Origin of the sequence: Streptomyces sp. NPDC017936, assembly GCF_044328485.1 — a bacterium.
GTDB lineage: Bacteria > Actinomycetota > Actinomycetes > Streptomycetales > Streptomycetaceae > Streptomyces.
Genome location: NZ_JBIRHK010000025.1, coordinates 56,367 through 113,161 on the forward strand (window position 1 = coordinate 56,367; position 56,795 = coordinate 113,161).

47 protein-coding genes, 1 tRNA gene and 2 pseudogenes (1 of these 50 only partly in view) are annotated in these 56,795 nt (G+C 73.2%); 16 read left to right on the top strand and 34 right to left on the bottom strand.

The features are described 5' to 3' along the window. The 6 genes from ACH4F6_RS36435 to ACH4F6_RS36460 form a co-directional block, all read left to right on the top strand. Positions 1-472 carry the final stretch of a phosphatidylglycerol lysyltransferase domain-containing protein gene (locus ACH4F6_RS36435; RefSeq protein WP_397964708.1) on the top strand. The gene continues 1,352 nt to the left of window position 1, outside the view, so the window shows 472 of its 1,824 coding nt (coding positions 1,353-1,824); its start codon lies beyond the left edge, outside the window; its stop codon occupies positions 470-472. A 44-nt stretch (positions 473-516) separates the two neighbouring features. After that, positions 517-1,530 (top strand): dihydropteroate synthase, encoded by a 1,014-nt coding sequence (folP, locus tag ACH4F6_RS36440; RefSeq protein WP_397964709.1) that lies wholly within the window; start codon positions 517-519, stop codon positions 1,528-1,530. Continuing rightward, entirely contained in the window at positions 1,527-2,030 is a 504-nt protein-coding gene (locus ACH4F6_RS36445) for a nuclear transport factor 2 family protein (RefSeq protein WP_397964710.1), read from the top strand. Before folP ends, ACH4F6_RS36445 begins: the two co-directional genes overlap by 4 nt. Positions 2,031-2,278: 248 nt before the next feature. Continuing rightward, on the top strand, positions 2,279-2,638 hold the full coding sequence (folB, locus tag ACH4F6_RS36450; RefSeq protein WP_397964712.1) for a dihydroneopterin aldolase: 360 nt from the start codon (positions 2,279-2,281) through the stop codon (positions 2,636-2,638). Then, positions 2,635-3,246 carry a 2-amino-4-hydroxy-6-hydroxymethyldihydropteridine diphosphokinase gene (folK, locus tag ACH4F6_RS36455; RefSeq protein WP_397964714.1) on the top strand — a complete coding sequence of 204 codons (612 nt, stop codon included), beginning with the start codon at positions 2,635-2,637 and terminating at the stop codon, positions 3,244-3,246. Before folB ends, folK begins: the two co-directional genes overlap by 4 nt. A 71-nt stretch (positions 3,247-3,317) precedes the next feature. Continuing rightward, complete coding sequence (locus tag ACH4F6_RS36460) at positions 3,318-3,803, top strand: DUF3180 domain-containing protein (RefSeq protein WP_397964716.1); 486 nt, start codon at positions 3,318-3,320, stop codon at positions 3,801-3,803. A 47-nt stretch (positions 3,804-3,850) separates the two neighbouring features. Here the strand turns inward: ACH4F6_RS36460 and folE are convergent, their stop codons facing one another. The 6 genes from folE to dacB form a co-directional block, all read right to left on the bottom strand. Then, a complete protein-coding gene (folE, locus tag ACH4F6_RS36465; RefSeq protein ID WP_397964717.1) occupies positions 3,851-4,456 on the bottom strand; it encodes a GTP cyclohydrolase I FolE in 606 nt (201 codons plus the stop codon). 142 nt (positions 4,457-4,598) lie between these two features. Further along, positions 4,599-6,638: an ATP-dependent zinc metalloprotease FtsH gene (gene ftsH, locus ACH4F6_RS36470; protein ID WP_397964719.1), complete on the bottom strand. Its 2,040-nt coding sequence runs from the start codon at positions 6,636-6,638 to the stop codon at positions 4,599-4,601. A gap of 182 nt (positions 6,639-6,820) precedes the next feature. After that, positions 6,821-7,381 (bottom strand): hypoxanthine phosphoribosyltransferase, encoded by a 561-nt coding sequence (hpt, locus tag ACH4F6_RS36475; RefSeq protein WP_397964770.1) that lies wholly within the window; start codon positions 7,379-7,381, stop codon positions 6,821-6,823. 60 nt (positions 7,382-7,441) lie between these two features. After that, a complete protein-coding gene (tilS, locus tag ACH4F6_RS36480) occupies positions 7,442-8,491 on the bottom strand; it encodes a tRNA lysidine(34) synthetase TilS (protein WP_397964721.1) in 1,050 nt (349 codons plus the stop codon). A 222-nt stretch (positions 8,492-8,713) separates the two neighbouring features. After that, on the bottom strand, positions 8,714-9,844 hold the full coding sequence (locus ACH4F6_RS36485) for a zinc-dependent metalloprotease (protein WP_397964722.1): 1,131 nt from the start codon (positions 9,842-9,844) through the stop codon (positions 8,714-8,716). Positions 9,845-10,001: 157 nt separating this feature from the next. After that, positions 10,002-11,657, bottom strand: a complete 1,656-nt coding sequence (gene dacB, locus ACH4F6_RS36490) for a D-alanyl-D-alanine carboxypeptidase/D-alanyl-D-alanine-endopeptidase (RefSeq protein WP_397964723.1) — start codon at positions 11,655-11,657, stop codon at positions 10,002-10,004. A gap of 79 nt (positions 11,658-11,736) precedes the next feature. Here dacB and ACH4F6_RS36495 point away from each other — a divergent pair, with 79 nt between their 5' ends. Both ACH4F6_RS36495 and ACH4F6_RS36500 read left to right on the top strand, forming a co-directional pair. Beyond that, the gene (locus ACH4F6_RS36495; RefSeq protein WP_030734045.1) at positions 11,737-12,228 is read left to right on the top strand and encodes an inorganic diphosphatase; all 492 of its coding nucleotides are present in this window, start codon (positions 11,737-11,739) and stop codon (positions 12,226-12,228) included. A 116-nt stretch (positions 12,229-12,344) separates the two neighbouring features. Then, positions 12,345-14,006 carry a threonine/serine exporter ThrE family protein gene (locus tag ACH4F6_RS36500; protein ID WP_397964724.1) on the top strand — a complete coding sequence of 554 codons (1,662 nt, stop codon included), beginning with the start codon at positions 12,345-12,347 and terminating at the stop codon, positions 14,004-14,006. Between the two features lie 71 nt (positions 14,007-14,077). On the opposite strand, the gene ACH4F6_RS36505 is transcribed toward ACH4F6_RS36500, so the two are convergent. Then, on the bottom strand, positions 14,078-15,037 hold the full coding sequence (locus tag ACH4F6_RS36505) for a DedA family protein (protein WP_397964726.1): 960 nt from the start codon (positions 15,035-15,037) through the stop codon (positions 14,078-14,080). Between the two features lie 139 nt (positions 15,038-15,176). On the opposite strand from ACH4F6_RS36505, the gene ACH4F6_RS36510 reads away from it, so the two are divergent. After that, positions 15,177-15,542, top strand: a complete 366-nt coding sequence (locus tag ACH4F6_RS36510) for a YbjQ family protein (RefSeq protein ID WP_397964728.1) — start codon at positions 15,177-15,179, stop codon at positions 15,540-15,542. A 15-nt stretch (positions 15,543-15,557) separates the two neighbouring features. Here ACH4F6_RS36510 and ACH4F6_RS36515 read toward each other — a convergent pair whose 3' ends face one another. Then, positions 15,558-16,322 carry a MerR family transcriptional regulator gene (locus ACH4F6_RS36515; RefSeq protein ID WP_397964729.1) on the bottom strand — a complete coding sequence of 255 codons (765 nt, stop codon included), beginning with the start codon at positions 16,320-16,322 and terminating at the stop codon, positions 15,558-15,560. 165 nt (positions 16,323-16,487) lie between these two features. On the opposite strand from ACH4F6_RS36515, the gene ACH4F6_RS36520 reads away from it, so the two are divergent. After that, entirely contained in the window at positions 16,488-17,885 is a 1,398-nt protein-coding gene (locus ACH4F6_RS36520) for a glutamate decarboxylase (protein ID WP_397964731.1), read from the top strand. Positions 17,886-18,008: 123 nt separating this feature from the next. Here the strand turns inward: ACH4F6_RS36520 and ACH4F6_RS36525 are convergent, their stop codons facing one another. The 5 genes from ACH4F6_RS36525 to ACH4F6_RS36545 all read right to left on the bottom strand — a co-directional run bounded on the left by ACH4F6_RS36525 (position 18,009) and on the right by ACH4F6_RS36545 (position 22,898). Then, complete coding sequence (locus ACH4F6_RS36525) at positions 18,009-18,767, bottom strand: ABC transporter permease (protein WP_397964733.1); 759 nt, start codon at positions 18,765-18,767, stop codon at positions 18,009-18,011. Beyond that, positions 18,764-19,729, bottom strand: a complete 966-nt coding sequence (locus tag ACH4F6_RS36530) for an ATP-binding cassette domain-containing protein (RefSeq protein WP_397964734.1) — start codon at positions 19,727-19,729, stop codon at positions 18,764-18,766. Before ACH4F6_RS36530 ends, ACH4F6_RS36525 begins: the two co-directional genes overlap by 4 nt. Positions 19,730-19,808: 79 nt before the next feature. After that, positions 19,809-20,450 carry a PadR family transcriptional regulator gene (locus tag ACH4F6_RS36535; RefSeq protein ID WP_397964735.1) on the bottom strand — a complete coding sequence of 214 codons (642 nt, stop codon included), beginning with the start codon at positions 20,448-20,450 and terminating at the stop codon, positions 19,809-19,811. A gap of 57 nt (positions 20,451-20,507) precedes the next feature. Further along, on the bottom strand, positions 20,508-21,968 hold the full coding sequence (locus ACH4F6_RS36540) for an aldehyde dehydrogenase family protein (RefSeq protein ID WP_397964736.1): 1,461 nt from the start codon (positions 21,966-21,968) through the stop codon (positions 20,508-20,510). Between the two features lie 105 nt (positions 21,969-22,073). After that, positions 22,074-22,898, bottom strand: a complete 825-nt coding sequence (locus tag ACH4F6_RS36545) for a helix-turn-helix domain-containing protein (protein WP_397964771.1) — start codon at positions 22,896-22,898, stop codon at positions 22,074-22,076. Between the two features lie 375 nt (positions 22,899-23,273). Here ACH4F6_RS36545 and ACH4F6_RS36550 point away from each other — a divergent pair, with 375 nt between their 5' ends. Then, positions 23,274-23,756 carry an ATP-binding protein gene (locus ACH4F6_RS36550; protein WP_397964737.1) on the top strand — a complete coding sequence of 161 codons (483 nt, stop codon included), beginning with the start codon at positions 23,274-23,276 and terminating at the stop codon, positions 23,754-23,756. A 96-nt stretch (positions 23,757-23,852) separates the two neighbouring features. Here the strand turns inward: ACH4F6_RS36550 and ACH4F6_RS36555 are convergent, their stop codons facing one another. Continuing rightward, on the bottom strand, positions 23,853-24,113 hold the full coding sequence (locus ACH4F6_RS36555) for a DUF397 domain-containing protein (RefSeq protein ID WP_397964739.1): 261 nt from the start codon (positions 24,111-24,113) through the stop codon (positions 23,853-23,855). 943 nt (positions 24,114-25,056) lie between these two features. On the opposite strand from ACH4F6_RS36555, the gene ACH4F6_RS36560 reads away from it, so the two are divergent. Both ACH4F6_RS36560 and ACH4F6_RS36565 read left to right on the top strand, forming a co-directional pair. Then, positions 25,057-25,614 (top strand): hypothetical protein, encoded by a 558-nt coding sequence (locus tag ACH4F6_RS36560; protein ID WP_397964740.1) that lies wholly within the window; start codon positions 25,057-25,059, stop codon positions 25,612-25,614. 86 nt (positions 25,615-25,700) lie between these two features. Further along, positions 25,701-26,222 (top strand): DUF4232 domain-containing protein, encoded by a 522-nt coding sequence (locus ACH4F6_RS36565; RefSeq protein WP_397964742.1) that lies wholly within the window; start codon positions 25,701-25,703, stop codon positions 26,220-26,222. A 51-nt stretch (positions 26,223-26,273) separates the two neighbouring features. Here ACH4F6_RS36565 and ACH4F6_RS36570 read toward each other — a convergent pair whose 3' ends face one another. Beyond that, positions 26,274-27,407 carry a DUF2786 domain-containing protein gene (locus ACH4F6_RS36570; RefSeq protein WP_397964744.1) on the bottom strand — a complete coding sequence of 378 codons (1,134 nt, stop codon included), beginning with the start codon at positions 27,405-27,407 and terminating at the stop codon, positions 26,274-26,276. 160 nt (positions 27,408-27,567) lie between these two features. On the opposite strand from ACH4F6_RS36570, the gene ACH4F6_RS36575 reads away from it, so the two are divergent. Beyond that, on the top strand, positions 27,568-28,308 hold the full coding sequence (locus tag ACH4F6_RS36575) for a Clp protease N-terminal domain-containing protein (RefSeq protein WP_397964745.1): 741 nt from the start codon (positions 27,568-27,570) through the stop codon (positions 28,306-28,308). A 147-nt stretch (positions 28,309-28,455) separates the two neighbouring features. Continuing rightward, positions 28,456-30,141 carry a bifunctional 3'-5' exonuclease/DNA polymerase gene (locus ACH4F6_RS36580; protein WP_397964746.1) on the top strand — a complete coding sequence of 562 codons (1,686 nt, stop codon included), beginning with the start codon at positions 28,456-28,458 and terminating at the stop codon, positions 30,139-30,141. A gap of 187 nt (positions 30,142-30,328) precedes the next feature. Here ACH4F6_RS36580 and ACH4F6_RS36585 read toward each other — a convergent pair whose 3' ends face one another. The 13 genes from ACH4F6_RS36585 to bldG all read right to left on the bottom strand — a co-directional run bounded on the left by ACH4F6_RS36585 (position 30,329) and on the right by bldG (position 50,553). After that, the gene (locus ACH4F6_RS36585; RefSeq protein ID WP_397964747.1) at positions 30,329-31,222 is read right to left on the bottom strand and encodes a glycosyltransferase family 2 protein; all 894 of its coding nucleotides are present in this window, start codon (positions 31,220-31,222) and stop codon (positions 30,329-30,331) included. 223 nt (positions 31,223-31,445) lie between these two features. Then, positions 31,446-31,522 (bottom strand) — tRNA-Thr (locus tag ACH4F6_RS36590). Between the two features lie 108 nt (positions 31,523-31,630). Continuing rightward, positions 31,631-33,226 carry an alpha/beta hydrolase gene (locus tag ACH4F6_RS36595; RefSeq protein WP_397964748.1) on the bottom strand — a complete coding sequence of 532 codons (1,596 nt, stop codon included), beginning with the start codon at positions 33,224-33,226 and terminating at the stop codon, positions 31,631-31,633. Positions 33,227-33,398: 172 nt separating this feature from the next. Continuing rightward, positions 33,399-34,604, bottom strand: coding sequence for a DNA polymerase III subunit delta' (locus ACH4F6_RS36600; RefSeq protein ID WP_397964749.1), 1,206 nt, complete (start codon positions 34,602-34,604; stop codon positions 33,399-33,401). A gap of 294 nt (positions 34,605-34,898) precedes the next feature. Further along, positions 34,899-38,144, bottom strand: a complete 3,246-nt coding sequence (gene tmk / locus ACH4F6_RS36605; RefSeq protein WP_397964751.1) for a dTMP kinase — start codon at positions 38,142-38,144, stop codon at positions 34,899-34,901. Positions 38,145-38,285: 141 nt separating this feature from the next. Then, positions 38,286-41,105: a type I DNA topoisomerase gene (gene topA, locus ACH4F6_RS36610; protein WP_397964752.1), complete on the bottom strand. Its 2,820-nt coding sequence runs from the start codon at positions 41,103-41,105 to the stop codon at positions 38,286-38,288. 402 nt (positions 41,106-41,507) lie between these two features. After that, on the bottom strand, positions 41,508-41,705 hold the full coding sequence (locus tag ACH4F6_RS36615; RefSeq protein ID WP_397964753.1) for a hypothetical protein: 198 nt from the start codon (positions 41,703-41,705) through the stop codon (positions 41,508-41,510). A 154-nt stretch (positions 41,706-41,859) separates the two neighbouring features. Beyond that, a complete protein-coding gene (locus ACH4F6_RS36620; RefSeq protein WP_397964754.1) occupies positions 41,860-44,403 on the bottom strand; it encodes a protein kinase in 2,544 nt (847 codons plus the stop codon). Positions 44,404-44,596: 193 nt separating this feature from the next. Beyond that, on the bottom strand, positions 44,597-46,111 hold the full coding sequence (locus ACH4F6_RS36625) for a methyltransferase (protein ID WP_397964755.1): 1,515 nt from the start codon (positions 46,109-46,111) through the stop codon (positions 44,597-44,599). Between the two features lie 28 nt (positions 46,112-46,139). Further along, complete coding sequence (locus ACH4F6_RS36630) at positions 46,140-46,742, bottom strand: small secreted protein (RefSeq protein ID WP_397964756.1); 603 nt, start codon at positions 46,740-46,742, stop codon at positions 46,140-46,142. A 192-nt stretch (positions 46,743-46,934) separates the two neighbouring features. Beyond that, on the bottom strand, positions 46,935-49,340 hold the full coding sequence (locus ACH4F6_RS36635; protein WP_397964757.1) for a sodium-translocating pyrophosphatase: 2,406 nt from the start codon (positions 49,338-49,340) through the stop codon (positions 46,935-46,937). Positions 49,341-49,656: 316 nt separating this feature from the next. Beyond that, entirely contained in the window at positions 49,657-50,091 is a 435-nt protein-coding gene (locus ACH4F6_RS36640) for an ATP-binding protein (RefSeq protein WP_397964758.1), read from the bottom strand. Positions 50,092-50,211: 120 nt separating this feature from the next. After that, positions 50,212-50,553, bottom strand: a complete 342-nt coding sequence (gene bldG / locus ACH4F6_RS36645) for an anti-sigma factor antagonist BldG (RefSeq protein WP_009189842.1) — start codon at positions 50,551-50,553, stop codon at positions 50,212-50,214. 81 nt (positions 50,554-50,634) lie between these two features. On the opposite strand from bldG, the gene ACH4F6_RS36650 reads away from it, so the two are divergent. After that, the gene (locus ACH4F6_RS36650; protein WP_397964760.1) at positions 50,635-53,178 is read left to right on the top strand and encodes a DEAD/DEAH box helicase; all 2,544 of its coding nucleotides are present in this window, start codon (positions 50,635-50,637) and stop codon (positions 53,176-53,178) included. Here the strand turns inward: ACH4F6_RS36650 and ACH4F6_RS36655 are convergent. The 6 genes and pseudogenes from ACH4F6_RS36655 to ACH4F6_RS36680 all read right to left on the bottom strand — a co-directional run. Further along, positions 53,108-53,584, bottom strand: a pseudogene (locus ACH4F6_RS36655) (Rv3654c family TadE-like protein); the annotation flags it as partial. The gene ACH4F6_RS36650 and the pseudogene ACH4F6_RS36655 overlap by 71 nt on opposite strands. Then, the gene (locus ACH4F6_RS36660) at positions 53,581-53,943 is read right to left on the bottom strand and encodes a TadE family type IV pilus minor pilin (RefSeq protein ID WP_397964761.1); all 363 of its coding nucleotides are present in this window, start codon (positions 53,941-53,943) and stop codon (positions 53,581-53,583) included. The pseudogene ACH4F6_RS36655 and the gene ACH4F6_RS36660, both read right to left, overlap by 4 nt. Before the next feature lie 34 nt (positions 53,944-53,977). Beyond that, a complete protein-coding gene (locus tag ACH4F6_RS36665) occupies positions 53,978-54,187 on the bottom strand; it encodes a DUF4244 domain-containing protein (protein ID WP_397964762.1) in 210 nt (69 codons plus the stop codon). Positions 54,188-54,293: 106 nt separating this feature from the next. Beyond that, positions 54,294-55,067, bottom strand: coding sequence for a type II secretion system F family protein (locus ACH4F6_RS36670; RefSeq protein WP_397964764.1), 774 nt, complete (start codon positions 55,065-55,067; stop codon positions 54,294-54,296). 166 nt (positions 55,068-55,233) lie between these two features. After that, positions 55,234-56,103, bottom strand: coding sequence for a type II secretion system F family protein (locus tag ACH4F6_RS36675; RefSeq protein WP_397964766.1), 870 nt, complete (start codon positions 56,101-56,103; stop codon positions 55,234-55,236). A gap of 11 nt (positions 56,104-56,114) precedes the next feature. After that, positions 56,115-56,711 (bottom strand): annotated as a pseudogene (locus tag ACH4F6_RS36680) (CpaF family protein); the annotation flags it as partial. Between the last annotated feature and the right edge of the window lie 84 nt (positions 56,712-56,795).

The window sequence follows — 56,795 nt, forward strand, 5'->3', positions numbered from 1 at the left end:
GGGCACGGACGGCGTCTCCCTCGACCTGATGCGCCGCGACCGCTCGGCCGACCCGGGCATGAACGAACTCCTCATCGTCGCCGCGCTCCAGGCCGCCCCGAAGTTCGGCATCGCGCGCGTGTCGCTGAACTTCGCCATGTTCCGCTCGGCGCTCGCGCGCGGCGAGAAAATAGGCGCCGGCCCGGTGCTGCGCGCCTGGCGCGGGCTGCTGGTGTTCCTCTCGCGCTGGTTCCAGATCGAGTCGCTGTACAAGTTCAACGCCAAGTTCCAGCCCCGCTGGGAGCCCCGCTTCGTCGTCTACCGGGCCTCCGGCGACCTGCCCCGCATCGGCTTCGCCGCCATGCAGGCCGAGGGCTTCGTCAACCTCGCCCTCCCCCTGCCGCGCTTCCTGCGCCGCCGTTCCCCCGCCGCACGCGCGTGTGCGCACCAGGTGGCGGAGAGAGTGGTCGAGAGGGACGTGCGGGCGGCCTAGGGCCGCACCGCGTCGCGACCCCCCACGGGGCCTACGCTGAACGTATGAGCAAGCAGAGCGGACGCGGAGGCGTCGCCGGCCTTCCGGAATGGGACCGCTGCGCGGTCATGGGAGTCGTCAACGTGACCCCCGACTCCTTCTCCGACGGCGGCCGCTGGTTCGACACGACGGCCGCCGTCAAGCACGGCCTCCACCTGGCCGCCGAGGGCGCGGACCTCGTCGACGTCGGCGGCGAGTCCACCCGCCCCGGCGCGAGCCGCGTCGACGAGGCGGAGGAACTCCGTCGCGTCGTCCCCGTCGTCCGCGGCCTCGCCTCCGAGGGCCTCGTCGTCTCCGTCGACACCATGCGCGCCACCGTCGCCGCCCAGGCCCTCGCCGCCGGCGCCGCCCTCGTCAACGACGTCAGCGGCGGCCTCGCCGACCCCGACATGGTCCCGGTCGTCGCCGACGCGGGCGCCCCCTTCGTCGTCATGCACTGGCGCGGCCTCCTGGACGGCGGCAACGTCAAGGGCGTCTACGACGACGTCGTCCGCGAAGTCGTCGACGAACTCCGCGCGCGCGTGGACGCCGTCCTGGCCGGCGGCATCGCCCCGGACCGCGTCGTCGTCGACCCCGGCCTCGGCTTCTCCAAGGAGGCCGACCACGACCTCGCGCTGCTCGCCCACCTCGACCGGCTGCACGCCCTGGGACACCCCCTGCTCGTCGCCGCCTCCCGCAAACGGTTCCTCGGCCGTGTCCTGGCCGGGCCGCACGGTTCTCCGCCGCCCGCGCGCGAGCGCGACGCCGCCACGGCCGCCGTCTCCGCGCTCGCGGCGCACGCCGGCGCGTGGGCGGTGCGGGTGCACGAGGTGCGGGCGACCGCGGACGCGGTACGGGTCGCGCGCGCCGTGGAAGGGGCGCGCGCGGGTGCCGACGCGCCGAGCGCGAGCACCGCGCGGCCGGCGGGAGCCGCGCCGGGGACACCGGACGCACGAGCCGCGCGGGACCCGCGCGGCTCCCGGCCCGCGCACGCCCCGCGGCCCCCGCACACCTCCGACGGCGCAGAAGGAACCCGGTGAGCGCCCCCCACACCGACGTCGAGCAGGTCGAGGCCGCCAACACCGCCTTCTACGAGGCGCTGGAGCAGGGCGACTTCGAAACGGTGTCCTCCCTCTGGCTCACCCCGGCCGACCTGGGCGTCGACGAGGAGTACCACGACCCGGCGGACGTCGGCGTGATCTCCTGCGTGCACCCCGGCTGGCCCGTGCTCACCGGCCGCGGCGAGGTGCTGCGGTCGTACGCGCTGATCATGGCGAACACCGACTACATCCAGTTCTTCCTCACCGACGTGCACGTCTCCGTCACCGGTGACACCGCCCTGGTGACCTGCACCGAGAACATCCTCAGCGGCGGCCCCGCCCCGCGGGCCGGCGAGGAGCTCGGTCCGCTCGTCGGCCAGCTCGTCGTCGCCACGAACGTCTTCCGCCGCACGTCCGACGGCTGGAAGCTGTGGTCCCACCACGCCTCCCCGGTCATGGCCGAGAACGACGAGGACGAGGACGAGGAGAGCTCCTCCTGAGGGGGTACCCGACTCACCGGGACGAAGGAGTGGCGGGAATCACGGACCCGTGGGCGGGCACGGCCACCGGCCCGTGAGCCGCCGGGTTCTCCGGGGGAAACGCACGGTGGAATCTCCCGGAACGGCCGGGGCACGGCGCCCCTGTGGCCCGGTCCTGTCGGTGTCCGCAGGTAGATTCGTTCGAGGCCGGTGTGCCGCGCGCACACGGTACGGACCGGCCGTCACCGACGACTGCAGGAGTGATTCGCGTGGATCGTGTCGCGCTGCGCGGCCTGAAGGCCCGCGGGTACCACGGCGTGTTCCCCAAGGAACGCGAAGAGGGACAGACCTTCATCGTGGACCTCGTCCTCGGCCTGGACACCCGGCCGGCCGCGGCCGACGACGACCTGGCGAAGACCGTGCACTACGGCATCGTGGCGGAGGAGGTCGTGGCCGTCGTCGAGGGCGAACCGGTCGACCTCGTCGAGACGCTCGCCGAGCGCATCGCCCAGACCTGTCTGCGGCACGAAGAGGTCAAGGAGGTCGAGGTCTGCGTCCACAAGCCCGACGCACCCATCACGGTCCCCTTCGACGACGTGACCGTCACCATCACCCGGAGCCGAGCATGAGCGCGTCCTTCACCGAGGGTTCCAGCGACCCGACCGTACAGCCGGTACCCGCCTCCGTCGTCGAGAAGGTCGACGCCGCCGACACCACCCTGCACAATCCGCAGCGGGCCGTGATCTCCATCGGATCCAACCTCGGCAACCGCCTGGAGACCCTCCAGGGCGCCGTCGACGCCCTCGAGGACACCCCGGGCGTGCGCGTCAAGGCCGTCTCCCCCGTGTACGAGACGGAGCCGTGGGGCGTCGAGCCCGGCAGCCAGCCCGCGTACTTCAACGCGGTGGTCGTCCTGAAGACGACGCTCCCCCCGTCCTCCCTCCTGGAGCGGGCCCACGCCGTCGAGGAGGCCTTCCACCGCGTCCGGGACGAGCGCTGGGGCGCGCGCACCCTCGACGTCGACATCGTCGCGTACGCCGACGTCGTCTCCGACGACCCGCGGCTCACGCTCCCGCACCCGCGCGCACACGAACGCGCCTTCGTCCTCGCCCCCTGGCACGACGTCGACCCCGGCGCCCGGCTGCCCGGCCGCGGCCCGGTCGCCGACCTCCTCGCCGCCGTCACCCGCGACGGGGTGACCGCCCGCGAGGACCTGGAACTCCGGCTGCCCGAATAGTCGTTAAGGTCGACACGAGCACAGTCCCCGCGGCCACGGCCCGTGGGACCCGGGGGAACCGAAGGGACACCGTGAGAGAGCTGCGCATCAGGGTGCTGGCGGGCGTCTTCGTCGTCGCCGGCGTCCTGTCCTGGGCGGGCGCCCGCCTCTGGAACTCGATCGGGACCCTTCCCAGCGTCCCGCTGGCCGCCCCCATCGTCCTCGCCGTGATCGCCGTGATCCTGCTGGCCACGGCGCTCTCCCTGCGCGCCCGCCTCAAGGCCCAGCGCGAGCGCCGCCCCGGGGCCAAGGGCGTCGATCCCCTGATGGCGGCCCGCGCCGTCGTCTTCGGCCAGTCCAGCGCCCTGGTGGCCGCCCTCGTCGCCGGCATGTACGGCGGCACGGGCGTCTTCCTCCTGGAGTCCCTCGACGTCCCCGCCCGCCGCGACCAGGCCGTCTACGCCGCCTTCTCGGTCCTGGCCGGCATCGCCGTCATAGCGGCGGCCATCTTCCTGGAGCGGGTCTGCAGGCTCCCGGAGGACGACGACGACACCACGGGGGCGGCCTCCACGGCCTGAGCCGCGGAGCGGTGTCCCGCGCCCGGGCCGCCGGGGTTCCCCACGGCTCAGCGCGCCATGATCAGGCTCATCGCCTCGTTGCGGGTCGCCGCGTCCCGCAGCTGTCCGCGCACCGCCGACGTGAGGGTCTTCGCGCCGGGCTTGCGGATGCCCCGCATGGACATGCACATGTGCTCGCACTCCACGACGACGATGACGCCGCGCGGCTCCAGGATCTCCATCAGGGAGTCCGCTATCTGCGTGGTGAGCCGCTCCTGCACCTGCGGGCGGCGGGCGTAGACGTCCACGAGGCGGGCCAGCTTGGACAGGCCCGTGATCTTGCCGCTGACGGACGGGATGTACCCGACGTGAGCGACCCCCCGGAAGGGCACCAGATGGTGCTCACAGGTCGAGTACACCTCGATGTCCTTGACGAGCACCATCTCGTCGTGACCGAGGTCGAACGTCGTCGTCAGCACGTCCTCCGGCTCCTGCCGGAGACCCGCGAAGATCTCCTTGTACGCCCGCGCCACCCGCGCCGGCGTCTCCCTGAGGCCCTCACGGTCAGGGTCCTCGCCGACCGCGATCAGCAGTTCCCGGATGGCGTTCTCGGCCCGCTTCTCGTCGAACTCGCCGATCGGGCCCTCGCCGTCCAGCGTCACGGGGTCGGTCATTCTGATGCCTCGTTCCTGTACGGGTCGCGTGTGGATCACGCGTGACACGTGCGGCATGACCAAAATGCCGCGCCCCCCAGGCTAGAACCTGGGGGGCGCGGCATTCATTCCGGGCCCGGTGAGGCCTCGAGGGGCCGGAGCGTCAGCTCTCCGGGCGGTCCTCGGGGGCCGGCTCGGCCACCGGGGCGGGGTCCGTCACGGTGGACTTGGCGGTGGTGATCGCCGGGTTCGCGCCGTTGGCACCGTTGGTCAGTGCGAGCTCCTTCGGGGAGAGCACCGGCGGGCGGGTGGACGGCGTGCGCCGCGAGGAGCCGGTCCACGCGGGCCGCGGCGGGCGCTTGACGATCGGGGCGAAGATCTCCGCGATCTCCTCCTTGCCCAGCGTCTCCTTCTCCAGCAGCTGGAGCACCAGGTTGTCGAGGACGTCGCGGTTCTCGACCAGGATCTCCCAGGCCTCGTTGTGCGCGTTCTCGATGAGCTTCTTGACCTCTTCGTCGACCAGCGCGGCGACCTCTTCCGAGTAGTCGCGCTGGTGGGCCATCTCACGGCCGAGGAAGGGCTCGGTGTTGTCCCCGCCGAACTTGATGGCGCCCAGACGCTCGGTCATGCCGTACTGGGTGACCATCGCGCGGGCCGTGGCGGTGGCCTTCTCGATGTCGTTCGCGGCGCCCGTGGTCGGGTCGTGGAAGACCAGTTCCTCGGCCGCGCGGCCGCCCAGCATGTAGGCGAGCTGGTCGAGCATCTCGTTGCGCGTGGTCGAGTACTTGTCCTCGTCCGGGAGCACCATCGTGTAGCCGAGGGCACGCCCGCGGGACAGGATGGTGATCTTGTGGACCGGGTCGGAGTTCGGGGAGGCCGCCGCGACCAGGGCGTGACCGCCCTCGTGGTACGCGGTGATCTTCTTCTCCTTGTCCGACATGATCCGGGTCCGCTTCTGCGGGCCCGCCACGACGCGGTCGATGGCCTCGTCCAGCATCTGGTTGTCGATCAGCTTCTTGTCGGAGCGGGCCGTGAGCAGCGCCGCCTCGTTCAGCACGTTCGACAGGTCGGCGCCGGTGAAGCCGGGCGTACGGCGGGCGACGGCCGAGAGGTCGACGTCGGGCGCGACCGGCTTGCCCTTCTGGTGGACCTTGAGGATCTCCAGACGGCCCTGCATGTCGGGACGGTCGACCGCGATCTGGCGGTCGAAGCGGCCGGGGCGCAGCAGGGCGGGGTCGAGGATGTCCGGGCGGTTCGTCGCGGCGATGAGGATGACGCCGCCCTTGACGTCGAAGCCGTCCATCTCGACGAGCAGCTGGTTCAGCGTCTGCTCGCGCTCGTCGTGACCACCGCCGAGGCCGGCGCCGCGGTGGCGGCCGACCGCGTCGATCTCGTCGACGAAGACGATCGCCGGGGCGTTCGCCTTGGCCTGCTCGAACAGGTCACGGACCCGGGAGGCACCGACACCGACGAACATCTCGACGAAGTCGGAACCGGAGATCGAGTAGAAGGGGACGCCCGCCTCGCCGGCGACGGCGCGCGCGAGCAGGGTCTTGCCGGTGCCGGGGGGCCCGTAGAGCAGGACGCCCTTGGGGATCTTGGCGCCGACGGCCTGGAACTTCGCCGGTTCCTGCAGGAACTCCTTGATCTCCTGGAGCTCCTCGACGGCCTCGTCCGACCCGGCGACGTCCGAGAACGTCGTCTTCGGGGTGTCCTTGGTGATGAGCTTGGCCTTGGACTTGCCGAAGTTCATGACCCGGGAGCCGCCGCCCTGCATCTGGTTCATCAGGAACAGGAACACGACGACGATGAGGACGAAGGGGAGCAGGGAGAGCAGGATGCCCACGATGGGGTTCTGCTTGGACGGCGACACCGTGTAGCCGTCCGTGATCTTCTTGTCCTGGTACTTGGTCTGCAGCGTGTTGGCGATGGTCACGCCCTGGTCGCCGATGTAGCTCGCCTGGATCTTCGAGCTGCCCTCGACCTTCACGCCGTCCTTGAGCGTGACCTTGATGATCTGCTCGTCACCGGTGGTGAGCTTGGCCGACTCGACCTTGTTGTCGTTGATCGCTGCGACGACCTGGCCGGTGTCCACCGTCTTGTAGCCGCCGGACGAACCGACGACCTGCATCAACACGACCACGGCAAGGACGGCCAGCACGATCCACATGACCGGCCCACGGAAGTATCGCTTCACGTCCATCCATACGGAGCGGTGCCGCCCCGTCCCTCCTGCCATAGTGAGTTTGATAAGACAGTTCTTCTGACGGTACCCCAGCATTGTCGCCCGAAGCCGCACGGGACGGCTGGCGAACCCGTCTGCATGCTTCAACGGCGCGGAACCCGCTGGGGTTCCCGATGGTCCTACAGGGGAGTTCCGGTGGCTCAGCCGCCGTAGACGTGGGGCGCGAGGGTACCGACGAACGGCAGGTTGCGGTACTTCTCGGCGTAGTCGAGGCCGTAGCCCACGACGAACTCGTTGGGGATGTCGAAGCCGACCCACTCGACGTCGATGGCGACCTTGGCCGCCTCGGGCTTGCGCAGCAGCGTGCACACCTTGAGGGAGGCGGGCTCGCGGGAGCCGAGGTTGGAGAGCAGCCAGGACAGGGTCAGGCCGGAGTCGATGATGTCCTCGACGATCAGGACGTGCTTGCCCTTGATGTCGGTGTCGAGGTCCTTGAGGATCCGCACGACGCCGGAGGACTGGGTGCCCGCGCCGTAGGACGACACGGCCATCCAGTCCATGGTGACCGGGGTGGACAGCGCCCGGGCGAGGTCCGCCATGACCATCACGGCGCCCTTGAGGACACCGACGATCAACAGGTCCTTGCCCGCGTACTGCGCGTCGATCTTCGCGGCCAGCTCGCCCAGCTTCGCGTCGATCTCTTCCTTGGTGATGAGCACCTGCTTGAGGTCGGCACCCATGTCTTTCGCGTCCACCCGCATCACTTTCGGTCGTCCCACCGGCCGGCCGGCCCCTCCACGGAGTGCCCGGGGGGTCCGGATTCAGCCTTGCCGAATCACCAGTCTGCCACCCTGGCGCCGGGCCACGACTTTGCCGGGCAGGTTGATGGCCCCCTGGCCGCGCCAGCCGGTGATCAGCCGGTCGACCTCCTCGACGTGCCGGGCGAACAGCGAACCGGCCGGGGCGCCGGCCTCGATGGCGGCACGGCGCAGGACACGGCGGCGCACGGCGGGCGGGAGGGCGTAGAGCTTGGCGCACTCCAGGAGGCCGGCGGAGTCCCGTACGGCGGCCTCGGCCTGGCGGGCCCAGGCGTCGAGGGCGTCGGCGTCGTCGCGGGAGAGCCGGGCCGTCCGGGCGAGGGCCTCGACGACCCCCTTGCCGAGGGCCTTCTCCAGGGCGGGCAGGCCCTCGTGGCGGAGCCGGGAGCGGGTGTAGGCGGGATCGGCGTTGTGCGGGTCGTCCCAGACCGGCAGGGACTGGACCATGCACGCCTTGCGGGCGGTCTGCCGGTCGAGCCCGAGGAAGGGGCGGCGGTAACGGCCGCCGGCCCCCGAGACCGCGGCCATTCCGGACAGGGAGCGGATGCCGGAGCCCCGGGCGAGTCCGAGGAGGACGGTCTCGGCCTGGTCGTCGCGGGTGTGGCCGAGGAGGACCGCGGTGGCGCCGTGGCGTTCGGCGGCGGCGTCGAGGGCGGCGTAGCGGGCGTCCCGGGCGGCGGCCTCGGGGCCGCCTTCGCGGCCGACGGTCACGGCGGCGGACTCGACCGGGTCGAGGCCGAGGCCGCGCAGGCGCACGACGACCTCCTCGGCGCGCAGGTCGGAGCCGGGCTGGAGGCCGTGGTCCACGGTGACGCCGCCCGCGCGGATGCCGAGCCGGGGGGCTTCGAAGGCGAGGGCGGAGGCGAGCGCCATGGAGTCGGCGCCGCCGGAACACGCCACGAGCACGAGCGGCGGGGCGGGGCGCTCGTGCGGCAGGGGGCTCGCGGGGACGCTCACGACGGCGTCGGGCGTGCCGGTGTGCTGGATGAGGAGGTCGTGGAGGACGCGGCGGACCGCCAGGCGTATCGCCGCGACCGCAGGATGGGGACCCATGTCCGGTTCCCTTCATGAAGTTTTCGGGGGGTGAGCCCGAGGCCGGTCACACAGAGTGTGTAGATGGTGACAGAACCAGGGCGTTCCCCGAGCATTGCACGCCTACGCGGGACTCACGGTCCCTCGGACGGGTGATTGGAGGGGCGTTCGCCTGCCGTCGGCCGGATTCGCACCACAACGGACCACAACGGATCGCGGGGGATCACGACGGGCCGGCCGGGTTCACGAATCGGCCTTGCGGTGCACCCGTGCGATCCAGTCCGCCGGTGTGGCGATCTCGGCTTTGGTGGGCAGGGTGTTCGGGGACGTCCACACGCGGTTGAAGCCGTCCATGCCGACCTCGTCGACGACCGCCCGCACGAAGCGTTCGCCGTCCTTGTACTGCCGGAGCTTGGCGTCCAGGCCCAGCAGCTTGCGCAGGGCCATGTCGAGGCGGGAGGCGCCCTTGGCACGGCGCTGCTGGAACTTCTCGCGGATCTCGGAGACGGTCGGCACGACGTCCGGTCCCACACCGTCCATCACGAAGTCGGCGTGGCCCTCCAGGAGGGACATCACGGCGGTGAGGCGGGCGAGGATCTCGCGCTGGGCGGGGCTCTGGACGAGCTCGACGAGGGAGTGACCGCCGTCGTCCTCCTCCCCCTCGGGGCGGCCGCCGACGAGGGACTGGGCGGCTTCCCGCACGCGCTCGAGGAAGGTCATGGGGTCGACGTCGGTCTCCGCCAGGAACGACTGGATCTCGCCCTCGAGGTGGTCGCGCAGCCAGGGCACCGCGGAGAACTGGGTGCGGTGGGTCTCCTCGTGCAGGCACACCCAGAGGCGGAAGTCGTGCGGGGCGACGTCGAGTTCGCGCTCCACGTGGACGATGTTCGGCGCCACGAGGAGGAGGCGCCCGCCGCCGTCGGCGCCGGCGGGCAGCTCACGGGTGGACGGGGCGAACGTCTCGTACTGGCCGAGGACGCGGGAGGCCAGGAACGACAGCAGCATGCCGAGTTCGACGCCGGTGACCTTGCCGCCGAAGGTCCCGAGGACCGCGCCGCCCGGGCTGTTGCCCCGGCGTTCCTGCATCTTCTCGAGGAGCGGACGGAGGATCTCGCGGAAGCCGGCGACGTTCGCCCGGACCCAGCCGGGGCGGTCGACGACGAGGACCGGGGTGTCGTGGGTCTCCTCGGTGCCCATCCGGGTGAAGCCCCGGACGTGTCCCTCCGAGGCCTTGGCGTGCCGGCGCAGTTCCGCGACGACGGCGCGCGCCTCGTCGCGGCTGACCTCGGGGCCCGGCCGTACGAGCCGGGTCGCGGTCGCGACCGCGAGATTCCAGTCGACCATCCCGGAAGAGGCACCACCGATGCTCGTCATGCGTCAACCGTACGTGAGCACCGCGGCTGGGGGCAGGTCGCGGGCGGCGGGTCAGGGGTACGTCAGGGTCGGACGCGGGAGGCCGGGCCGGCTGCCGGTGGCCCCGGGAGCGGCGGCGCGCCGGCCGCCGGCCGGTCCGGGGAGCACGGCCGCGGCCTCACGCGCACCCGCATCCCGCCAGCGCCGTGACCGCCCGGTCCAGGGCGGACTGGGCCGCCGTGGGATCCGTGGTGCCGGAGGCGAGGACGGCGAAGACCAGCAGGCGGCCGTCCCGGTCGACGACCGTGCCCGCCAGGGTGTTGACGCCGGTCAGCGTGCCGGTCTTGGCGCGGACGACACCGGAGGCGCCGTCGGTGTAGCGGGCGGAGAGGGTGCCGGTGAAGCCCGCGACGGGGAGGCCGGTGAGGGCGGGGCGGAGGTCGGGGCGGGCGGGGTCGCCGGCCTTGGCCAGGAGGGCCGTCAGGAGGTGCGCCGTCAGACGGTCCCCGCGGTCGAGGCCGCTGCCGTCCCGGAACTCCGCCCCGGTCACGGGCAGGCCGAGCCGGGACAGCTGGGTGCGGATCGCCTTGCCCGCGCCCGCGAAGTCGGCGGGGACGCCGGTCGCGAGGGCGGTGTGGCGGGCGAGCGCCTCGGCGATGTCGTTGTCGCTGTTGGTCAGCATGCGCTCGACCAGCGCGGACAGGGGCGGCGAGGAGACCGTGGCGAGGGTCTCCGCGCGCGCGGTCGCCTTGGACGGGCCGGGCGGGGTGGTCGTGACGCCCTGCGCCCGCAGGAATCGCGCGAACGCGCCCGCCGCGTCCGCCGCCGGATCCGGCACCCGGGTCGCCGGGCCGCTGGTCGAGTCGTCCGTGCGGCCCTCGTCGGCGGTGAGGGCGGTGACACGGGCGATGTTGGGGTTGACCCCGATGGGGTGAAATTCGGAACCGGCGTAGAGAGTGGTGTCGTAGGAGAGCGTCGCCCGGGTGATGCCGCGTTTCTTCAGGGCGGTGGCGGTGGCGGCGGCCAGGGTGCGCAGGCTCGCCCGGTCCCCGGCGTCCGCGCGCGCGGTGAGGGTGGGGTCGCCGCCGCCGACGAGGACGACCTCCCCGGTGCCCGGTTCGAGGGCGACGCGGGTGGTGAGGCGGTGGTCGGTGCCCAGCGCGGCGAGCGCGGCGACCGCGGTGGCGATCTTGGTGGTGGAGGCGGGGGTGAGCGGCTCGTCGGCTCCGCTGCCGTAGAGGCGCGCGCCGGTGGCCACGTCGACGACCGCGGCCGCGTGGCGGGTGCCGAGGGCCGGGTCGGCCAGCAGGGGGTCCAGGACGCGGGCGAGCGCGGTGCCGCCGGGGGCCGACTTCACGGTGGTCGCCGCCGCGCCGAGGCCCGTCAGGACGGAGGGCGCGCTGGGCGCGGGCCGCGGCGCGCCGGCCGCCGTGTCGGGCGTGCCCGACCCGTCGGACGCTTCGGCCGTACGGCCGTGATCTGCGCCACCCGTCCGCTCCAGTGCGGCGGCCCGGTGGCGTTCGGCCGTACGCTGACCGGTGGAGTCCCAGGGGCCGGCGGCACTCGCCACACCGACGGCCAGCGCCAGTCCGGCGGTCGCCGCGGTCGCGGTGTACTGCCAGGTCCGGCCGGCCTTCGGCCTCGTGATCCGTGTGAGCTGCGGTTCAGCCGCCTGCGTCAGCCGTGCGACCCGCGGCTTCGCGGCCGCCGCGGCACGTGCGAGACGAGGGCCTACGATCCCTGCGGCCCGTGCCAGACGCGGTCGTACGGCGTTCGCGGCCCGCACCACGTGCGGTCTCGCGGCCCGCCAAGGCCTCAGCTCTGGCACGACCACCAGCCCCTTTCGCGATCACACACCTGCGTGAGGGACACTTAATCACCAGAACTATGTGCTGATCATGGAGGAGTCACCGGTGGAGTTCGACGTCACGATCGAGATCCCGAAGGGTTCGCGGAACAAGTACGAGGTGGACCACGAGACCGGTCGGATCCGCCTGGACCGTCGACTCTTCACCTCGACCGCCTACCCGACCGACTACGGCTTCGTCGAGAACACCCTCGGCGAGGACGGCGACCCGCTGGACGCGCTGGTCATCCTGGACGAGCCGACCTTCCCGGGCTGCCTCATCCGCTGCCGCGCGATCGGCATGTTCCGCATGACGGACGAGGCCGGCGGCGACGACAAGCTGCTGTGCGTCCCGGCGACCGACCCGCGCGTGGAGCACCTGCGCGACATCCACCACGTCTCGGAGTTCGACCGCCTGGAGATCCAGCACTTCTTCGAGGTGTACAAGGACCTGGAGCCCGGCAAGTCCGTCGAGGGCGCCAACTGGGTGGGCCGCACCGACGCCGAGACCGAGATCGAGCGGTCGTACAAGCGCTTCAAGGAGCAGGGCGGTCACTGACCTTCCGCAGCCGAAGGGGCCGCACGCGCACGCGTGCGGCCCCTTCGCACGTTTCGCAGGCGAACGTCCGCGCATACTGAGGCCTACGGAATGTGTCGTTCAGGGAGCGTTGCTCAGTGACGGAGGCGGAGGACCGCAAGCCGCAGTCGGACGAGGCGAGGAGCGCGTTCGACCCCGAGATCACCTCGGAGTTCGCGATCCCGCGGGGGCTGGCCGTCCCGCGGGGCGGGGGCGAGTCGGAGACCACGTCGGAGTTCGCCGTCCCGGTCGGGCTGGAGGCCCCGCCGCCGGCCCCGGGCGAACCGGAGGGGTCCGCGTTCAGTCCGCCGAGCACCTACAGCACCCGGCACGCCCCGGCCGCGTTCACGCCCGCCGAGGGCGTACCGCTGGTCAGCCTGACCAAGGACGTGCCCTGGCAGGACCGGATGCGCACGATGCTGCGCATGCCGGTGGCCGAGCGGCCGGCGCCGGAGCGGGCGGCCAAGGCGGAGGAGGGCGGCCCGGCCGTTCCCCGCGTGCTCGACCTGACGCTGCGCATCGGCGAGCTGCTGCTCGCGGGCGGGGAGGGCGCCGAGGACGTGGAGGCCGCGATGTTCGCGGTGTGCCGCTCCTACGGGCTCGACCGCTGCGAGCCGACCGTCACCTTCACCCTGCTGTCGATCTCCTACCAGCCGTCGCTGGTGGAGGACCCGGTGACGGCGTCGCGGACCGTGCGGCGCCGGGGCACCGACTACACGCGGCTGGCGGCCGTCTACCACCTGGTGGACGACCTCAGCGACCCCGAGACGAGCTTCTCCCTGGAGGAGGCCTACCGGCGGCTCGCGGAGATACGCCGCAACCGGCACCCCTACCCCACCTGGGTGCTGACCTCGGCGAGCGGGCTGCTCGCGGGCGCGGCCTCGGTGCTGGTCGGCGGTGACCTCGTCGTGTTCGTGGCGGCCGCGGTCGGCGCGATGCTCGGCGACCGGCTCGCCTGGCTGTGCGCGGGGCGCGGGCTGCCGGAGTTCTACCAGTTCCTGGTGGCGGCGATGCCGCCGGCCGCGATCGGGATCGCGCTGACGCTGGCGCACGTCGACGTGAAGGCGGCGGCGGTCATCACCGGCGGCCTGTTCGCGCTGCTGCCCGGGCGGGCGCTCGTGGCGGGCGTCCAGGACGGCCTGACGGGCTTCTACATCACCGCGGCCGCACGCCTGCTGGAGGTCCTGTACTTCTTCGTGGGCATCGTCGTCGGCGTGCTGGTGATGCTCTACCTCGGTGTGCAGCTCGGCGCCCGCCTCAATCCCGACGCCGCGCTGGGCATCACCGAGCGGCCGCTGTGGCAGATCGGCGCGTCGATGCTGCTGTCGCTGACCTTCGCGGTGCTGCTCCAGCAGGAGCGGTCCACGGTGCTGGCGGTGACGCTGAACGGCGGGGTCGCCTGGTCGGTGTACGGCGCCATGCACTACGCGGGCGACATCTCACCGGTCGCCTCCACCGCCGTCGCCGCGGGGGTGGTGGGCCTGTTCGGGCAGTTGCTGTCGCGGTACCGGTTCGTGTCGGCGCTGCCCTACACCACGGCGGCGATCGGCCCCCTGCTGCCGGGCTCGGCCACGTACTTCGGGCTGCTGGCGATCGCCCAGAGCGAGGTCGACGCGGGGCTGGTCTCGCTGAGCAAGGCCGCCGCGCTGGCGATGGCCATCGCCATCGGGGTCAACCTCGGGTCGGAGATCTCGCGGCTGTTCCTGCGGATCGGCTCCCCGGAGAAGCGGCGGGCCGCCAAGCGGACGCGGGGGTTCTGAGCGGCCGGGCCGCGCCGCGCGCCGGTCCCCGCGCCCCGGCGAGCCGCTCTCCGCGGCTCCGGCCGCAGGCCTCAGTGGTTCTGGTTGTACGGGTACTGGCCGTTCTGGTGCTGCCGGCCTCCGTACGGCTGCTGCTGGGACTGCCAGTCCTGCTGCCCGGGGTATTCCTGCTGCTGCGGGTATTCCTGCTGCTGCGGGTACTGCTGGTGCTGCGGGTACTGCTGGTGCTGGGGGTACTGCTGGGGCTCCGGGTACTGCCGGCCGTAGTGCTCGTCCTGGTAGCCGCCCTGGTCCGGGCTCTGGCCGACGGTGCCGTACGGCTCGTACTGGTCGATGCGGCGGAGCTGGGTGGTGGCGTCGTCCATGACGGGGGGCTGCTGGGCCGGGGGCTCCGCCTGCGGCGGGTTCTTCTTGGACTGGGAGCGGGCGCGCAGGAACTCGATGACGATCGGGACCACCGAGAGGAAGACGATCAGCAGCAGGATCGCCTCGATGTTGGCCTTGACGAAGTCGATGTTGCCCAGCCAGGAGCCGAGCAGGGTCACGCCCGCGCCCCACAGCACGCCGCCGATGACGTTGAAGATCAGGAACGAGCGGTACCGCATGCCGCTGACGCCGGCGATGATCGGCGTGAACGTCCTCACAATGGGCACGAAGCGGGCCAGGACCAGGGACTTGGGCCCGTACTTCTCGAAGAACTCGTGGGCCTTGGTGACGTTCTCCTGCTTGAAGAGGCGGGAGTCCGGGCGCTTGAAGAGCGACGGGCCGACCTTCTTGCCGAACATGTAGCCGGCCTGGTCGCCGAGGATCGCCGCCACGCAGATGAGGGCGATCGCTCCCCACAGCGGGAAGTCCAGCTGGTCCGACGTGATCAGCAGACCCGCGGTGAACAGCAGCGAGTCACCGGGCAGGAAGAAGCCGATGAGAAGGCCCGACTCCGCGAAGACGATGAGCAGCAGACCCCAGATGCCGAAGGTGTCGAGCAGATAGTCGGGGTCCAGCCAGCTCGGTCCGAGGGCAAGGGTCGTCACGGTTCCGGGCTCCTGACGGGGGTGGGGAAGTACGGCGTCCTGCTACGGCCGGACAAAGTTATCAACGTCGCGTGTCCGCCCCAGGTTCCATGGGCCACCCCAGGATGCACTGTGCCCCCGACGGGGCAAACCTGTGGGCATGAGCATCGAGGACTACGGCGGCGGGCAGAGCCCTCAGCCGGACGTACTGGTCGTCACCACGAACGACGTTCCCGGACACCGGGTCGAGCAGGTCATCGGCGAGGTCTTCGGGCTGACCGTGCGCTCGCGGCACCTCGGCAGCCAGATCGGCGCGGGCCTGAAGTCGATGATCGGCGGTGAGCTCAAGGGCCTCACCAAGACCCTGGTCCAGACCCGCAACCAGGCGATGGAGCGTCTCGTCGAGCAGGCACGCGCGCGGGGCGCCAACGCCGTGCTGGCGTTCCGCTTCGACGTGACGGAGACCGCTGACGTGGGCACCGAGGTGTGCGCGTACGGGACGGCGGTGGTCCTGGCCCGGGAGTGACCCCGGGCCGGGACCCTACGGCGCGGCGTGCCGGGCGGCGTTGGCCGTGATGGCCTCCCTGAGGTGCTCGGCGAGGCCCGGGCGCAGGGAGTCGTAGAACGCCTTGAAGCGCTCGTCGGCGACGTACGTCTCGCCCAGGCTCCGGTGCATCTCGTACGAGCACTCGTAGAACCACGCGCAGATGTGCTGCCGGTGTTCCTCGGCCATGTCCATGGCCGCCTCGCCGGCGGGCGGTTCGCCGGCGGCCATGAGGGCGCCGTAGCGCTCGCTCCAGGCGGCCACCTCCGCCTGCATGCGCTGCCAGTCCTCCTTGGTGTAGCCGGCGGCCCGGCGCTGCGACTCGGCGTGGGCGTCGGTGCCGCCCCAGCGCCGTTCGGCCTCCTCCGCGTACCGCTCGGGGTCCTTGTCGCCGAAGACCTCGAAGCGTTCCTCAGGGGTCAGGTTGATGCCCATCGTGCGTGCCTCCATGGCGTGCTCCACGGCCGCGGCCATCTTCTGGAGCTTCTCGATCCGGGCGGTCAGCAGTTCGTGCTGGCGGCGCAGGTGCGCGCGCGGGTCCGCGTCCGGGTCGTCGAGCAGGGCCGCGACCTCGTCGAGCGGGAAGCCGAGCTCCCGGTGGAACAGGATCTGCTGCAGCCGGTCGAGGTCGGCGTCGCTGTAGCGCCGGTGGCCCGCGGGGCTGCGCTCGCTCGGGACGAGCAGGCCGATGTCGTCGTAGTGGTGCAGGGTGCGCACCGTGACCCCGGCGAAGCCGGCCACCTGTCCGACGGAGTAGCTCACTGCGTCCGCTCCTTTCTCGGTACGCGCTCCACAGTGGGTCCTCACGTGACGTGAGGTGCAAGCCCGTTCTCCCGCCGGCCCGCCTCCACCCGCCCCTGTTGCACGGACATGCACCTTTTGTCAGTCTTCGACCGAGTCTCTTTCGTCCCCCGAGGAGTGCCGTCCATGCCGCTGCACAAGGGTCCCGAGCCCGACGCGCGCCCGCTGTCCGTCAACCCGTTCTACGGCGCGGCGGATCCCGTCGGCGGCATGGCCGAGGCGCCGCCCAAACACCGGCTGCCCGATGTGCCGACGCCGCCGTCGACGGCGTACCAGCTCGTCCACGACGAGCTGATGCTGGACGGCAACTCCCGGCTGAACCTCGCCACGTTCGTCACCACGTGGATGGAGCCGGAGGCCGGGGTGCTGATGGCGGAGTGCCGGGACAAGAACATGATCGACAAGGACGAGTACCCGCGCACCGCCGAACTGGAGCGGCGCTGTGTGGCGATGCTCGCCGACCTGTGGAACGCGCCCGACCCCGCGGCGGCCGTGGGCTGTTCGACGACCGGGTCGAGCGAGGCGTGCATGCTCGCCGGGATGGCCCTCAAACGGCGCTGGAGCGCGCGCGGTCCCGCGCCCGGCGCCCGGCCCAACCTCGTGATGGGGATCAACGTCCAGGTCTGCTGGGAGAAGTTCTGCACCTTCTGGGAGGTGGAGCCCCGCCAGGTGCCCATGGAGGGCGAACGCTTCCACCTCGACCCGCAGGCCGCCGCCGAGCTGTGCGACGAGAACACCATCGGGGTCGTCGGCGTCCTCGGCTCCACGTTCGACGGCTCCTACGAGCCCGTCGCCGACCTGTGCGCGGCCCTGGACGCCCTCCAGGAGCGCACCGGCCTGGACGTGCCCGTGCACGTCGACGCCGCGTCCGGCGGGATGATCGCGCCCTTCCTCGACGAGGACCTGGTGTGGGACTTCCGCCTCCCGCGCGTGGCGTCGATCAACACCTCGGGGCACAAGTACGGGCTGGTCTACCCCGGGGTCGGGTGGGCGCTGTGGCGCGACAAGGAGGCGCTGCCCGAGGAACTCGTCTTCCGGGTGAACTACCTCGGCGGCGACATGCCGACGTTCGCCCTGAACTTCTCGCGGCCCGGTGCGCAGGTCGTCGCGCAGTACTACACGTTCCTGCGGCTGGGCCGCGAGGGGTACCGGGCGGTGCAGGAGTCCACGCGGGAGGTCGCCCGGAGCGTCGCCGACCGGGTGGCGGCGCTGGGCGACTTCCGGCTGCTGACCCGGGGGGACGAGCTGCCCGTCTTCGCCTTCACCACGGCGCCGGAGGTGGAGGCGTACGACGTCTTCGACGTCTCGCGGCGGTTGCGGGAGAGGGGGTGGCTGGTGCCCGCGTACACCTTCCCGCCGCAGCGGGAGGACCTGTCCGTGCTGCGGGTCGTGTGCCGCAACGGCTTCTCCTCCGACCTGGCCGATCTGTTCGTGGAGGACCTGACCCGGCTGCTGCCGGAGCTGCGCCGCCAGCCGCATCCGCTGACGCACGACAAGGCGGCGGCGACCGGGTTCCACCACTAGGGACGGGGCACGGGCGGCCGGCCGTCGGCTGTCGGCGCGGGTGAGGGCGGGCGGGGCGTTCCGCCGGGGTGTGTCACCGGGGGTCCCGCCCCGCCGCCCCTGTCCCGTCCCGCCCTCCGGGGGCTAGCGGCTCATGCGGGCGAACTTCCGTACCGCCAGGGGGAAGAAGACCGCCAGCAGGGCCAGGGGCCAGATCACGGCCGGCCAGACGTGGTCGGAGTGGCCGGCGGGGGCGAAGAGGTCGCGGACGGCCGAGGCCGTCCGGGACATGGGGTTCCAGTCGACGATCGTGCCGAGCCAGGCGGGCATGGAGTCGGGGGTGGCGATGGCGTTGGAGAGGAAGCCGACCGGCCAGACGAGGATCTGGACGGCCTGGACCATCTCCGGTCTCCCGGCCACGAGGGCCAGGTGGATGCCGATCCACAGCATGGCGAAGCGGAACAGCAGGAGCAGGCCGACGGCGGTCAGGAACGCTCCGGCACCGCCGTGCGGACGCCAGCCGAGGGCCCGGGCGACGGCGAGGAGGACGGCCAGGCCCACGGCCGACTGGAGCATGTCGGCGGCCGCACGGCCCACCAGGACCGCGCCGTCGGCCATCGGCATCGAGCGGAAGCGGTCGACGACGCCCTTGTCCAGGTCCTGGGTGACGGCGAGCATCGTGCCCTCCAGGCCGAAGGCCATGGTGAGCGCGAGCATGCCGGGGAGCAGGTAGTCGAGGTAGCTGCCGCTCACCCCGCGGCCGCCGCCGATCAGGTAGCCGAACATCAGCAGGAGCATCACCGGGAAGACGAGCCCGACGACGACCCGGCCGGGCTGCCGCGCCCAGCGGGCGAGTTCACGCCGGGTCATGGTCCAGGAATCGCTCAGCGCGTACGTGCTCACACGGCCTCCTTCGGGAGAGCGGCACGGCCGCCCTCTCCCGTGAGGTGCAGGAACACCTCGTCCAGCGTGGGGCGGCGCAGGACCACGTCCTCCGCCTCGATGCCGGCCTCCTCCAGGGCGCGGACGACGGCGGACAGGGCGGCCATGCGGTCGGTCACCGGGGCGCTGAGCAGCCGGCGGTCGGGGTCGACGACGACCTCCTCCCGGGCCGTCGGCAGCAGGGCGAGGGCGGTCCCCAGGTGGCCCCCGTCGCGCAGGACGACGTCGATGCGGTCGCCTCCGGTCAGCGCCTTCAGCTGGTCCGCGGTGCCGTCCGCGACGACGCGGCCGCGGTCGACTACGCAGATGCGGTCGGCCAGTTGGTCGGCCTCCTCCAGGTACTGGGTGGTGAGCACGACCGTCGTGCCCCCGCCGACCAGCGAGCGGACCGCGGACCACACCTCCGCGCGGCCGCGCGGGTCGAGGCCGGTCGTCGGCTCGTCCAGGAACAGCACCTCCGGGTCGGTGACGAGGGAGGCGGCCAGGTCCAGACGGCGCCGCATCCCTCCGCTGTAGGCGCGCACGGGCTTGCGGCCGGTCCCGGCGAGCTCGAAGCGCTCCAGGAGCTCGTCGGCCCGCACGCGCGCGCGGCGGGCGCCGAGGTGGTGGAGCCGGCCGAACATCTCCAGGTTCTGCCGGCCGCCCAGGTCCTCGTCGAGCGCCGCGTGCTGCCCGAGCAGGCCGATGCGCAGGCGCACCTCCCGGGCCTGGCGCACCACGTCGTACCCGGCCACCCGGACCCGGCCGCTGTCGGGCCGCAGCAGCGTGGACAGGATCCTGACCAGGGTGGTCTTGCCCGCGCCGTTCGGGCCGAGCACCCCGTGCACCGTGCCGCGGGCGACGGTCAGGCCGAGCCCGTCCAGTGCCCGGGTGTCGCCGTAGCGCTTGCGGACGTCCTCGACGGTGATCGCCGTCGTGGCCATGTCGTTCCCCCAGACTTCCGGTAATCAAACTTGACTACCTGCTCAAGCTAACGCGCCGGATACGGCTCGTCAAACTTGATTAGCGGGCATCCTCCGGATGCCGCTCCCCCGTCGCGTACGGGTTGGCCTCGTCGTCCGCGAGGACGCCGACGAACGGCTCGCCCTCGCCCGAGAACGTGTAGGCCCCGCCCTCGACGCGGGAGATGAGCCCCTGGGTCCACTCGGCCTCGGCGTCGGCCGTGTTGATCCAGAGGTTCATGATCTCCCCGATGTGCCCGAGCTGCTCCGGGCCCTGCTCGGGCACGTAGTGCCGGGTGACGGCGCCGCGCCACTCCTCGATGCGCCGGATCCGCTCCTTCAGGAGCGCCACGGCCTCGGCGCGCGGCAGGTCGACGATGAAGCCGATGGCCGCCGACTTCATGTCCATCTTCTGGTCGTAGGAGGTCAGCGCCTCGCGGACCAGCCGGAAGTACTCCTCGGAGCCGCGTTCGGTGATCTCGTACTCGGTGCGGGGCGGGCCGCCGGCCGTGGACGGCGCGATCTCGTGCGCGTGCAGCAGTCCCTGCTTCGCCATCTGCTTCAGGGCGTGGTAGATCGAACCCGGTTTGGCGGTGGACCACTGGTGGGCGCCCCAGTACTCCAGGTCGTTGCGCACCTGGTAGCCGTGGGCCCGCCCGTGCTGGCGGACGGCGCCGAGCACGAGGAGACGGATCGCTGACATGCCGTCCAGGGTAGGCCGCGCCACGGTTCGCCACGGGGCCGCCCGCGGTGGGCCGGCTCAGAACGGGAAGCCGCTGCGGCCGTGCTGCACCGAGATCCACTTGGTCGTCGTGAAGGCGTCCAGCGTCGTCTCGCCGTTCAGGCGGCCGACGCCGGAGTTCTTCTCGCCGCCGAAGGGGACGAGGGGCTCGTCGTGCACGGTGCCGTCGTTGACGTGGAACATGCCGGTGTCGATCCGCCGGGCGAAGCGGACGCCGCGTTCGACGTCGGCGGTGTGGACGGCGCCGCTGAGGCCGTAGGGGGTGTCGTTGACGAGGCGGACGGCCTCCTCCTCGCCGTCGAAGGGGACGAGGAGGGCGACCGGGCCGAAGATCTCCTGGCGCAGCAGGGCCGAGCCGGCGGGGATGTCCGTGAGGACGGACGGCTCGACGAGGTTGTCCGTGGTCCTGCCGCGCACGAGCGCCGTCGCGCCCTCGGCCACGGCCTGCTCGACGGTGCCGGAGATCGACTCCGCCTGCGAGGAGTTGATGACCGGGCCGATCACCGTCTGCGGGTCGCGCGGGTCGCCGGCCTTGAGGGACCTGACCTTGGCGACGAACTTCTCGGTGAACTCGTCGGCGATCGAGCGGTCGACCAGCACCCGGTTGGCCGCCATGCAGACCTGGCCCTGGTGGACGAAGCGGCTGAAGACGGCCGCGTCGACCGCGTAGTCGACGTCGGCGTCGTCGAGGACCACGAGGGCGCTGTTGCCGCCCAGTTCGAGGACGGTGCGCTTGAAGTGCGCGGCGCAGACGGTGGCGACGTGGCGGCCGACCTTGTCGGAGCCGGTGAAGGAGATGACCCGCGGGACCGGGTGCTCGAGGAAGGCGTCGCCGATCTCGGCGACGTCGGTGAGGACGACGTTCAGCAGGCCGGCGGGCAGGCCCGCGTCCTCGAAGAGCTTCGCGACCAGCGTGCCGCCGGCGACCGGGGTGTCCTGGTGGGGCTTGAGGACCACGGCGTTGCCCAGCGCCAGGGCGGGCGCGACGGACTTCAGCGACAGCAGGAAGGGGAAGTTGAAGGGGCTGATCACGCCGACGACGCCCACCGGCACGCGGTAGAGGCGGTTCTCCTTGCCGTCCACCGGCGAGGGGATGATCCGGCCCTCGGGGCGCAGCGCCAGGTGGATCGACTCGCGCAGGAACTCCTTGGCGAGGTGGAGCTCGAAGGCGGCCTTCGGCCGGGTGCCGCCGAGCTCCGCGGTGATCAGCTCGGTGATCTCCTGCTCGCGCTCCTCGACCAGGCGCAGCGCCTTCTCGAAGACGGCGCGCCGGGCGTAGGCGTTGGCCGCGGCCCAGGACTTCTGCGCGCGGGCGGCGGCCCGGTAGGCCTGGTCGACCTCGTCGACCGTGGCTATCGTGATCGAGGCCAGCTTCTCGCCGCTGTACGGGTCGAGGTCGATGATGTCCCAGGCTCCCGTCCCCGGGCGCCACTCACCGTCGATGTACTGCTGGGCCAGGTCGGTGAAGTACGGCGACATGTGATCCCTCAATCCCCTGCGATCGACGTCACGATCTGATTGCGCGTCATCGTACGCAGCGCGCAAGGGAGTTGGGGCGGCGCCGAGGCACCCGAGGGGAAACCCCTAGGACAGCTGGAGCAGTCCGCGCAGCAGGTCCCGGCTCTCCTCGGGACCGGGGCTGTCCTGCTGCAGCTCCTTCAGCGCCTGCTCGTACTGGGCGACGTCCTCGCGTTTGTCCAGGTAGAGGGCGCTGGTGAGCTGCTCCAGGTAGACGACGTCCGACAGGTCGGACTCCGGGAAGCTCAGGATGGTGAAGGCGCCGGACTCCCCGGAGTGGCCGCCGAAGCCGAACGGCATGACCTGGAGCCGCACGTTGGGGCGTTCGGAGATGTCGATCAGGTGCTGGAGCTGGCCGCGCATCACCGCGCGGTCGCCGTACGGCCGGCGCAGGGCGGCCTCGTCGAGGACGATGTGGAAGTCGGGCGCGTTCTCGGCCACCAGGTACTTCTGCCGCTCCAGGCGCAGCGCCACCCGCCGGTCGATGTCGGCCGCGCTCGCGCCCTTCATGCCGCGCTCCACGACGGCGTGCGCGTACGCCTCCGTCTGGAGCAGCCCGTGCACGAACTGCACCTCGTACACCCGGATCAGCGAGGCCGCGCCCTCCAGGCCGACGTACGTGGGGAACCAGTTGGGCAGCACGTCCGAGTAACTGTGCCACCAGCCCGCCACGTTGGCCTCCCGGGCGAGGGAGACGAGCGCCTGGCGCTCCGACTCGTCCGTGATGCCGTACAGCGTCAGCAGGTCCTCGACGTCCCGCGTCTTGAAGCTCACCCGGCCCAGCTCCATACGGCTGATCTTCGACTCGGAGGCGCGGATGGAGTATCCCGCCGCCTCGCGCGTGATGCCGCGCGTCTCTCGCAGTCGCCGTAGTTGCGAGCCGAGCAGCATCCGCCGCACCACCGATCCGGGCTCTCCCGCGCTCACGTTCGCCAGCCTCCCCAACCGTTCTCAGGGCCCGCAGTCTGCCACTAAAACACTTCGAGCAGTACTCGTCCGATTACAGAGACGGAAAGAAGCCAAAGGATACGCACAGCGCGACGGAAGGGAAGAGAGAGGGGAAAGCAAGGGAAGTGCCGCTGAACGGCGAGAAGATGGCGGAAAAAATGGCCAAGAAGCGGTACGGGCAGACCCAATTCGGTCAGGTGCACGTGCATCTGCCCTTGCATCTGCCCTGCGCATCGGAAACCATGGTCCAGCGCCACCGCTGCATCGCAACGACCGCGAATCCCGGGAGTGCCTCGCATGGGGACGAATGGATCGACCATGCTCGAGCCGTTACGGCAGGGCCTTCCGCCGCTTGATCCCGCGGCCGTCTCCCACGCGGCCTCCTGCGCACTGCCCGCCCGCTTCGAGGCGGTGCGCGAGGCACGGCAGTTCACCCGCAGGACCCTCGGCCAGTGGGACGTGGGCGACCGCTTCGACGACATCTGTCTGGTCGTCTCCGAACTGGTGACCAACGCCCTGCGGCACGGGCTGCCGCCCGGCTCCGCCCCGTGCGTCATGGGCGAGGAGCACCCGGCGGTGCGGCTGCACCTGATGCGGTGGACCGAGCGGCTGGTGTGCGCGGTGCGCGATCCCAGCCACGACAGCCCGCTGCCGCGCGAGGCGGACGACTTCGCCGCCGAGTCCGGCCGCGGCCTGTTCCTGGTGGACTCCTTCGCCGACGGCTGGGGCTGGCACCCCCTGACGGGCGGCTTGGGCGGCAAGGTCGTCTGGGCGCTGTTCCGGCTGCACGCCGCCGAATGACGAACCGCGGCACCTACTGGTGCCGCGGTTCTACGCGCGTTGTCACCGCTTTTCCGCCGATTGTTCCGACGCGCCGCACGCCGGACCCGGTGGACGTCAGCCGGCGATCAGGTGGTCGAACTCGCCGTCCTTGACACCCAGCAGCATCGCCTCGATCTCGGCCCGCGTGTAGACGAGCGCGGGACCGTCCGGGAAGCGCGAGTTGCGCACGGCCACGTCCCCTCCCGGAAGCCGCGCGAACTCGACGCAGGAACCCTGCGAGTTGCTGTGCCGGCTCTTCTGCCAGGCAACCCCGTACAACTGTGCGGCCGCCATGCCGTTGTACACGTCGTGCCCCCCGTCAACGTCGTGGTCCACAGGTCGCTCCCTGGTGGTGCACTGGCTCGTGTGGCCATTGGTGCCGTTGTCAACTGTTCCGGATCATAGCCCCGTTCATGTGCAGTTGCATGAGCAGATGCACGTGCACGCCGGGTGCATGTGCGGTTACAGCTTTGACGGCCGCTTTACCGAGCTCCTCCGGTCCCCCGGGCCCCTCCACGCGGCCGCCCGGAAGCCCGGGGGCGCGTGCGGCACCCGGTTCTCGTGGGTGGCCTGCGACACCACCGGCCGCGCGAGGTGGTCCGGATCGGACCACTCATGCACAGGAAGAGACGCACCAGGTGGCGTCGGTGTTCCGCCCTCACGGACACGGTTCGACCGACCGCACCGCGTGAGCACCCGGGAACCCGCCGGAAACGGCCTCGCCTGGGCGGACGCCCGCCGTCCACTCGGTACGGCGAGCGGGACGCGGACAGCCTCCGGCGCCGCCCCGTCGCGGGAACCGGAGGCGGTCGCCCCTCCCCGTTCCCCCGGCGCGAGCAGGCCGGGACGACTCCGCGGCCCCCACGGCCCGCCGCTCGCCCTCGCCCGTGGGAACGACGGTGCGGTCATCCCCGAGGACCAGAGGGGACTCGGCCCCGCGCACGGGCGCGGAACCGGGCGTCCGGCCGGGATCCCCACCCGCGGATCGGCCGGAAGGAGTGGACGACCGACGTAACACGGCTCGTCCGTACGGCGGTTCATCCGTACGACACCGGGCGGGGCCGCCCGTACGAAGGTGACCGGTCCGCGCTCATACCGTCGGCGTCCGCGGCTGCCGTACGGCAGCCGCGTCGGGCCTCCGGCGGACCGGGCGCCACGGCGGTGGCCGGGGGCCGCCGTCGGGGCGGGCCGGGGCCGGCCGACCGGGTGGGGCCTGCTGGTAGCTTGCTGCGGTCCCCTCGGCCGACCGGGCCGTCCGGCCACCGCTTGGGAGCCAGCAGTGACTACGGCGAACTTCTCGGGTTCCGCGCCCTCCCCGCGTCCCGCGCGCGGGACGTCCCGCCGGCCGGTGCGGGCCGTCGCCGTGATCGCCGCGCTGGCGGGCGCGCTCGCCCTGACCGCGTGCAGCAGCGACGACGACGGCGCCGACGGCGGCCCCTCGGCGACGCCGGGCACGACGGCCGGCGTCGGCACCGGAGGCGGCGACGGCGGTTCGGCCTCCCCCTCGGCCTCTCCCTCGGCCTCCCGCGAGCTGGAGGGCAGCTGGCTCGCCACCACGGACGGCAAGGCCGTCGCGCTGGTCGTCGACGGCCGGCGGGCGGCCCTCTTCGCGACCGGCGGGACGGTGTGCAGCGGGACCGCCGGCGAGGAGGCGGGCCTGCGGATGATCCGCCTCGACTGCGCGACGGGCGCGAAGGACCGCACGACCGGCAGGGTCGACTCCGTCGACGCGGACTCCCTGCGGATCACCTGGGAGGGCGGCGCCGGCGAGGAGGCGTACACCAAGGCGGAGGACGGACAATGGCCGTCGTGGCTGCCGACGGCGGGCCCGGGGTGACCGTGCGGGCAGGGGGCGCGCGACGGGACACCGCACGCGTACGTGATGATCCTCCGAGCACCGTCACGAACCTCGGAGAACCACTCATGCGCGCCGTTCCGATCACCGTCACCGCCCTCCTCTCGGCCCTCCTCCTCACCGCCTGCTCCAGTGACGACGGCGGCTCCGGCGACGAGGGGAACAAGGCGTCCGGGTCCGCCTGTGCCGTCGGCGGGCTGGGCCGCCAGATCGAGGCCAACGCCGCCCCGGCCGCCGGGGACAGCGGCAACGTCACCGTCACGCTCACCAACGAGGGCGCCGACGAGTGCACCCTGGAGGGCCTCCCGGCCGTCGACCTGCACGCCGGCGACACGTCCGTGCCCCTCCAGCCGGATGCCGCCGCCGAGGCCCGCAAGCTGACCCTCCCGGCACAGGGCACCACGTCCTTCACGATCACCTACGCGCGCGGCGGGAGCGGCGGCGAGAGCCTCGCCGTCGAGACGGTGACGTACAGCCTGCCCGGCTCCACGAAGACCGAGAGCTTCCCGTGGTCGTACGGCGACGTGGCGCTGAAGGGCGAGGGCGAGCCGGACGCCTCGGTGAGCACGTTCCAGCAGGCGGGCGACTGACGCGTCGTACGGGCCGGCCCCCGTGCGTCCGGGGAAGGCGGGTCCGGTACGTCAGGGAAGGCGGGTCCGGGGTGTCACCTGGGCCCGTTCGGCGGCCTCCGCCCCCTCGGTCCAGCCCGCCTCGTCGGTGACCCCGCGCAGGCGGGTGGTGACCGTCTCCGGGAACATCCGGTCCGTCGCCGCCGTCACCGCGACCCGGCGGGAGGCGAGGACGGGCAGCAGGTCGCCGCCCGCCTCGTTCTCGGCGGAGGCCGCGGCCTCCCCGAGCCGGGTGCCGATGCGGTGGGCGTAGGCGGCCAGGAAGGACTGGCGGAAGGTCTTGGTGCGCTTGCGGCCCGCGGCGCGCTGCGCCGCCTCCGCCTTGGCCATCGCGGTCTGCGCCTGCACCAGCAGGGAGGTGTGGAGCAGCTCCACCGCCTCCAGGTCGGCCTCGAAGCCGACCACCGTCGAGAAGCAGAAGGCCTCGTTCCACACCGCCCGGCAGTGGTTGGCGCCGGCGACCGCGTCCAGCAGCACCGCCTTGGCCTGCTCGTACGGCGGCTCCACGCCGATGCGGCAGGCGCTCGGGGCGTCCGGGTCCGGGGCCTGCGCGTCGAGCAGGGCCTCGTCGACGCTGTGCCGGGCCATCAGCTCCTGCGCCTTCGCCGTCAGCGCCTCCGCCTCCTCCGGGTAGCCCGTCGCCTCCGCCTTGGCGAGCAGCGCGCGGATGCGGGTGAGCATGCGGGAGCCGGAGCGGGCCTGCCGGTGGCCCTGCCGCGGTTCCTGGAGGGCGTCGAGGGCGGGCAGTCGCAGCAGCAGGCGGTACAGCTCCAGGACCGTGGTGGCGTGGGAGAAGCGGTCGGTGCGCGGCGGTGACGGCGGGGCCTCGGCGGTGAGGTCCTCCAGCTGGGCCGCCCAGCGCCGGCCGCGCGGACGGTCGTTCGGCGCCTGGGCGCGGATCAGTGACGCGAGCAGGCGCACGTGGGCCTCGTCGAGGTCGCGCCGCACGAGCCGCACGACGTCCGCGGGCTGCCAGCCGCGCCGCCAGGCCGCCGCCACGAACTCCTCGCCGCGCCGGGCGAGCTCGGCGTCCGCCGAGGGGTCGGCGGCGAGGAGGGACGCGCCCGCGTCGAGGGCCGCGTCGCCGGTCGCGTGGAGGGCCGCGAGGAAGGCGCGGTCGACGGTGGTGGGCGTACTGCTGCTCATCCGCCGATGGTGCCACGCGCGCGTGACGTCGCCCCCCGCCAGGGCCGCGCCCGCCGGTGCCGGGCCGGCCGCGGCGCCCGGGCGGCGCCTCGTCCGGCCGGACCCCGCCAGGTGTCAACCTCGGGTTGACGACGGGCGATCGTCAACCTACGGTTGACGCATGACCTCAGGACAGGAACCCACGGCATCCATCCGTCTCGACGACCTGATCTCCGCCATCAAGAAGGTGCACCCGGAGCCCCTGGACCAGCTCCAGGACGCGGTCATCGCGGCCGAGCACCTCGGGGACGTCGCCGACCACCTGATCGGCCACTTCGTCGACCAGGCCCGGCGTTCGGGCGCCTCCTGGACGGACATCGGCAGGAGCATGGGCGTGACCCGGCAGGCCGCGCAGAAGAGGTTCGTGCCGAAGGAGTCCGTCGACCTCGACCCGAGCCAGGGCTTCAGCCGGTACACCCCGCGCGCGCGGAACGTGGTCATGGCCGCCCACAACGAGGCCAGGGCCGCCCGCACCCCCGAGGGGCTGCCCGCCCACCTGGTCCTCGGCCTGCTCGCCGAGCCGGAGGGCCTCGCGGCGAAGGCCCTCGCCGAACAGGGCCTCACCGCGGAGGCGGTGCGCGAGGCGGCGACGGCCGCGCTGCCGCCCGCCGCCGACGAGGTGCCCGAACTCATCCCCTACGGCTCGGACGCCAAGAAGGTCCTGGAACTCACCTTCCGCGAGGCCCTGCGCCTCGGCCACAACTACATCGGCACCGAGCACGTCCTCCTGGCCCTCCTGGAGTTCGAGAACGGCGAGGGCGTGCTGAGCGGACTCGGCGTCGGGAAACCGCAGGTCGAGCACTACGTGGCCCGGGTGCTGGCGCAGATCCTCGAGACGCGCGAGGACGAGCAGGAGGACTGACCGGCTCGGACCGCACCGCCGGCCGGGGCCACCACGGCTCCCCACCACCCGTCACGCCCTGCGGCCACGGGCACCGGCCGGACGCGGGCCGTTGCCGGGGCCCGACGCGCGAGGGCCGTTGTCAGTGGTCGCTGGCAGACTCGCGGTATGGCCGATCGGTGGGTGCTCGCTCCGGTCGAGGGCGGTGGTGCGGAGCTGGCCGCCCTCGGTCCCGACGGGCTGTCCACGGGGCCGGTGGAGCGGGAGCCGGATCTGGTGGCGGCGGTCCGGGGGAGGCCCGGTGTCGCGCGGTGGGTCTGGCGTTCGACGGCCGAGGTGTATCCGCGTCTGCTCGCCGCGGGGGTGCGAGTGGAGCGGTGCTACGACGTCGAGGGCGCCGAGACCCTCCTCCTCGGCCACGAGGGGCGGTACGGCGAACCCCGCTCGGCCGCCGCCGCCCTGGCCCGGCTGCGCGGCGCGCCCGTACCGCCGGACCCCCCGCAGCGGTCCGCAGCGCCCGGCGCGCAGTCCCCGCTCTTCGAACCGGAGGGCACCGGGCTGCCGCTCGCCGACCTCCTGGCCGTGTACGCCGAGCAGCAGCGGCGGCACGACCGGGCCGAGCACCCCGAGCGGATGCGGCTGCTGACGGCGGCCGAGTCGGCGGGGATGCTGGTGGCCGCCGAGATGAACCGGGCCGGGCTGCCGTGGAGTCCGCAGGTGCACCGTGCCGTGCTGCACGACCTGCTCGGCGAGCGGTACGCCGGCGGGGGCGAGCCCCGGCGGCTGGCCGAACTCGCCGACGAGGTCTCGGCCGCCTTCGGGCGCCGGGTGCGCCCGGACCTGCCCGCCGATGTGATCAAGGCGTTCGCCCAGGCCGGGATCAGGATCAGGAGCACCCGGCGCTGGGAGATCGAGTCGATCGACCATCCGGCCGTGAAACCGCTCGTCGAGTACAAGAAGCTCTACCGGATCTGGGTGGCCCACGGCTGGTCCTGGCTGCAGGACTGGGTGCGGGACGGGCGGTTCCGGCCCGAGTTCCTGGCCGGCGGGACGGTCAGCGGGCGCTGGGTGACCAACGGCGGGGGCGCCCTCCAGATCCCCAAGGTGATCCGGCGGGCCGTGGTCGCCGACCCCGGCTGGCGGCTCGTCGTCGCCGACGCCGACCAGATGGAGCCGAGGGTGCTCGCCGCGGTCTCCCGCGACCCCGGGCTGATGGAGGTGGCGGGCCGGGAGACCGACCTCTACCAGTCCGTCTCCGACCGCGCCTTCTCGGGCGACCGCGCCCAGGCCAAGCTCGCCGTGCTCGGCGCGGTCTACGGCCAGACCTCGGGCGACGGCCTGAAGAACCTCGCCGCCCTGCGCCGCCGCTTCCCGCGCGCGGTGGCCTACGTCGACGAGGCGGCACGGGCCGGCGAGGAGGGGCGGCTCGTCCGCACCTGGCTGGGGCGGACCTGCCCGCCCGCGGCCGGGTCCGGGGACGACACGGCGGAGGAGGCCGGCATCCCCTCCGGCGACGACGAGAGCGGCAGCCCGCCCTGGACACCCGGCCACGCCTCCTCCGACGCCCGCGCGCGCGGCCGCTTCGCCCGCAACTTCGTCGTCCAGGGCAGCGCCGCCGACTGGGCGCTGCTGATGCTCGCCGCGTTGCGCCGCACCTGCGCGGACATGGCGGCCGAGCTGGTCTTCTTCCAGCACGACGAGGTGATCGTGCACTGCCCGCGGGAAGAGGCCGAGGCGGTCGTGGCCGCGATCAGGGAGGCGGCGGACCTGGCCGGACGGCTGACGTTCGGCGAGACCCCGGTGCGGTTCCCGTTCACGACGGCCGTGGTGGAGTGCTACGCCGACGCGAAGTGATCGGCCGACGTCGGCGAGCGGTTCCCCGAGGTCCCGTACGACCGCCGTCGGATCCGGCCCGACGGCGCGCGCGGTGCCCGCGGTGCCCGGAGAGGCGTCGCCGCCCCGGCCGGATGTGAGGCGCGTGAGGGCGCCCCGGCCGGCGCGGGCGGGCGACCGGGCGCCCGCGTCCGACGGTGCCGCCGGATCAGACGACCGGGGGCCTGCCCAGCCGGGTCAGGCGCCACACCGTCCGCCAGCGCATGGGACGCCGGGGGCCGGCCGGCTCGCGCACCCCTTCCGCGAACCCGCCGAACCATGCCTTCAGGCCGCCGAGCGAGCGGGTGCGCAGCAGCGTGACCGCGATCCACACCCCCAGGTGCACCGGGACGAGCGGCAGCGGAAGGCGGCGCCGGACCAGCCAGACCCGGTTCCGGGCGGTCACACGGTGGTAGACGGCGTGCCGCGCGGGCGAGGTCTTCGGGTGCTGGAGGAGCAGCTCGGGCGCGTAGAGGATCTTCCAGCCGGAGTCCGTGGCACGCCAGGCCAGATCGGTCTCCTCGTGCGCGAAGAAGAACTCGGCGGGCCAGTCGCCGGTCTCGTCGAGCATCCTCGTGCTCAGGGCGTGGCCGCCGCCGAGGAAGCCGGTCACGTATCCGCCCCGCATCGGGTCGGAGGCGCCGATCCGGGGCACGTGCCGCCGCTGCGTCTCGCCGTTCTCGTCGGCGATGCGGAAGCCGACGATGCCCAGGCGCGGATCGGCGGCGTACAGGTCGCGCACGCGGCGCAGCACGTCGGCGTCGACGAGCAGCCCGTCGTCGTCCAGTTCCACGACGACGTCGATGTCGGCGTACTCGCGCAGCCGGGCGAGGGCGACGTTGCGGCCGCCCGGACAGCCGAGGTTCTCGTCGGTCTCGATGACGGTGACCTCGCCGGGCAGGGACAGCCGGTGCGCGAACTCGGGCAGCCGGCAGCCGTTGCCGACGATCAGGATGCGGGCGGGCGGCAGGTCCTGCTTGGCCACGGACTCCAGCAGGGCGTCGACCTCGGCGGGCCGGTTGCCCATCGTCACCACGGAAACGGCGATCCTCGGCTCCACCACGTCCCTCACTCCGTCCGGCCCACGACGGCTCCGCGGCCCGTCCCGGCGGGGCCCGTCGTCCACCAAGATGGTGCCTCAGCTCCGGAGGTTGCCCGGACCCCGGTGCGCTCCGTGTCGGGTTCACGAGGATCTTCCGGGCGCCGGGCGCCGGGGCCGGCCGGGCGACTCCCGCCTCCACCGAACGAAAAATCCCAGCTCAGGCATTGCCTGAACTGGGATCCCATGGAGCCGCCTTCGGGATTCGAACCCGAGACCTACGCATTACGAGTGCGTTGCTCTGGCCATCTGAGCTAAGGCGGCGCGCCGTCCGCACCATGGTGCGATCAGCAACGTCGGTAAGTCTACACAGTTTCCCGAGGTGCTCCGCACCACCCCCGGAGGCGGTCGCTCCGGGGGCGGTCGCCGGGGCTACGAGCAGCGCTTTCCGGGTGCCGGCGGGGTGCCGTGCAGGAGGTAGGCGTCGATCGCGGAGTCGATGCAGGCGCTGCCGCGGCCGTAGGCGGTGTGGCCGTCGCCCTCGTGGGTGAGGAGGCGGGCCGAGGACAGCTGGCGGGAGAGGGACCGCGCCCAGCGGTAGGGGGTCGCGGGGTCACGGGTGGTGCCGACGACGACGATCGGGGCCGCGCCCTTCGCCTCGATGCGCTGCGGCTCGCCGGTGGGCGCGACCGGCCAGTACGCGCAGTTCAGGGAGGCCCAGGCGAGGGACTCGCCGAAGACGGGGGACGCCTTCTCGAACGCGGGCAGCGCCCGGCGCACCTCGTCCGGGCCGTCGAAGGCCGCCGGCAGGTCCAGGCAGTTCACGGCGGCGTTGGCGAACATCAGGTTCGAGTAGCGGCCCGCGGGGTCCCGCTCGTAGTAGCTGTCGGAGAGGGCGAGCAGTCCGGACCCGTCGTGGTCGTCGATCGCCGCGGTCAGCGCCTCGCGCAGTTGTTCCCAGGCGCTCTCGTCGTACATCGCCGCGATCACGCCGGTGGTGGCGAGCGACTCGGTGAGCCTGCGGCCGGCCCCGGCCGGGAGGGGCCGCGCGTCGGCCTGCTCGAAGAAGGCCTTCAGGTTCTTGTCGACCTCGCCCGCCTCGGTGCCCAGCGGGCAGTCGGCCCGCTGGGCGCAGTCCTTCGCGAACGACCGGAACGCCGTCTCGAAGCCCGCCGTCTGGTCCAGGTTGAGGCGCCGGGCGGTCAGCGAGGGGTCCATCGCCCCGTCCAGGACGAGCCGCCCCACCCGGTCCGGGAACAGCCCCGCGTACGTCGCCCCGAGGAACGTCCCGTACGACGCCCCCACGTACGTCAGCTTCCGGTCCCCCAGCGCCGCGCGCACGACGTCCATGTCGCGGGCCGCCTCGACGGTGGAGACGTGCCGCAGCAGCCGGGACGACCGCGCGCCGCACCCCTCGGCGAACCCCTTGTACGCGTCGACGAGCTCGTCCGTCTCCCGCTGGTCGTCGGGCGTGACGTCGGTCTGCGTGTACGTGTCCATGGCGCGCCCGTCGAGGCACTCCACGGGCTCGCTGCGGGCCACGCCCCGCGGGTCGACGGCGACCATGTCGTAACGGGCGCGGACCCCGGCCGGGTATCCGACGCCGGCGTACTGCTGGAGGTAGCCGATCGCGGAGCCGCCCGGCCCGCCCGGGTTCACGAGCAGCGAGCCGATCCGCTCGCCGGGGCCCGTCGCCCTCTTCCGGGCGACCGCCAGCCGGACGTCGCCCGCGCCGGGCCGGTCATAGTCGAGCGGCGCCTTCAGGGTGGCGCACTCGAAACCGGGGACGCCGCAGCCGCGCCAGTTCGGCTTCTGCCCGTAGTACGGCGCGAGCGCCGACGGCGTGGCGCGGGGCAGCGCGGCCAGTGCCGCCTCCGCCTCCGCGGCCGTGGCGGCGGAACTCGTCACGCCTCCGGAGGAGCAGGCGGAGAGGAGCAGGGCGGCGGCGGACGCGAGGGACAGCAGGGTGACGCGGGTACGCGGCCGGTGAGCGCCTGCGGATCTGCGGGGGGAGCGCCTGGTGTGCATCCATCGAGCGTAACTCTGCGCGACGGGTCGAGCGCCCTGCGTGCGCGGGCCGCCACGGACGAGTGACGCGGTCAACCGGCGTCCGTCCTCGCGCGACCGGCGCGCCGCCCGCCGCGCCGGCGGCCGGGGCGCGGTCCGCCCCGCCCTCCGCACCCTGCCCGGCCGCGCCGGCTCAGCCGGCTCTGAGCGCCATCGTCATCGCCTCCACCGCCAGCAGCGGAGACACGTTGCGGTCGAGGGCCTCTCTGCACGCGGCGATGGCCTCGATGCGGCGGAGGGTGGACTCGGGGGAGCTGTCCCGGGCGAGCCGCTGCAGGGCGTCCTCGGCGTCCGTGTTGGCCAGGGCGGTGCGGGAGCCGAACTGGAGGGCGAGGACGTCGCGGTAGAAGGCGGTGAGGTCGGTGAGCGCGAGGTCCAGGCTGTCCCGCTGGGTACGCGTCTTGCGGCGCTTCTGCTTGTCCTCGAGGTCCTTCATCACGCCCGCCGTGCCGCGCGGCATCCGGCCGCCCTGGGCCGCGCCCAGCGCCGCCTTCAGCTCCTCGGTCTCCTTGGCGTCCCGCTCCTCGGCGAGCTGCTTGGCGTCCTCCGTGGCGGCGTCGACCAGTTCCTGCGCGGCCTTGAGGCAGCCGCCGATCTCGTCCAGGCGCAGCGGCAGCTTCAGCACCGCGGCGCGGCGCTCGCGGGCGGCGGGGTCGGTGGCCAGGCGCCGGGCGCGGTCGACGTGCCCCTGGGTGGCGCGGGCGGCGGCCGCGGCGACGGCGGGCTCGATGCCCTCGCGGCGTACGAGCATGTCGGCGACGACGTCGACGGAGGGCGTGCTCAGGTTCAGGTGCCGGCAGCGGGAGCGGATCGTCGGCAGGACGTCCTCGAGGGACGGGGCGCACAGCAACCACACGGTGCGCGGAGCCGGCTCCTCGACCGCTTTGAGGACGGCGTTGGCGGACTTCTCGTTCAGCCGCTCGGCGTCCTCCACGAGGATGACCTGCCAGCGGCCGTTGGCGGGCGACGTGAACGACTTCCGCACCGTGTCACGCATGTCGTCGGCGAGGATCTGCGTACCCACGGCGGCGACGGTGGTGACGTCGGCGTGCGTGCCGATCAGCGCCGTGTGACAGCCGTCGCAGAAGCCGCAGCCGGGGGCTCCGCCGAGCGCCCGGTCGGGGCTCACGCACTGGAGCGCGGCGGCGAAGGCGCGGGCCGTCTGCGTCCGGCCCGCGCCGGGCGGCCCGGTGAACAGCCAGGCGTGCGTCATCTTCGACGCCTCGGGCGGCGGCGCGTCGGAGACGGCCGCGGTGACGAGCGCGTCGGCGTCCCGGGCGGCCGCGGCGAGCTGTTCGCTCACCCGCTCCTGCCCGACGAGGTCGTCCCACACGGTCATGGGTTACGCCGCCCCTTTCGTCACGGTGCGCCTTGCGGGTTCCATTGTGCGGGCTCCCACCGACAACGAGCCCGGCCGCCCGCCGCTCCGGCGGCCGGCGAGGTCCGTGGGCCACGGACCTCGCCGGCCGGAAGCCCCCGAGCCGCACCCACCGCCGGCCCCGCGGCCCACCGGCACCGGCGCAGGTCCGCGAGCCCGGCCTCAGGGCGGCGACCGGCCTCAGGGCGGCCGCCGGGCCTCACACCCTGTGGCGGCGCGGCGGCGGCTCCGCAGGCCACCGCCCGCGGCCGGACCTCAGCGGCGCCGTCCCCGGCCCCGGCCGCCGCCCCGTCCGTCGTCGTCGGACCCGTCGTCGCCGTGGTGCGGGCCCAGCAGTTCGTCCGCCAGCGTGGGCAGGTCGTCCAGGGGAGTCTCCTCCGCCCAGTCCGAGCGCCGGCGCCGGCGAGGCGTGCCTTCCTCGTCGACCTGCGGCAGCTCGCGCGTGCGGTCCTCCGAGCCGTCCGGCCCGGCGCCCGCCCGCTCGTCGCGGAAGTACCCCGGCGGCAGCCGGTCGGCGGCGCTCTCCTCACGCACCGGCGGCAGCACGGCCGTCTCGTCCACGGCCCCGGCGGACACCGGCGGCTGCGGCAGCTCGGCCGTCACCTCGGCGTCGGACGGGGAGCCCCGCCTCGCACCGGCCGCGCCGGACGTGACCGCCGAAGTCCCCGACGGCTGCCCGGTACGCCCGGCCGGCCCCCGCACGTCCCGCGCGTCCTCCACCGGGTCCTTGTCCATCCGCACCCGGGGCAGCACGGCCGTCTCCTCGACCGGCCCGCCCGACGCGTTCGTCGGCGTCACCACCGGGGTCGGCACGGTCGCCGCGTCCGGGCCGATCCCGGCCGCCGCGGGCGGGGCGGGCGGGGCGGGCGGCTTCGGACGCGGGCCGGCCTGGGCCGCGGCGGCGGCCTGCTCGGCCGCGCGGCGCGCCTCCTCGGCCCGCAGCAGGGCCTCTTCGGCCTTCCGCTGCTTCTCCAGGCGGAGCGCCTCGGCCTCGGCCCGCAGCCGGGCCTCCTCCTCGGCCTGCTTGCGGCGCCGCTCCTCCTCCGCCTTGCGGCGGGCCTCCTCCTCGGCACGGGCCTTCTCCTCGGCGAGGAGGCGCACCCGCTCCTCCTCCGCCCGCCGGGCGGCCTCCTCGGCCCGCTGCCGGGCCTCCTCGGCCTGCCGTTCGGCCTCGCGCCGCTGCGCCTCCTCCAGCTCGCGGCGCTTGCGCTCCTCCTCCTCGGCGCGCAGCCGGGCGAGCTGCTCCTGGCGCTCGCGCTCCAGGCGCTCCTCCTCGGCCTTGCGCCGGGCCTCTTCCTCGGCCTTCTTCCGCGCCTCTTCCTCGGCCTTCCTGCGCGCCTCCTCCTGGGCCCGGACCTCGGCCTCGGACAGCGGCAGCATCCGGTCGAGCCGGGCGCGGACGACCGCGGTCACGGCCTCCGGCTCCTGGCCGGCGTCGACGACGAGGTACCGGCCGGGGTCGGCGGAGGCCAGCGTGAGGAAACCGGAGCGCACGCGCGCGTGGAACTCCGCCGGCTCCGACTCCAGCCGGTCCGGCGCCTCCGTGAAGCGTTCGCGGGCGGTCTCCGGGGAGACGTCCAGCAGCACCGTCAGCTGCGGCACCAGTCCGTTCGTCGCCCAGCGCGAGATCCGGGCGATCTCGGTCGGGGACAGGTCACGGCCGGCGCCCTGGTAGGCCACCGACGAGTCGATGTACCGGTCGGTGATCACCACCGCGCCGCGCTCCAGGGCGGGCCGCACGACCGTGTCGACGTGCTCCGCGCGGTCCGCCGCGTACAGCAGCGCCTCCGCGCGGTGCGACAGCCCGGCGCTCGACACGTCGAGCAGGATCGACCGCAGCCGCTTGCCGACGGGCGTGGCCCCGGGCTCGCGGGTGAGGACGACCTCGTGGCCCTTGGCCCTGATCCACTCGGCGAGCGCCTCGGCCTGCGTGGACTTGCCGGCGCCGTCGCCGCCCTCCAGGGCGATGAAGAAGCCGTTGGACGCCGGGACCTGCACCGGGTCGTCGCCGCCGAGCAGCGCGTCCCGCAGGTCGTGGCGCAGGGGCACGCCGGAGCGGTCGTCGACCTTGGCCAGCACCAGCGCGGCCACCGGCAGCAGCAGCGCGCCCACCAGCATCAGCGTGAACGCGGCTCCGCCGTGTGCGAAGACGAACTTGCCGTTCTCCAGCCGGTGCGGCCCGATCAGCGCCGCCACCAGCGGCGCGAGCAGCGCGCCCAGCGCGACGACGACGCGCACCACCGCGTGCAGGTGCTCCGTCAGGCGGGTGCGGCGGTGGTCCTCGGTCTCCTGGTCGAGCAGCGCGTGCCCGGTGTGGGCGGCCACGCCCGCGCCGACGCCGGCCAGGGCGGCGATCAGGAGCACGGTGGCGACGTCCGGGACCAGTCCGGCCGCGAGCAGCGCCACGCCGGTGAAGGCGATGGCCAGCGCGAGCAGCCGTCGCCGCGACAGCGTCACCAGCACCTTCGGCGCCGTCCGGACGCCGACGCCGACGCCGCCGGTCAGTGCCAGCACGAGCAGCCCGTAGGTCACGGGGCCGCCGCCCAGGTCCTTGGCGTGGAGCACCGAGACGGCGACGGCGGCCGCGATCGCGCCGGCGACGGACGCGCAGGCGAGGACCAGCAGGGCGATCGCGCCCGTGCGGCCCGCCTCGGCCCCGGCGGACGTCCGGGGGCGGCGCAGCCCTTCGAGCGGGGACCGCGCGCGCGGGGTGCGCGTCCCGGGCAGCTCCAGGAACGTCACGACGGACAGGGACGCGGCGAACAGGCCCGCCGCCACGTACGAGGGGAGGGCCGCCTGGTGCCGGCCGAACCAGTCGATCCCGGCGCCCAGCAGGTTGTTGAACAGCGCCGCCACGAGCAGCGCGGCCGCGCCCAGCGGGACCGCCACGAAGGTCGTGCGCAGCGACAGGCGGCGCAGCGCGTCGAGGTGGTCGGGCAGCGGCCGTACCGTCGCGCCCTCCGGGGGCGGGTCGGGCAGCAGCGCGGGGGCCGCGCCCTCGCGGGCGACCGTCCAGAACCGCTCGGCGACGCCGGTCACGAACACGGTGACCAGCAGCAGCGCCAGGGCGTCGTCCGGCGTCCAGTCGATCCACAGGGGCGCGACGATCAGCAGGACGGCGCGCAGGCCGTCCGCGCCGACCATGGTCCAGCGGCGGTCGAGCGGACCGTCCGGCGAGGTCAGCGAGGTCAGCGGTCCGAGGAGGACGGCGCCGAAGAGCAGGGTGGCGAGGATCCGCACCCCGAAGACGGTCGCCACCGCGAACGCCACGCCCCGGTAGCCGCCCCCGAAGGAGCCCTCGGCGATGGCCGCCTGCAGGGCCAGGAGGACGAGCACCAGGAGGGCGAGGGCGTCACCGACGCCGCTCACCAACTGCGCGCTCCACAGTCGCTTGAGCTGTGGCCGGCGCAGTAGGGCGCGAACGGCGCGCTCGCGGGAGTCCGCCACCAGGGCGTCGTCTGGGGCCGGAGGGTGGGCCGTTGGCTGCTCGGCTCGCGTCATGCTTTCAGCCTATCGGCAGCGGCCGACAGCCCGAGGAGGCCGTCCGCCGGCGTGCACACCCCGACACCAAAGTGATGCCGGAGCGTGCGTTTCGCGAAGCCCGAGCGGGGAAACCCCGCGCGGCTCAAGCGGTTCGGGCGCTCAGTCCTCGGTCGTCGCCCTGGACGCCGTCGCCTTCTTCGCCGTCGTCTTCTTCGCGGTCGCGGTGGTCTTCGCCGCGGTCTTCTTGGCGGCCGTCTTCTTCGCCGGAGCCGCCTTCTTCGCGGTCGCCTTCTTGGCGGGCGCCTTCTTCGCCGTCTTCTTGGCGGGGCCCTTGGCCCGCTTCTCGGCGAGCAGCTCGAAGCCGCGCTCCGGGGTGATCGTCTCGACGCTGTCGCCGGAGCGCAGGGTCGCGTTGGTCTCCCCGTCGGTGACGTACGGCCCGAAGCGGCCGTCCTTGACGACGACCGGCTTGCCGCTGACCGGGTCCGCGCCCAGTTCCTTCAGCGGCGGCTTGGCGGCGGCGCGGCCACGCTGCTTGGGCTGGGCGTAGATCGCCAGCGCCTCCTCCAGCGTGATCGTGAAGAGCTGGTCCTCGGACTGCAGGGACCGCGAGTCCGTGCCCTTCTTCAGGTACGGGCCGTAGCGGCCGTTCTGCGCGGTGATCTCCACGCCGTCCGCGTCGGTGCCGACGACACGCGGCAGCGACATCAGCCTGAGCGCGTCGTCGAGCGTGACGGTGTCCAGCGACATCGACTTGAACAGCGACGCCGTGCGCGGCTTGACGGCGTTCTTGCCGGTCTTCGGGGTGCCCTCGGGGAGCACCTCGGTGACGTACGGGCCGTAGCGGCCGTCCTTGGCGATGATCTGGTGGCCGGTGGCCGGGTCGGCGCCCAGCTCGAAGTCGCCGCTCGGCTTGGCGAGCAGTTCCTCGGCCAGCTCGACGGAGAGCTCGTCGGGCGCCAGGTCCTCGGGGATGTCGGCCCGCTGGTGGCCCTCCGCGTCCTTCTCGCCGCGCTCGATGTACGGGCCGTAGCGTCCGACCCGCAGCACGATGTCGTTGCCCACCGGGAACGAGGACACCTCGCGCGCGTCGATCGCGCCCAGGTCGGTCACCAGTTCCTTGAGGCCGCCGAGGTGGTCACCGTCGCCGTTGCCCGCGTCGGCCGCGCTGCCGTGGGTGGTGCCCTCGCCGAAGTAGAACCGCTTCAGCCACGGCACGGCCTGCGCCTCGCCGCGGGCGATGCGGTCGAGGTCGTCCTCCATCTTGGCGGTGAAGTCGTAGTCGACGAGCCGCCCGAAGTGCTTCTCCAGGAGGTTGACCACGGCGAAGGAGAGGAACGACGGCACGAGGGCCGTGCCCTTCTTGAACACGTAGCCGCGGTCGAGGATCGTGCCGATGATCGAGGCGTACGTCGACGGGCGGCCGATCTCGCGCTCCTCGAGCTCCTTGACCAGGCTGGCCTCGGTGTAGCGGGCCGGGGGCTTGGTGGCGTGCCCGTCGGCCGTGATCTCCTCGGCGGTCAGGGCGTCGCCCTCGGCGACCTGGGGCAGGCGGCGCTCGCGGTCGTCCAGTTCGGCGTTCGGGTCGTCGGCGCCCTCGACGTAGGCCTTGAGGAAGCCGTGGAAGGTGATCGTCTTGCCGGAGGCGCTGAACTCCACGTCCCGGCCGTCGGCGGCGGTGCCGCCGATCTTCACGGTCACGCTGTTGCCGGTCGCGTCCTTCATCTGGGACGCGACGGTCCGCTTCCAGATCAGCTCGTACAGCTTGAACTGGTCGCCGGTCAGACCCGTCTCGGCGGGCGTGCGGAAGCGGTCGCCCGAGGGGCGGATCGCCTCGTGCGCCTCCTGCGCGTTCTTGACCTTGCCGGCGTACGTGCGCGGCTGCGCGGGCAGGTAGTCGGCGCCGTACAGCTGCGTGACCTGCGCACGGGCCGCGGCGACGGCGGTGTCGCTCAGCGTCGTGGAGTCCGTACGCATGTAGGTGATGAAGCCGTTCTCGTACAGCTTCTGCGCGACCTGCATCGTCGCCTTGGCGCCGAAGCCGAGCTTGCGGCTCGCCTCCTGCTGCAGCGTCGTCGTGCGGAACGGCGCGTACGGCGAGCGGCGGTACGGCTTGGACTCGACGGACCGGACGGAGAAGCGGGTGTTCTCCAGGGCGGCGGCCAGCGCGCGGGCGTTCGCCTCGTCGAGGTGCAGGGTGTTCGCGCTCTTCAGCTGTCCCAGGGAGTCGAAGTCGCGGCCCTGCGCGATCCGCCTGCCGTCGACGGTCTGCAGGCGTGCGACCAGCGACGACGGGTCCGACGGGTCGCCCGCGCGGCCGGTCGCGAAGGTGCCCGTCAGGTCCCAGTACTCGGCGGAACGGAACGCGATGCGCTCGCGTTCCCGCTCGACGACGAGCCGGGTGGCGACCGACTGGACACGGCCGGCCGACAGGCGCGGCATGACCTTCTTCCACAGCACCGGCGAGACCTCGTAGCCGTAGAGGCGGTCGAGGATGCGGCGGGTCTCCTGGGCATCGACCAGCTTCTGGTTGAGCTGGCGCGGGTTGGCGACGGCGGCCTGGATCGCGGCCTTGGTGATCTCGTGGAAGACCATCCGCTTGACCGGGACCTTGGGCTTGAGGACCTCCTGGAGGTGCCACGCGATGGCCTCGCCCTCGCGGTCCTCATCGGTGGCGAGGAAGAGCTCGTCGGACTCCTTCAGCAGGTCCTTGAGCTTCTTGACCTGAGCCTTCTTGTCGGCGTTGACGACGTAGATGGGCTCGAAGTCGTGGTCGACGTCCACACCGAGGCGACGGACCTCACCGGTGTACTTCTCCGGCACCTCCGCGGCGCCGCTGGGAAGGTCGCGGATGTGCCCGACGCTCGCCTCGACAACGTATCCGGGGCCGAGATAGCCCTTGATCGTCTTCGCCTTGGCAGGCGACTCGACGATGACGAGTCGGCGGCCGCCCTTCGCGGTCTCGCTGGTCGGGGACAACTTCGCTCTTCTCTCCGGTCGACGCTGGGGCCTCCCCAGGCCTTGCTCCCGGGGTCGGGGCACCCTTCAGTGGCTCGCTCGCCTTCAAAACGCTACAGGCGGTCTCGGGACGCGATCGCGCTCGGCCCCTCGGGGCCTTCACGCGTTCGCCGTCTCGACACCGCCGCGTCCCTCGGGCTCACTGCGGGTGACGCTGCGGAGTGTGACGGTACATCCCGCCCCCGTGTCAAACGGGAAAAGCCCGCAACGGCCACTCGAACGGTAACCCGACTACCGCCATTCCTGCCGCCCGCGGTGCCGACCGGTTCTTTTCCGCCGGACCGGAGCGCGGCCTCTCAATTACCCGTGTTGCCGTCCTCACCCGGTTCTCACGGCGCCTTCGGCAAGATCTTCCGAGGCGCTTCAGAGGCGGGTGAAGCACCACGTTCCGAGGGCGAGCGCGATCACGGCGACCAGTGCCGCGAGGGTCGCCGATGCGACAGGGCTCACACCCTGCGCGACGGGTTCGCGCTGCCGTACGCGGACCGCGGTCCAGCCCAGCAAACCACCCCCGAACAGCGCGAACACCACTCCAGCGAAGATCGCCGGTCCGCTCTCCATGATCGCCCGCGCTCCTCTTCCTCGCACCCTCGCCCGTCCCGCTGCGGGGAGGCTGACACGCGCGGGCGGCGCCCGGGCGAACCCGGGGTGAACGCCGGGCCGACGGGCGGGGGCGGCGGGCCGCCGGAGGGGAGACGGCCGAGTGCGACGGGCCTCACACTGCGCCGGGCGGGGGTATCTTTCCCGTCGTCTTCCCGTTGTCGGCCCTGCTCACCGTGCACACGATCTTGGTGAATCCGGCCTTCCAGTCGTCCTCGTCGGTCATCCAGCCGACCACGACCTGCTCGGAACCGGGTGCCCAGACCGACTCGAATTTGTTGGCACAGAGCTTGCTCGCGTTGTCGATGCTCTTCTTGTAGCTCATTTCGTCGGGCGCCTGAACGGTTCCGATCACCTGGTCCGTGTGCGGTTCGGCGCAATCCGTGAGGGGCGCCCGGTAACCGTCGTCCAGATCCTCGTAGATCCAGCAGTCCCCGACGCTCATCTGTCCGACCCACAGGTCCGTACCCGCGTCCCGGAAACGGCCCACCTCGCCGCCTATCGCGGCGTGGCGGCCGAGTACGAGGCACGGCGTACCGCTGCCGGCCGCGGTGAAGCCCTCCTGCGTCGGCACGACGGCGTAGCCGCCCGCGTCCGGCAGCGCGCCGACCACCGCCCGGCTCTGCGCGGCACACCGCTGGGCCCCCCGGGCCCGGGCGTCGGCGGCGTCCGTGGCCGTGTCGACCGCCACGACCTGACCGTCCGGCCAGTCCTCGGCGCAGTCCACCACGCCCAGGTTCGGCACCGACGCGAACGGCTCCCCCGACCAGACCGCCTTCACGCAGTCCCCCGTCTCCAGCGGTTCGGTCAGCCCGACGGCCTCGCCGTACGGATACACGGGCCCGGTCGGCGACGCCGACGCCGCCGCGCTCGCCGAGGACGACCTCCGCGGCGTGACCGTGTCGTCCTTCCCGCCCCCGAGCAGCGACACGGCCGCCCACGCACCCCCGGCCGCGACGAGGACGGCGGCGACGACCAGGGCGACGACGGCGACGCGCTTCCCGGGACCGGGAGGCGGTGGACCGGCGGCACCGGCCGCCGCGCCGAAGGGCGGGACGGGGCCGCCGGCGTACGGCGGACCGCCGTGGGGCCGGTCACCGCCTCCGTACTGCACCGGACCGCCCGCGTACGGCGTCCCGGCGCCACCGCTCGTCGCGTACGGGCCGCCCGGGCTCTGGGCGGACGGGTCCGCGGACGAGGCCCGCGCGTACGGGTTGCCCGGCGCGGCGGGACGTCGCGCGGCCGGCGGCTGCCAGGGGCCGTACGACGCGGAAGCGGTCGGGAGACCCGGCGTGTCGCGACCGGCCGGCGGGAACGGCGTGCCGGGGGTCGCCGGTGTCCCCGGTGTGGCGGGCGGGCCCGCCGGGGTGTGCGGGGTGTGCGGGGCCGGGGGCGTGTACGGCACCGGCGGCGCGCCCGGTGTGTGCGCGGCACCCGGCGCTCCCGTGCCCGACGGCGTGGGGGCGCCGTACCCGGGAAGGACGCCGTGCTCCGGTGCGGCGCCGTGGCCGGGAGGCGTCCCGTGGCCGAAAGACGCACCGTGGTCGGGAGGCGACCCGTGACCGGGCGGCGTGCCGTGTGCGGGCGGCGTGCCGTGTCCCGGTGCCGCGCCGGCGCCTGACCGGGCCCCGTCCCCCGCGGCACTCCACGGCGCGGGTCCCACCGCCGCTCCCGCGCCGGCCGCTCCCGCGATCGCCGCGCCGTACCCCGGGGCCGGCGGCCCGAAGGCTCCGGGCGGTGTCCCGGAAGCGTCCGCCGCCGTGCCCCGTCCCTGCGGACCAGCGCCCTCGCCCGCTCCCGCCGCCCGCTCCAGGCCCCGGGCCGCCGCCTCCGGCGGCAACCTGCGCACGGGGTCCTTGACCAGCAACCCCTGGAGCACCGGCGTCAGTTCACCGGCCCGGGCCGGCGGGGCCGGGTCCTCGCCGAGGAGGGCGGTCAGGGTCGCGTAGTCGCCGTGGCGGTCGAAGGGGCCGCGGCCCTCGACGGCGGTGTACAGCGTGGCGCCGAGGGAGAACAGGTCGGCGGCCGGGGTGGGCGGCTCGCCGCGGGCCCGCTCCGGGGCCAGGTAGCCGGGGGTGCCGAGGATGCCGGCGGTCGCGGTGAGCCGGGGCTCGCGGGATTCCGGCTGGAGCGCGATGCCGTAGTCGGTGAGCAGCACGCGTGCGCAGGAGTCCCCCGAAGCGTCCGGCGACAGAAGGATGTTGGCCGGTTTCACGTCCCGGTGGAGGATGCCGATGCGGTGTCCGGCGCTGAGCGCGTCGAGGACGGCGAGTCCGATGCGGGCCACCTGGACGGGTGGCAGCGGCCCGGAGCGGCGGACGACCGCCTGGAGGTCGACCGCGTCCGGCACGTACTCCATGACGATCCAGGGCAGTCCGTCGTGCACCACCACGTCGTGCACCGTCGCCACGTGCGGATGACCGCGCAGGCGTGCCGCGTGCCGGGCCTCGCTGCGGGCCCGTGCGACGCGCTGCTCCTGCTCGGCCGCGTCCCTGGGGACGTCCGGCAGCGTGATCTCCTTGAGCGCGACCTCGCAGGCCAGTTCCTCGTCGTACGCGAGCCAGACACGGCCCATGCCGCCCGCGCCCAGCGTCCGCACCAGCCGGTAGCGGTCGTTGATGACCCGGCTTCCGCCGTGGTCCGGCGTCTCCCCCGCCATCGCGCCTCCCCCAGAGACAGCGCGCCTCCCCCGAGAACGCGCGAGGTTCGTCCCTAGAAGGTAGCTTCGCACGCGCCACTGACAGGAGCCCTTTTCCTCACCGATCCTGTCAATCCCGTCAGATCGGGCACAGGGGTCTCAGTGGTGCGGGCACGCCCCGCGGTGCGGCGTGCCCGACGGGTCCCGCCCGCTCTCAGGCCGGCTCCAGGAACCCCTGCTCCACGAGCAGCCGGATCTGGGCGGGCGTGCGGTCGCGCAGCGACACCGGGTCCTCGCCGACGAGTTGCGCGATGGCGTCCAGGATGCGGCCCGCGCTCAGCGAGCCGTCGCACACGCCCGCGAAACCCGCGCCGACCGTGTCCACCTTGGTGGCGCGGCGCATGCCGCGGTGCTGACGCAGCACGACGTGCTCCGGGTCCTCGGCGCCCGGCAGCCCGACCTGTTCCTGCACGACCTCCGCGACAAGCCTGAAGTGACCCGCGAGCAGCGCCGCGTCGTCGTGCGCGCGCAGGTAGTCGAGGCGCTCGAAGTGCGCCCGGACCGCGTCGCCGAGGGGCTGCTCGACCGGGTGCGGCCACTCCTCGACCGTGATCTCGGGCTCGGCGGAGGCCGTCCTGCGCAGCGTGATCCAGCCGAAGCCGACGGCCTTCACCTTGCGCGCCTCGAACTCGTCCAGCCAGGCGTCGTAACGCGCCTGGTACGCCTGCGGGTCGCCCCGGTGGTCACCGGCGTCCCTGAGCCACAGCTCGGCGTACTGCGTGACGTCCTGCACCTCGCGCTGCACGATCCACGCGTCGCAGCCGCGCGGCACCCACGACCTGAGCCTGTCCTGCCAGTCCTCCCCCTCCACGTGCTGCCAGTTGGCGAGGAACTGCGCGAACCCGCCCACGTTCAGCCGTTCCCCCGCCTGCTGAACGAGCGACCGGCACAGATCGTCCCCGCCCATCCCGCCGTCGCGGTAGGTCAGCCGCGCGCCCGGCGAGATCACGAACGGCGGGTTCGACACGATCAGGTCGAAGGTCTCGTCGTCGCGCACCGGCGCGAACAGCGAGCCCTCGCGCAGGTCGGCCTCCGGGGCGCCGGAGAGCGCCAGCGTGAGCGCCGTGATGTGCAGCGCGCGCGGGTTGAGGTCGGTCGCCGTCACGCGCGTGGCGTGCCGGGCGGCGTGCAGCGCCTGGATCCCGGAACCGGTACCGAGGTCCAGGGCGGAGGCGACGGGGGTGCGGACGGTGATCGCGGCGAGGGTCGTCGACGCCCCGCCCACGCCGAGGACGACGCTCTCGTCCCGGCTGCCGATGCCGCCGGCGCCGCCGACCGCGCACCCCAGGTCGGAGACGATGAACCAGTCCTCGCCGTCCGGTCCGCCGTACGGCCGCACGTCGACGGTCGCGGCGACGTCGTCGCCGGCGCGCCGCAGCCAGCCGCTCTCCACGCACGCGTGGACGGGCAGAACGCCCTCCACGCGTGCGGACGGCACCGGCTGCTGGAGCAGGAAGAGGCGGACGAGCGTCTCCAGCGGCGTGTCCCCGCGGGTCGCCCGCAGCGCGGGCACGACCTCGCTGCGGGCCAGGGCCGCGTACGCGGGGGCGCCGAGCAGTTCGAGCAGCCCGTCGGCGGTGAAGGAGGCCGCGAGCAGCGCCTCGCGCAGCCGGGCGGCGACGTCGGGGCGGTCGGCGGAGGGCAGGGGGGGCAGGGTGGCGTTACTCACGCCCCCATTGTGGCCCGCGCGGACCGGCTCAGCTGTCCGCGGCCGGCGCCGAGGGGGAGGCCTTCTTGCAGCCCTCCTGCTTGGCCACGGCCTGCTTCACGTCGCCCTTCTCCAGGCTCTGCAGCGCGGTGACCGCGCTCTTGTACTGCTTGGACACGTCCTTCATCCGCTCCGAGACGTCGTCCAGTCCGGAGGCGAACTTGCCCTGGTCCTTCGTGTCGAGCGCGTCGACCTGCTTCTTCAGGTCGGCGTAGGACTCGGAGAGAACGGTGAGCTTGGTGACGGCGTCCTGCTGCTTGCGCGCGCCGTCCTCCACGCCCGGAGGCGCCCCGGCGGCGTCCAGGGCGGTCGCCCGCGCCTTGAAGCCCTCGGACAGGTCCTGGAAGGCCTTGGAGTCGGTCTTCTGGAGGTCTTCCGGCGTGCCGTCCTTGGCCACCTTCTCCAGGGCGTCGTACGCGGCCGTGATCTTCGCCTGCTGCGCGGGCACGGTCGCGCAGACCTTCTTGGCCCAGGCGTCCAGCTCCTTGTTGTCCTTCTCGTCGCTGCTGCATCCCGACAGCGCCAGTACCAGTACCGCACCGCCGGACAGTGCGGCCGCGAGCTTCTTGTTCACCGGTTTGGTCCCTTCCATGGCTCTCGGCCCCGGAAGATACACGCCAACCGGGTGACAACCCCAGGACGAATGTTCGTTACGTTCGCATATAAACCTCTTTACACCAGGGGAGAGAAGGCTCACGGGCGGGAGGCCGGCGCGACGAAGCGGGCGGTCGGCGCGCAACACGCGCCGGCCGCCCGCCCCTTGAACTGCGGGACGGGGTGCGGCCTACGAAACCACCGCCGGATCGGCCGGCTTGGAGGAGGCCTCGGCGTTGCCCTCGTCGCCCATGGCGATCCCGCGCCGCTTGGAGACGTACACCGCGCCGACGATCACCAGGAGCGACAGGACCGCGACCAGGATCCGCACCCCGAGGTTCTTGTCGTCGCCGTAGCTGAACTTGATCACCGCGGGTGCGATGAGCAGCGCCACCAGGTTCATCACCTTCAGCAGCGGGTTGATGGCGGGCCCGGCGGTGTCCTTGAAGGGGTCGCCGACGGTGTCGCCGATCACGGTGGCCGCGTGGGCCTCGCTGCCCTTTCCGCCGTGGTGGCCGTCCTCGACGAGCTTCTTGGCGTTGTCCCAGGCCCCGCCGGAGTTGGCGAGGAAGACCGCCATCAGGGTGCCCGTGCCGATCGCGCCCGCCAGGTACGCGCCGAGCGCGCCGACGCCGAGCGTGAACCCGACGAAGATCGGCGCCATGACCGCGAGCAGACCGGGCGTCGCCAGCTCCCTGAGCGCGTCCTTCGTGCAGATGTCGACGACCTTGCCGTACTCGGGCGTCTCGCTGTAGTCCATGATCCCGGGCTTCTCCCGGAACTGCCGCCGCACCTCGAACACCACCGAGCCCGCCGACCGCGACACCGCGTTGATCGCCAGTCCGGAGAAGAGGAAGACGACCGCCGCGCCCGCGATCAGGCCGACCAGGTTGTTCGGCTGCGAGATGTCCATCATCAGGCTCATCGGCGCGCCGTCCCCGCTGAGCTTCTCGCCGACCTCCCGGGCGCCGGTCGTGATCGCGTCACGGTACGACCCGAAGAGCGCCGACGCCGCGAGGACGGCCGTGGCGATGGCGATGCCCTTGGTGATGGCCTTGGTGGTGTTGCCGACGGCGTCGAGGTTGGTGAGCACCTGGGCGCCCGCTCCCTCGACGTCGCCGGACATCTCGGCGATGCCCTGCGCGTTGTCGGAGACCGGCCCGAAGGTGTCCATCGCGACGATCACGCCGACGGTGGTGAGCAGGCCGGTGCCGGCCAGGGCCACCGCGAACAGCGCCAGCATGATCGACGTGCCGCCGAGCAGGAACGCCCCGTACACGCCGAGGCCGATCAGCAGAGCGGTGTAGACGGCCGACTCCAGGCCGACAGAGACGCCGGCGAGGACGACGGTGGCCGGGCCCGTCAGTGACGTCTTGCCGATGTCGCGGACCGGACGGCGGGTGGTCTCGGTGAAGTAGCCGGTCAGCTGCTGGATGACGGCGGCGAGGAGAATGCCGATCGCCACCGCGACCAGGGCGAGGATCCGCGGATCGCCGCTCTTGCCCTGGATCGCCGCGTCGGTGACGCCGTCGAGGTCCGCGTACGTCCCCGGGAGGTAGACGAACACCGCCACGGCCACCAGCGCCAGCGAGATCACCGCGGAGACGAAGAAGCCCCGGTTGATCGCGGACATGCCACTGCGGTCCGCACGGCGCGGCGCCACGGCGAAGATGCCGATCATCGCGGTGATCACGCCGATCGCGGGCACGAGGAGCGGGAAGGCGAGCCCCGCGTCGCCGAAGGCGGCCTTGCCGAGGATCAGCGCGGCGACCAGCGTCACGGCGTACGACTCGAAGAGGTCCGCCGCCATGCCCGCGCAGTCCCCGACGTTGTCGCCCACGTTGTCGGCGATGGTCGCGGCGTTGCGCGGATCGTCCTCCGGAATGCCCTGCTCGACCTTGCCGACCAGGTCGGCGCCGACGTCGGCGGCCTTGGTGAAGATGCCGCCGCCGACCCTCATGAACATCGCGATGAGCGCCGCGCCGAGACCGAAGCCCTCCAGGACCTTCGGCGCGTCGGCCGCGTACACCAGCACCACGCAGGAGGCGCCGAGCAGACCGAGCCCCACCGTGAACATGCCGACGACGCCGCCCGTACGGAATGCGATCTTCATCGCCCTGTGCGAGACGGTGGTGAGGTCCTTTTCCGGTTCACCCGCCCGCGGAGTCGCTTCCCGGGCCGCCGCGGCGACACGTACATTGCTGCGCACGGCGAGCCACATGCCGATGTAACCGGTGGCCGCCGAGAACGCCGCTCCGATCAAGAAGAAGATCGATCGTCCGGCACGCTGATTCCAGTCGTCCGCGGGCAGCAGCATGAGCAGGAAGAACACCACGACGGCGAATACACCGAGTGTGCGCAACTGCCGGGCCAGATAGGCGTTGGCGCCTTCCTGGACCGCTGCCGCGATCTTCTTCATGCTGTCGGTGCCCTCGCCGGCGGCGAGCACCTGACGCAGAAGTACGCCCGCGACCACGAGTGCAGCCAGTGCGACGACGCCGATGACCACCACGAGGAGACGGTTGCCGTCGGTCAGCACTGCGGCTGCGAGGGTGGTGGAGTGGTCCAGCCGATGAGGGGTAGAAAGCCCCGCCATTCGTCCTCCTTGACGCTTGGGCTGAGCTCAAGATGTGGACGGATTGTAGGTACCGGAACCCGATCAAAACAGTGCGCGGCAAATGGAATTCACCCTCGCACCCGATTGGGGAGATCGAGTGGAGACGGTAATGCCTTCAAGGCATTGTCATTCGTGAAGTGATTCACGAAATTCCCGCCAAGATTCACTTTCCCAAGATTCACTTCCTGGGACCACTGTAAGCACGGGAAGCGACCTCCGCACATGCCGAAGGGCCCCACATGGGGGCCCTTCGGGTGACATCTTCCGCCGGGGTGTCCGGCTCCGGCCGCGGGTGTCAGGCCGGCGGCACGGCCGTCGGTGTGGCCGGCCAGGTCATGCGGATCGATCCGCCGTGCTCGCCGGCGCTGACCTCCACGTCGTCGACGAGGCCGCTGATGACCGCCAGGCCCATCTCGTCCTCCTCGGCCTCCACATCGGCGTCGGTGCCGGAACCCGGCGCCCCGGCGCCGGGCACCGCGTGCCGCGCCTCGTCGCCCACCTCGATGGAGAACTGTTTCTCCTCCTCGATGAGCAGCACCTTCACCGGAGCGGTGATGCCGCCGATCCGGTGCAGTCCGACGGCGCGCGTGCAGGCCTCGCCGACGGCGAGCCTGACCTCGTCGAGTACGGCCTCGTCCACTCCGGCCCTGCGCGCCACCGCTGCCGCCACCAGTCGGGCGGTCCTGACGTGTTCGGGCAGCGCGCTGAAGCGGAGTTCAACGGTGGCCATGCATCCCCCTCGGAACTACGGGCGTGCGATAGGGGGGCCGGGCCACCGAGAGCCCGGTCCCCCGGTGTTCACCTGTGCTGCCGCTCCGGGCACGGCCGCTGCCGCGCCCGGGGACGGCGGTCAGTCGGTGGCCGCCACCGCTTCGTCGACCGAGGTGTGGATGGGGAACACCTTGGTGAGACCGGTGATGCGGAAGATCTTGAGAATGCGCTCCTGGTTGCAGACCAGGCGCAGCGAGCCCTCGTGGGCACGCACTCGCTTCAGACCGCCGACCAGCACGCCGAGCCCGGTGGAGTCGAGGAAGTCCACGCCCTCCATATCCACGACGAGGTGGAAATTCCCGTCGTTCACCAACTCGACCAGCTGCTCGCGCAGCTTGGGGGCGGTATATACGTCGATTTCGCCACCGACCTCGACGACCGTACGATCGCCGACGGTACGGGTCGACAGGGACAGGTCCACGGATCCTCCAGCACCTTGCTATCGAGCGGTCGCCCCTCGGGACACCTCGGCAGGAGCCCCCGGGACGGTTCGCCAGCCGCGATGGCATTCAATCACTTACCGGCAGGCGTGCACGACGCCTTGGCTCCATTGTCCGTCACGCCAGTGACACACTCGGTGCCGATGGCCAAGAATCACCGATCCGATCGAACCCCGGCACAGCCCGCGTCCCGCCTGTCGCCGGGCGAGGTCCTGGACCGGCTCGCCCCCGGACCGAGCCGGGCTTCGCGCATCACTCATACGGAGCACTTGCCCCCGCGTGAGGGCCGCCATGCCGTCTGGCCTCACCGGATTCGTCCGGAGGTGATCGCTGCCGTGCAGGACTGCGGCATCGAGCACCCCTGGGCGCACCAGGCGCGCGCCGCCGAGCACGCCCTGGACGGCGACTCGGTGGTCGTCGCCACGGGCACGGCGTCCGGCAAGTCCCTGGCCTACCTCGTGCCCGTCCTGTCGACGCTGCTGGACGGCTCCGAGGCCCCGAACGGCCGCGGCGCCACCGCTCTCTACCTGTCCCCCACCAAGGCCCTCGCGGCGGACCAGTGCCGGTCCGTGAAGAAACTTTCACACCCCCTGGGGACGGCGGTGCGCCCGGCCGTGTACGACGGCGACACACCCGTCGAGCAGCGCGAGTGGATCCGTCAGTACGCCAACTACGTCCTCACCAACCCGGACATGCTGCACCGGGGCATCCTCCCCTCCCATCCCCGCTGGTCCTCCTTCCTGAAGTCGCTGAAGTACGTCGTCATCGACGAGTGCCACACCTATCGCGGTGTCTTCGGCTCCCACGTGGCCCAGGTGCTGCGCCGTCTGCGCCGCCTGTGCGCCCGCTACGGCGCCTCTCCCGTGTTCCTGCTGGCCTCCGCGACGGCCGCCGAGCCCTCGGTGGCCGCCGGCCGCCTCACCGGCCTGCCGGTGGTCGAGGTCGCCGACGACGCCTCACCCCGCGGTGAACTGGTGTTCGCCCTCTGGGAGCCGCCGCTCACGGAGATGCAGGGCGAGAAGGGCGCCCCCGTCCGCCGCACCGCCACCGCCGAGACCGCCGACCTGCTCACCGACCTCGCCGTGCAGGGCGTGCGCACGGTCGCCTTCATCCGCTCCCGGCGCGGCGCCGAGCTGATCTCGGTGATCGCCCAGGAGCGTCTCGCCGAGGTCGACCGCTCCCTGTCCCGGCGTGTCGCCGCCTACCGCGGTGGCTACCTCCCCGAGGAGCGCCGCGCCCTGGAGCAGGCCCTGCACTCCGGCGAGCTGCTCGGTCTGGCCGCCACCACCGCCCTGGAGCTCGGCATCGACGTCTCCGGCCTGGACGCCGTCCTGATCGCCGGCTACCCGGGCACGCGCGCCTCCCTGTGGCAGCAGGCCGGCCGCGCGGGACGGGCGGGGCAGGGCGCCCTCGCCGTCCTGGTGGCCCGCGACGACCCCCTGGACACCTTCCTCGTCCACCATCCCGAAGCCCTCTTCGACCGGCCCGTCGAGTCGACCGTCCTCGATCCCGACAACCCCTACGTCCTCGCCCCGCACCTGTGCGCCGCCGCCGCCGAGCTCCCGCTGACCGAGGACGATCTGGCGCTGTTCGGTCCGGAGACCGAGGGCCTGCTGCCGCAGCTGGAGGCGGCGAAGCTGCTGCGCCGCCGGACGCGGGCCTGGCACTGGACGCGCCGGGAGCGGGCCGCCGACCTCACCGACATCCGCGGCGAGGGCGGCCGTCCGGTCCAGATCGTCGAGGAAGGGACGGGCCGCCTCCTCGGCACGGTCGACGAGGGCGCCGCCCACACGACCGTCCACGAGGGCGCCGTGCATCTGCACCAGGGCCGCACCTACCTGGTGCGGTCACTGGACCTGGACGACTCGGTCGCCCTGGTCGAGGAGGCCGCCCCGCCGTATTCGACGGTCGCCCGCGACACGACGGCGATCTCCGTCCTGGAGACGGACGCCGAGATCCCCTGGGGCGAGGGCCGGCTGTGCTACGGCTCCGTCGAGGTCACCAACCAAGTGGTCTCCTTCCTGCGTCGACGGCTCATCACCGGTGAGGTACTGGGCGAGTCGAAGCTCGACCTCCCTCCTCGTACGCTGCGCACCCGCGCCGTGTGGTGGACGGTCACCGAGGAACAGCTGGACGCCGCCCGCATCAACCCCGAGATCCTCGGCGGCGCCCTGCACGCCGCCGAACACGCCTCGATCGGCATGCTGCCCCTCTTCGCGACCTGCGATCGCTGGGACATCGGCGGCGTGTCGATCCCCCTGCACCCCGACACGCTCCTGCCCACGGTCTTCGTCTACGACGGCCACCCCGGCGGCGCGGGCTTCGCGGAACGCGCCTTCCACACGGCCCGCGCCTGGCTGACCGCCACCCGCCAGGCCATCGCCTCCTGCGAGTGCGAGGCCGGCTGCCCCTCCTGCATCCAGTCCCCCAAGTGCGGCAACGGCAACGACCCGCTGCACAAGAGGGGCGCGGTGCGGCTCCTCACGGAACTGCTGCGGGGGGCGCCGGAGGAGAAGCCCGCGGACGGACAGCCGGCGGAGGAGCGGCCGAGGGAAGCGGAGGAAGGGCCGAGGAATACGGACCCGGCGCCTCCGGCGGTCCCGTAGGCCCCGTGCCGCCCAGGGCGTCCGGCCCCGCAGGGCCCGCCCTCGCCCTGATCTCCGCCGCGAACGGCTCCCGTCCGGCCGCCGCCGTCACGTCCGAGATCTCCCCCACGACCGCGCACCGCACCAGCCGCGCGCCCTGTGCCCGGGCCACCCGCTCCGCCCGGGCACAGGCGGCCGCGGCACCGTCCGCCCAGTGGTCCGCGGCCGCAAGCGCCGCGAGGTCCGCGCCGCCGGCGGCCCGGTGCCGGGCCACGACGGCCTGTCCGAGGGCCAGCACCAGGCCGAACACCACGCACAGCACGGCGATCGCCCCGAGAGTCCAGACGGTGGTCGATCCCCGGTCGGAACCGGCCCCGCGGCGCCCGCCGCCGGGCCCCGTCCCGGGTCCGCCGCGACACCCTCTCACGACCCCACCTCCCCGTCCTCCACCGCCGCCGTGTCCTCCGCAGCCGTCGTCTCCTCCACCGCCGCCACGGCCTCCTCCCGTACCTCGAACGGCAGCCCCCGCAGCACCGGCGGCTTCGCCACGACGACCACCCGGACCTGGTCGCCCTCCCGGCCGACCGTCACCCGGGCCCCGCGCGGCGCCGTCGCCCTGGTCACCTCGGTCACCGCGTCGGCCGGGTCCTGCCGGGCCGCGGCCCGGGCCCCGGCCCTGGCCGCGTCCACGCACTGGATCTGAGCCGCCAGAGCGAGCAGCCCCCACACCAGCGCCATCGCGAACGCCACCAGCACCGGCAGCACGACGGCCGACTCCGCCGTCACGAATCCCCGGTCCGCGCCCCGGGCCCGCCGCCGCTCACGTACTCGCACTGAGCGCCCGCTTCACGATGGCCTCCAACTCCGCGGTGACCGTCCCGCTCGTCACCACCTGGTAGAGGATCACGGCGAACGCGACCGCCGCGACGATCCCCATCGCGTACTCGGACGTCACCATTCCCGCGTCCCCGCGCGATGCCCGCACCCTGCACACCAGGGCGCGCAGCCGCGCCCGTACCGCCTTGCTCATCTCAACCCCCGTGGGTCCGATCCGATCCCGTTGTCCCTGCGTTCCTGCTGGTCCATCGGTCCTGCTGGTGCTTCCGGTCCTGCCGGTTCGCTCGCCGTGCCGGCTCTCAGGGACCACCCCCTCCCAGCGCCCCGCCCGCCAGGCCGATCACGACGGGTGCGATGCCGACCGCGATGAAGGCCGGCAGAAAGCACAGCCCCACCGGCGCGGTGACCATGACGGCCGCCCGACGCGCCCGAACCGTCCCCGCGCGTGCCCACTCGGCGCGGGCGTCGGCGGCGAGCCTGGCGACCGGACCGGCCGCCGGCAGCCCCGAGACGTCGGCCCGCTCCAGCAACCGGGCCAGCGCCGCAGTCCCCGGTGCCTCGGCCAGCCGTCCCCAGGCGCAGGCGGGTTCGCCGCCCAGGCGCACCTCGGCGGCACCGCGCGCCAGCCCGTCGCCGACGGGGCCGCCCAGGGCCTCGCCCACCGCCTGGGCCGCGGCCACCGGACCGGCGCCCGCCGCGATGCACGCGGCCAGCAGATCGGCGGCGAGCGGGAGCTGCCGGGCGGCGGCCCCACTGCCGGCGGCGGCCGTCCGCTGCCGCCGCCGGCACCGCCCCAGTACGACCGCACCGATCACTCCCGCGACGAGACCGGCGACACCACCGCCCAGCACCCATCCGGCGCCCACGACGGCCACCTCGGGCAGCCACCGCCGCGCGGCCTCACGCACTCCGGGACGCGCGGTCTCCGCCATCGCCGACGGGCCCAGCAGCTCGGCGAGCCGCTGCCGTGCCCTCCGCTCGCGCCGCATCGCTGTCAGCCACCGCACCAGCCAGGCCAGGGCCAGTGCGATTCCCGCGGCCATCCCCAGCCTGTGGACAACTTCCGTGCTCATTCCGCCTCCGTATCCCTGACCCGGCCGTACACCCCGTCCGGCGTCCGGCCGTACGCTTCCGCCGACGCGCCTTCACCCGCTCCCCGCCCCGCGTCGCTCCCGTCACCCGGTGCCGAGCAGTGCCCGGTCCACGTCACGGCCACGGCCGCACCCGGCGGTCCTCGCCTCACGTCTCCTCCGCACCCCGCACGATCCGCACCGCCCACCACATCCCCACCGCCTCCAGCACCCCGCCGACCAGCAGGCACCCCCACCCCGCGCCGGTGTGCAGGAGGACACGCAGCGGGTCGGCGCCGAGCGCTGTCCCCAGGGCGAGGCCCAGGACCGGCAGCCCGGCGAGCATCACCGCCGTCGAGCGAGCGCCCGCCAGCTGCGCTCGCAGATCGGCCCGCTGGTCCCGCTCCGCGCGCAGCGCCCCCTCCAGGCGGTCGAGCCCCGCGGCGAGGCCCGCGCCCTGGTCCACGGCCACCCGCCAGCACGCGGCGAGCCCGAGCAGTCCGCCGGCCCCCGGCTGCCGTGCCGCGGCCGCGAGAGCGCCGGGCACGTCCCCACCGAACCGTGCCGCGGCCAGTACGGCGGCCTGGGCCGGGCCCAGCCCCCCGGAGTCGCGGGCGGCTCGCTGCAACGCCTCGCCGGGCTGCCGTCCCGCGCGCACCTCACCGGCGAGCGCCGCGCACAGCGCGATCACCGCGTCGCCCCGGCGCTCTCCCGTGCGGCGTGCCTCGCGGGCCCGGCGCATCCGGCGCAGCAGGGGCACTCCGGCGGCCCCCGCGACGGCCGGCAGCACCGAGGCGCCCAGCACCCCGAGGACCAGCCCGACGACCGGCGCCCACCACTCCGGCCGCCACCGCCCACGGGCCTTGCGCAGTTCGACGGTCAGGTCCCGCCAGGACGGAGGCCCGCTGCCGACCACACCGCCGCCCGCCAGCAGCAGCCGGGCCCGCCGCGCCCCTGAACAGGGACCGCCGAGCAACCAGACCGCCGCCCCGGCGCACACCGCGGCCATGGCCGTCGGCGTCTCCGGCATCACGCTCATGCTCATCTCCGTCACCACTCGTCCTCACCGCTCCTGGGGCCTCGCAGCAACGCGCGCAGCCGCTCCCACCCGCGCTCACGGCTGAACGCCTCGGCCCGCCACCGCAGCGCCGGCACCGTCCGCACCAGCCCGGTCGCATCCCGCTCCAGCACGTGCACCTCGGCGATCCGCCGCCGCCCGGCCGGATCACGCACGAGGTGCAGCACCACGGACAGGGCGGCCGCCACCTGGCTGTGCAGCGCGGCCCGGTCGAGCCCGGCCGCCGTGCCGAGCGCCTCCAGCCGGGCGGGCACGTCCGCGGCGGCGTTGGCGTGGACCGTCCCGCAGCCGCCTTCGTGACCGGTGTTCAGCGCGGCCAGCAGATGGACGACCTCCGGCCCGCGCACCTCGCCGACGACCAGCCGGTCCGGCCGCATCCGCAGCGCCTGCCGCACCAGGTCCTCGAGCGTGACGAGCCCGGCTCCCTCCTGGTTGGCGGGTCTGGTCTCCAGCCGGACGACGTGCGGGTGGTTCGGCCGCAGCTCCGCCGAGTCCTCCGCGAGCACGATCCGCTCCCTGGGCCCGACCAACCCCAGCAGGGCGCTGAGCAGGGTCGTCTTCCCGAACCCCGGACAAAGACACCACTACTGAGGCACACTCACGTCATGAAGAGCACCCAGACGGGGGGCGCCCGGACGCGCGCCGTCATCTAC

What these genes read in the sequence shown, in the direction of transcription:
- ACH4F6_RS36575 (WP_397964745.1), top strand. Translation starts at nt 27,568, where the DNA reads ATGACCTCAGGACAGGAACCCACGGCATCCATCCGTCTCGACGACCTG.
- ACH4F6_RS36615 (WP_397964753.1), bottom strand. Translation starts at nt 41,705, where the DNA reads ATGGAGAGCGGACCGGCGATCTTCGCTGGAGTGGTGTTCGCGCTGTTC.
- ACH4F6_RS36595 (WP_397964748.1), bottom strand. Translation starts at nt 33,226, where the DNA reads ATGCACACCAGGCGCTCCCCCCGCAGATCCGCAGGCGCTCACCGGCCG.
- ACH4F6_RS36650 (WP_397964760.1), top strand. Translation starts at nt 50,635, where the DNA reads ATGGCATTCAATCACTTACCGGCAGGCGTGCACGACGCCTTGGCTCCA.
- ACH4F6_RS36520 (WP_397964731.1), top strand. Translation starts at nt 16,488, where the DNA reads ATGCCGCTGCACAAGGGTCCCGAGCCCGACGCGCGCCCGCTGTCCGTC.
- folE (WP_397964717.1), bottom strand. Translation starts at nt 4,456, where the DNA reads ATGACCGACCCCGTGACGCTGGACGGCGAGGGCCCGATCGGCGAGTTC.
- ACH4F6_RS36665 (WP_397964762.1), bottom strand. Translation starts at nt 54,187, where the DNA reads ATGAGCAAGGCGGTACGGGCGCGGCTGCGCGCCCTGGTGTGCAGGGTG.
- ACH4F6_RS36485 (WP_397964722.1), bottom strand. Translation starts at nt 9,844, where the DNA reads ATGACGAGCATCGGTGGTGCCTCTTCCGGGATGGTCGACTGGAATCTC.
- ACH4F6_RS36620 (WP_397964754.1), bottom strand. Translation starts at nt 44,403, where the DNA reads ATGGCGGGGGAGACGCCGGACCACGGCGGAAGCCGGGTCATCAACGAC.
- ACH4F6_RS36565 (WP_397964742.1), top strand. Translation starts at nt 25,701, where the DNA reads ATGCGCGCCGTTCCGATCACCGTCACCGCCCTCCTCTCGGCCCTCCTC.
- ACH4F6_RS36550 (WP_397964737.1), top strand. Translation starts at nt 23,274, where the DNA reads ATGCTCGAGCCGTTACGGCAGGGCCTTCCGCCGCTTGATCCCGCGGCC.
- ACH4F6_RS36510 (WP_397964728.1), top strand. Translation starts at nt 15,177, where the DNA reads ATGAGCATCGAGGACTACGGCGGCGGGCAGAGCCCTCAGCCGGACGTA.
- ACH4F6_RS36570 (WP_397964744.1), bottom strand. Translation starts at nt 27,407, where the DNA reads ATGAGCAGCAGTACGCCCACCACCGTCGACCGCGCCTTCCTCGCGGCC.
- ACH4F6_RS36535 (WP_397964735.1), bottom strand. Translation starts at nt 20,450, where the DNA reads ATGTCAGCGATCCGTCTCCTCGTGCTCGGCGCCGTCCGCCAGCACGGG.
- ACH4F6_RS36635 (WP_397964757.1), bottom strand. Translation starts at nt 49,340, where the DNA reads ATGGCGGGGCTTTCTACCCCTCATCGGCTGGACCACTCCACCACCCTC.
- ACH4F6_RS36640 (WP_397964758.1), bottom strand. Translation starts at nt 50,091, where the DNA reads ATGGCCACCGTTGAACTCCGCTTCAGCGCGCTGCCCGAACACGTCAGG.
- tilS (WP_397964721.1), bottom strand. Translation starts at nt 8,491, where the DNA reads ATGGGTCCCCATCCTGCGGTCGCGGCGATACGCCTGGCGGTCCGCCGC.
- ACH4F6_RS36580 (WP_397964746.1), top strand. Translation starts at nt 28,456, where the DNA reads ATGGCCGATCGGTGGGTGCTCGCTCCGGTCGAGGGCGGTGGTGCGGAG.
- ACH4F6_RS36675 (WP_397964766.1), bottom strand. Translation starts at nt 56,103, where the DNA reads ATGAGCGTGATGCCGGAGACGCCGACGGCCATGGCCGCGGTGTGCGCC.
- folP (WP_397964709.1), top strand. Translation starts at nt 517, where the DNA reads ATGAGCAAGCAGAGCGGACGCGGAGGCGTCGCCGGCCTTCCGGAATGG.
- ACH4F6_RS36545 (WP_397964771.1), bottom strand. Translation starts at nt 22,898, where the DNA reads ATGCTGCTCGGCTCGCAACTACGGCGACTGCGAGAGACGCGCGGCATC.
- ACH4F6_RS36630 (WP_397964756.1), bottom strand. Translation starts at nt 46,742, where the DNA reads ATGGAAGGGACCAAACCGGTGAACAAGAAGCTCGCGGCCGCACTGTCC.
- ACH4F6_RS36670 (WP_397964764.1), bottom strand. Translation starts at nt 55,067, where the DNA reads ATGAGCACGGAAGTTGTCCACAGGCTGGGGATGGCCGCGGGAATCGCA.
- ACH4F6_RS36600 (WP_397964749.1), bottom strand. Translation starts at nt 34,604, where the DNA reads ATGACCGTGTGGGACGACCTCGTCGGGCAGGAGCGGGTGAGCGAACAG.
- ACH4F6_RS36530 (WP_397964734.1), bottom strand. Translation starts at nt 19,729, where the DNA reads ATGGCCACGACGGCGATCACCGTCGAGGACGTCCGCAAGCGCTACGGC.
- tmk (WP_397964751.1), bottom strand. Translation starts at nt 38,144, where the DNA reads ATGACGCGAGCCGAGCAGCCAACGGCCCACCCTCCGGCCCCAGACGAC.
- ACH4F6_RS36540 (WP_397964736.1), bottom strand. Translation starts at nt 21,968, where the DNA reads ATGTCGCCGTACTTCACCGACCTGGCCCAGCAGTACATCGACGGTGAG.
- ftsH (WP_397964719.1), bottom strand. Translation starts at nt 6,638, where the DNA reads ATGGACGTGAAGCGATACTTCCGTGGGCCGGTCATGTGGATCGTGCTG.
- folK (WP_397964714.1), top strand. Translation starts at nt 2,635, where the DNA reads ATGAGCGCGTCCTTCACCGAGGGTTCCAGCGACCCGACCGTACAGCCG.
- hpt (WP_397964770.1), bottom strand. Translation starts at nt 7,381, where the DNA reads ATGCGGGTGGACGCGAAAGACATGGGTGCCGACCTCAAGCAGGTGCTC.